At 71.1% G+C, this 57,671-nt stretch carries 51 protein-coding genes and 2 pseudogenes (1 of these 53 running past the window's edge); 29 read left to right on the top strand and 24 right to left on the bottom strand.

The genetic code is table 11. The features are described from left to right. The 6 genes from ND747_RS02760 to ND747_RS02735 form a co-directional block, all read left to right on the top strand. On the top strand, nt 1-376 hold the 3' end of the coding sequence (locus ND747_RS02760; protein ID WP_251731488.1) for an SDR family oxidoreductase. Its footprint begins 407 nt before the window's first position; only the last 376 of its 783 coding nucleotides appear in the window; its start codon lies off the left edge, out of view; it ends in the stop codon at nt 374-376. Nucleotides 377-448: 72 nt separating this feature from the next. Beyond that, nucleotides 449-1,312, top strand: coding sequence for a TauD/TfdA family dioxygenase (locus ND747_RS02755; protein WP_251731486.1), 864 nt, complete (start codon nt 449-451; stop codon nt 1,310-1,312). A gap of 601 nt (nt 1,313-1,913) precedes the next feature. Further along, nucleotides 1,914-2,765 carry an SAM-dependent methyltransferase gene (locus tag ND747_RS02750; RefSeq protein WP_251731484.1) on the top strand — a complete coding sequence of 284 codons (852 nt, stop codon included), beginning with the start codon at nt 1,914-1,916 and terminating at the stop codon, nt 2,763-2,765. A gap of 31 nt (nt 2,766-2,796) precedes the next feature. After that, on the top strand, nt 2,797-3,402 hold the full coding sequence (locus tag ND747_RS02745) for a nuclear transport factor 2 family protein (RefSeq protein WP_251731482.1): 606 nt from the start codon (nt 2,797-2,799) through the stop codon (nt 3,400-3,402). 11 nt (nt 3,403-3,413) lie between these two features. Continuing rightward, entirely contained in the window at nt 3,414-4,307 is an 894-nt protein-coding gene (locus ND747_RS02740) for a TIGR03619 family F420-dependent LLM class oxidoreductase (protein WP_251731480.1), read from the top strand. Nucleotides 4,308-4,383: 76 nt separating this feature from the next. Beyond that, on the top strand, nt 4,384-6,081 hold the full coding sequence (locus ND747_RS02735) for an acyl-CoA synthetase (protein ID WP_285899866.1): 1,698 nt from the start codon (nt 4,384-4,386) through the stop codon (nt 6,079-6,081). A 16-nt stretch (nt 6,082-6,097) separates the two neighbouring features. Here ND747_RS02735 and ND747_RS02730 read toward each other — a convergent pair whose 3' ends face one another. The 4 genes from ND747_RS02730 to ND747_RS02715 form a co-directional block, all read right to left on the bottom strand. Continuing rightward, the gene (locus ND747_RS02730; protein ID WP_251731476.1) at nt 6,098-7,450 is read right to left on the bottom strand and encodes an NAD(P)/FAD-dependent oxidoreductase; all 1,353 of its coding nucleotides are present in this window, start codon (nt 7,448-7,450) and stop codon (nt 6,098-6,100) included. Further along, nucleotides 7,447-7,785: a ferredoxin gene (locus tag ND747_RS02725; RefSeq protein WP_251731475.1), complete on the bottom strand. Its 339-nt coding sequence runs from the start codon at nt 7,783-7,785 to the stop codon at nt 7,447-7,449. Before ND747_RS02725 ends, ND747_RS02730 begins: the two co-directional genes overlap by 4 nt. 97 nt (nt 7,786-7,882) lie before the next feature. Continuing rightward, nucleotides 7,883-8,593, bottom strand: coding sequence for a ferric reductase-like transmembrane domain-containing protein (locus tag ND747_RS02720; RefSeq protein WP_251731474.1), 711 nt, complete (start codon nt 8,591-8,593; stop codon nt 7,883-7,885). 307 nt (nt 8,594-8,900) lie between these two features. After that, nucleotides 8,901-9,677 carry a helix-turn-helix transcriptional regulator gene (locus ND747_RS02715; RefSeq protein WP_251731516.1) on the bottom strand — a complete coding sequence of 259 codons (777 nt, stop codon included), beginning with the start codon at nt 9,675-9,677 and terminating at the stop codon, nt 8,901-8,903. A gap of 217 nt (nt 9,678-9,894) precedes the next feature. Here ND747_RS02715 and ND747_RS02710 point away from each other — a divergent pair, with 217 nt between their 5' ends. From ND747_RS02710 to ND747_RS02695, 4 genes are all read left to right on the top strand, one after another. Further along, nucleotides 9,895-11,154, top strand: coding sequence for an amidohydrolase family protein (locus tag ND747_RS02710; protein WP_251731473.1), 1,260 nt, complete (start codon nt 9,895-9,897; stop codon nt 11,152-11,154). Nucleotides 11,155-11,416: 262 nt separating this feature from the next. Next, the gene (locus tag ND747_RS02705) at nt 11,417-12,724 is read left to right on the top strand and encodes a CoA transferase (protein ID WP_251731471.1); all 1,308 of its coding nucleotides are present in this window, start codon (nt 11,417-11,419) and stop codon (nt 12,722-12,724) included. Then, a complete protein-coding gene (locus tag ND747_RS02700) occupies nt 12,721-14,079 on the top strand; it encodes a CoA transferase (protein ID WP_251731469.1) in 1,359 nt (452 codons plus the stop codon). The genes ND747_RS02705 and ND747_RS02700 overlap by 4 nt, the downstream gene beginning before the upstream one ends. A gap of 222 nt (nt 14,080-14,301) precedes the next feature. Further along, complete coding sequence (locus ND747_RS02695; protein ID WP_251731467.1) at nt 14,302-15,522, top strand: ABC transporter substrate-binding protein; 1,221 nt, start codon at nt 14,302-14,304, stop codon at nt 15,520-15,522. 167 nt (nt 15,523-15,689) lie between these two features. On the opposite strand, the gene ND747_RS02690 is transcribed toward ND747_RS02695, so the two are convergent. Then, a complete protein-coding gene (locus ND747_RS02690) occupies nt 15,690-16,535 on the bottom strand; it encodes an LLM class F420-dependent oxidoreductase (RefSeq protein WP_251731465.1) in 846 nt (281 codons plus the stop codon). 331 nt (nt 16,536-16,866) lie between these two features. Here ND747_RS02690 and ND747_RS02685 point away from each other — a divergent pair, with 331 nt between their 5' ends. Continuing rightward, complete coding sequence (locus tag ND747_RS02685; RefSeq protein ID WP_251731464.1) at nt 16,867-17,154, top strand: EthD family reductase; 288 nt, start codon at nt 16,867-16,869, stop codon at nt 17,152-17,154. A 142-nt stretch (nt 17,155-17,296) separates the two neighbouring features. Continuing rightward, nucleotides 17,297-18,139, top strand: a complete 843-nt coding sequence (locus tag ND747_RS02680; protein ID WP_251731462.1) for a dienelactone hydrolase family protein — start codon at nt 17,297-17,299, stop codon at nt 18,137-18,139. A gap of 44 nt (nt 18,140-18,183) precedes the next feature. On the opposite strand, the gene ND747_RS02675 is transcribed toward ND747_RS02680, so the two are convergent. Next, the gene (locus ND747_RS02675; RefSeq protein ID WP_251731461.1) at nt 18,184-19,119 is read right to left on the bottom strand and encodes an alpha/beta hydrolase-fold protein; all 936 of its coding nucleotides are present in this window, start codon (nt 19,117-19,119) and stop codon (nt 18,184-18,186) included. Between the two features lie 283 nt (nt 19,120-19,402). On the opposite strand from ND747_RS02675, the gene ND747_RS02670 reads away from it, so the two are divergent. Continuing rightward, nucleotides 19,403-19,822, top strand: coding sequence for a hypothetical protein (locus ND747_RS02670; protein WP_251731459.1), 420 nt, complete (start codon nt 19,403-19,405; stop codon nt 19,820-19,822). Nucleotides 19,823-20,715: 893 nt separating this feature from the next. Here the strand turns inward: ND747_RS02670 and ND747_RS02665 are convergent. Both ND747_RS02665 and ND747_RS02660 read right to left on the bottom strand, forming a co-directional pair. Next, nucleotides 20,716-21,042 carry a hypothetical protein gene (locus ND747_RS02665; RefSeq protein ID WP_251731458.1) on the bottom strand — a complete coding sequence of 109 codons (327 nt, stop codon included), beginning with the start codon at nt 21,040-21,042 and terminating at the stop codon, nt 20,716-20,718. A 320-nt stretch (nt 21,043-21,362) separates the two neighbouring features. Next, entirely contained in the window at nt 21,363-22,529 is a 1,167-nt protein-coding gene (locus tag ND747_RS02660; protein WP_374216129.1) for an aromatic ring-hydroxylating dioxygenase subunit alpha, read from the bottom strand. A 487-nt stretch (nt 22,530-23,016) separates the two neighbouring features. Between ND747_RS02660 and ND747_RS02655 the strand changes: the two genes are divergently transcribed. The 5 genes from ND747_RS02655 to ND747_RS02635 all read left to right on the top strand — a co-directional run bounded on the left by ND747_RS02655 (nt 23,017) and on the right by ND747_RS02635 (nt 28,926). Continuing rightward, nucleotides 23,017-23,757, top strand: a complete 741-nt coding sequence (locus ND747_RS02655; RefSeq protein ID WP_251731454.1) for a type 1 glutamine amidotransferase domain-containing protein — start codon at nt 23,017-23,019, stop codon at nt 23,755-23,757. 277 nt (nt 23,758-24,034) lie between these two features. Further along, nucleotides 24,035-24,637 carry a biliverdin-producing heme oxygenase gene (locus tag ND747_RS02650; protein WP_251731452.1) on the top strand — a complete coding sequence of 201 codons (603 nt, stop codon included), beginning with the start codon at nt 24,035-24,037 and terminating at the stop codon, nt 24,635-24,637. Further along, nucleotides 24,634-27,183, top strand: coding sequence for a SpoIIE family protein phosphatase (locus ND747_RS02645; RefSeq protein WP_251731450.1), 2,550 nt, complete (start codon nt 24,634-24,636; stop codon nt 27,181-27,183). Before ND747_RS02650 ends, ND747_RS02645 begins: the two co-directional genes overlap by 4 nt. A gap of 180 nt (nt 27,184-27,363) precedes the next feature. Next, entirely contained in the window at nt 27,364-27,534 is a 171-nt protein-coding gene (locus ND747_RS02640; protein WP_251731449.1) for an antitoxin, read from the top strand. 81 nt (nt 27,535-27,615) lie between these two features. Further along, a complete protein-coding gene (locus ND747_RS02635) occupies nt 27,616-28,926 on the top strand; it encodes a phosphotransferase family protein (protein WP_251731447.1) in 1,311 nt (436 codons plus the stop codon). A 157-nt stretch (nt 28,927-29,083) separates the two neighbouring features. Here ND747_RS02635 and ND747_RS02630 read toward each other — a convergent pair whose 3' ends face one another. Next, nucleotides 29,084-30,295, bottom strand: a complete 1,212-nt coding sequence (locus ND747_RS02630; RefSeq protein WP_251731445.1) for an RNA polymerase subunit sigma-70 — start codon at nt 30,293-30,295, stop codon at nt 29,084-29,086. 71 nt (nt 30,296-30,366) lie between these two features. Between ND747_RS02630 and ND747_RS02625 the strand changes: the two genes are divergently transcribed. Together ND747_RS02625 and ND747_RS02620 are read left to right on the top strand one after the other, a co-directional pair. Then, nucleotides 30,367-31,113, top strand: a complete 747-nt coding sequence (locus tag ND747_RS02625) for a M24 family metallopeptidase (protein WP_251731444.1) — start codon at nt 30,367-30,369, stop codon at nt 31,111-31,113. 10 nt (nt 31,114-31,123) lie between these two features. Further along, nucleotides 31,124-31,594, top strand: a complete 471-nt coding sequence (locus ND747_RS02620) for a hypothetical protein (RefSeq protein ID WP_251731442.1) — start codon at nt 31,124-31,126, stop codon at nt 31,592-31,594. Nucleotides 31,595-31,802: 208 nt separating this feature from the next. Here ND747_RS02620 and ND747_RS02615 read toward each other — a convergent pair whose 3' ends face one another. Both ND747_RS02615 and ND747_RS02610 read right to left on the bottom strand, forming a co-directional pair. After that, a complete protein-coding gene (locus tag ND747_RS02615; protein ID WP_251731440.1) occupies nt 31,803-32,528 on the bottom strand; it encodes a histidine phosphatase family protein in 726 nt (241 codons plus the stop codon). Nucleotides 32,529-32,608: 80 nt separating this feature from the next. After that, the gene (locus tag ND747_RS02610; protein WP_251731439.1) at nt 32,609-33,226 is read right to left on the bottom strand and encodes a TetR/AcrR family transcriptional regulator; all 618 of its coding nucleotides are present in this window, start codon (nt 33,224-33,226) and stop codon (nt 32,609-32,611) included. Between the two features lie 88 nt (nt 33,227-33,314). Here ND747_RS02610 and ND747_RS02605 point away from each other — a divergent pair, with 88 nt between their 5' ends. Further along, nucleotides 33,315-33,830, top strand: coding sequence for a hypothetical protein (locus ND747_RS02605; protein ID WP_251731437.1), 516 nt, complete (start codon nt 33,315-33,317; stop codon nt 33,828-33,830). Between the two features lie 645 nt (nt 33,831-34,475). Further along, nucleotides 34,476-35,390, top strand: a complete 915-nt coding sequence (locus tag ND747_RS02600) for a TIGR03564 family F420-dependent LLM class oxidoreductase (protein ID WP_251731436.1) — start codon at nt 34,476-34,478, stop codon at nt 35,388-35,390. On the opposite strand, the gene ND747_RS02595 is transcribed toward ND747_RS02600, so the two are convergent. Together ND747_RS02595 and ND747_RS02590 are read right to left on the bottom strand one after the other, a co-directional pair. After that, nucleotides 35,315-37,468: a phosphatidylglycerol lysyltransferase domain-containing protein gene (locus tag ND747_RS02595; RefSeq protein ID WP_251731434.1), complete on the bottom strand. Its 2,154-nt coding sequence runs from the start codon at nt 37,466-37,468 to the stop codon at nt 35,315-35,317. The two genes, ND747_RS02600 and ND747_RS02595, sit on opposite strands and share 76 nt — an antisense overlap. A gap of 423 nt (nt 37,469-37,891) precedes the next feature. After that, entirely contained in the window at nt 37,892-38,272 is a 381-nt protein-coding gene (locus tag ND747_RS02590) for a cupin domain-containing protein (RefSeq protein WP_251731433.1), read from the bottom strand. A gap of 84 nt (nt 38,273-38,356) precedes the next feature. Here ND747_RS02590 and ND747_RS02585 point away from each other — a divergent pair, with 84 nt between their 5' ends. Further along, entirely contained in the window at nt 38,357-38,830 is a 474-nt protein-coding gene (locus ND747_RS02585; RefSeq protein WP_251731431.1) for a MarR family transcriptional regulator, read from the top strand. A 102-nt stretch (nt 38,831-38,932) separates the two neighbouring features. Here ND747_RS02585 and ND747_RS02580 read toward each other — a convergent pair whose 3' ends face one another. After that, nucleotides 38,933-40,516 carry an MFS transporter gene (locus tag ND747_RS02580; RefSeq protein ID WP_251731429.1) on the bottom strand — a complete coding sequence of 528 codons (1,584 nt, stop codon included), beginning with the start codon at nt 40,514-40,516 and terminating at the stop codon, nt 38,933-38,935. 114 nt (nt 40,517-40,630) lie between these two features. Between ND747_RS02580 and ND747_RS02575 the strand changes: the two genes are divergently transcribed. Continuing rightward, the gene (locus ND747_RS02575; RefSeq protein WP_251731427.1) at nt 40,631-41,257 is read left to right on the top strand and encodes a TetR family transcriptional regulator; all 627 of its coding nucleotides are present in this window, start codon (nt 40,631-40,633) and stop codon (nt 41,255-41,257) included. A 71-nt stretch (nt 41,258-41,328) separates the two neighbouring features. Here ND747_RS02575 and ND747_RS02570 read toward each other — a convergent pair whose 3' ends face one another. The 5 genes from ND747_RS02570 to ND747_RS02550 form a co-directional block, all read right to left on the bottom strand. Continuing rightward, nucleotides 41,329-42,183 (bottom strand): SDR family oxidoreductase, encoded by an 855-nt coding sequence (locus ND747_RS02570; RefSeq protein ID WP_251731425.1) that lies wholly within the window; start codon nt 42,181-42,183, stop codon nt 41,329-41,331. Nucleotides 42,184-42,312: 129 nt separating this feature from the next. Beyond that, nucleotides 42,313-43,434, bottom strand: coding sequence for a phosphotransferase family protein (locus tag ND747_RS02565; RefSeq protein WP_251731423.1), 1,122 nt, complete (start codon nt 43,432-43,434; stop codon nt 42,313-42,315). A gap of 55 nt (nt 43,435-43,489) precedes the next feature. Further along, nucleotides 43,490-44,686 (bottom strand): cytochrome P450, encoded by a 1,197-nt coding sequence (locus tag ND747_RS02560; protein ID WP_251731422.1) that lies wholly within the window; start codon nt 44,684-44,686, stop codon nt 43,490-43,492. Next, nucleotides 44,683-45,864 (bottom strand): hypothetical protein, encoded by a 1,182-nt coding sequence (locus tag ND747_RS02555; RefSeq protein WP_251731420.1) that lies wholly within the window; start codon nt 45,862-45,864, stop codon nt 44,683-44,685. The genes ND747_RS02560 and ND747_RS02555 overlap by 4 nt, the downstream gene beginning before the upstream one ends. A gap of 527 nt (nt 45,865-46,391) precedes the next feature. Further along, nucleotides 46,392-46,937: a MarR family transcriptional regulator gene (locus ND747_RS02550; RefSeq protein ID WP_308204545.1), complete on the bottom strand. Its 546-nt coding sequence runs from the start codon at nt 46,935-46,937 to the stop codon at nt 46,392-46,394. A 211-nt stretch (nt 46,938-47,148) separates the two neighbouring features. Between ND747_RS02550 and ND747_RS02545 the strand changes: the two genes are divergently transcribed. The 3 genes and pseudogenes from ND747_RS02545 (at nt 47,149) to ND747_RS02535 (ending at nt 50,513) form a co-directional block, all read left to right on the top strand. Further along, complete coding sequence (locus ND747_RS02545; RefSeq protein WP_374216128.1) at nt 47,149-48,885, top strand: DHA2 family efflux MFS transporter permease subunit; 1,737 nt, start codon at nt 47,149-47,151, stop codon at nt 48,883-48,885. A gap of 638 nt (nt 48,886-49,523) precedes the next feature. Continuing rightward, nucleotides 49,524-49,750, top strand: a pseudogene (locus tag ND747_RS02540) (potassium-transporting ATPase subunit C); the annotation flags it as partial. Nucleotides 49,751-49,808: 58 nt separating this feature from the next. Beyond that, nucleotides 49,809-50,513: a response regulator gene (locus tag ND747_RS02535; protein ID WP_251731417.1), complete on the top strand. Its 705-nt coding sequence runs from the start codon at nt 49,809-49,811 to the stop codon at nt 50,511-50,513. A 470-nt stretch (nt 50,514-50,983) separates the two neighbouring features. On the opposite strand, the gene ND747_RS02530 is transcribed toward ND747_RS02535, so the two are convergent. Beyond that, nucleotides 50,984-51,364, bottom strand: coding sequence for a VOC family protein (locus tag ND747_RS02530; RefSeq protein ID WP_251731415.1), 381 nt, complete (start codon nt 51,362-51,364; stop codon nt 50,984-50,986). A gap of 181 nt (nt 51,365-51,545) precedes the next feature. Further along, nucleotides 51,546-52,268, bottom strand: a complete 723-nt coding sequence (locus ND747_RS02525; RefSeq protein WP_251731414.1) for a YafY family protein — start codon at nt 52,266-52,268, stop codon at nt 51,546-51,548. Between the two features lie 390 nt (nt 52,269-52,658). Here ND747_RS02525 and ND747_RS02520 point away from each other — a divergent pair, with 390 nt between their 5' ends. Continuing rightward, nucleotides 52,659-53,486 carry an ABC transporter permease gene (locus ND747_RS02520; protein ID WP_251731412.1) on the top strand — a complete coding sequence of 276 codons (828 nt, stop codon included), beginning with the start codon at nt 52,659-52,661 and terminating at the stop codon, nt 53,484-53,486. Between the two features lie 92 nt (nt 53,487-53,578). Continuing rightward, nucleotides 53,579-53,770 carry a hypothetical protein gene (locus ND747_RS02515; RefSeq protein WP_251731411.1) on the top strand — a complete coding sequence of 64 codons (192 nt, stop codon included), beginning with the start codon at nt 53,579-53,581 and terminating at the stop codon, nt 53,768-53,770. Nucleotides 53,771-53,957: 187 nt separating this feature from the next. On the opposite strand, the gene ND747_RS02510 is transcribed toward ND747_RS02515, so the two are convergent. The 3 genes and pseudogenes from ND747_RS02510 to ND747_RS02500 form a co-directional block, all read right to left on the bottom strand. Beyond that, nucleotides 53,958-55,424 carry a sialidase family protein gene (locus ND747_RS02510; RefSeq protein ID WP_251731409.1) on the bottom strand — a complete coding sequence of 489 codons (1,467 nt, stop codon included), beginning with the start codon at nt 55,422-55,424 and terminating at the stop codon, nt 53,958-53,960. 312 nt (nt 55,425-55,736) lie between these two features. Continuing rightward, nucleotides 55,737-56,237, bottom strand: a complete 501-nt coding sequence (locus tag ND747_RS02505; RefSeq protein ID WP_308204544.1) for a response regulator — start codon at nt 56,235-56,237, stop codon at nt 55,737-55,739. A 147-nt stretch (nt 56,238-56,384) separates the two neighbouring features. Beyond that, nucleotides 56,385-57,671: pseudogene (locus ND747_RS02500) on the bottom strand (hypothetical protein); the annotation flags it as partial.

Below are 57,671 nucleotides of genomic sequence, written 5' to 3'. Positions count from 1 at the left end.
CTTCACCGCGCAGGGCTGGGGCCGGATCATCAACATCGGGGGGCTCGCGGCCCGCCAGGTCGGCCTCGCCTCCGGATCGATCCGCAACGTGGGCGTCGCCGCGCTCACCAAGACCCTCGCGGACGAGCTGGGCCCGCACGGCGTCACCGTCAACGTGGTGCACCCCGGCCTGACGCTCACCGCGGACGACGGCGGCAGCGTCGTCCTGTCCGACGAGCGGATCCAGGCCGCCTCCGCCCGCATCGCCCTGGGCCGGGCCGTCACCGGCGACGAGGTCGCCGCGGTCGTCGCCTTCCTCGCCTCACCGCTGTCGGTCGCCGTCACCGGCGAGTCGATCGCCGCCGGCGGCGGCACCCTCGGCCCGATCCACTACTGACCCGCCACTGACCCTGCTCGACCTGCCACCCCGGCTGGCCCGCCGCCCCGTTCATCGAAGGGAACCGCATCAATGACCACCATCGTGGAGACCCCGGTCTCGTCGTCGCTGGACATCCGTCCGCTGCAGCCCACCATCGGCGCGGAGATCGGCGGCGTGAACATCGCCGAGCCACTGACCCCCGCCGTGCGCGACGAGATCCGGGCCGCCCTGCTGCGGCACAAGGTCGTGTTCTTCCGCGACCAGGAGCTCACCCAGCAGACGCACGAGGCGTTCGCCCGCGAGTTCGGCCCGCTCTACACCCACCCCGGCGCGGCGAAGGCCGACGCCACCTCGAACGCCATTCACCGGATCTCCGCCGACGACCTGAAGAAGTACGAGAAGACCTTCCGCCCACAGCCCGGCGACGACAGCTGGGACGCCTACCACACCGACACCAGCTGGCGACTCGTCCCGACCTGGGGCGCGGTGCTACGGGCCGTGGTCCTGCCCGAGGTCGGCGGGGACACCGTGTGGGTCGATGCCGCGCTCGCCTACGAGAGTCTCTCCGACGAGATCAAGGAGCGGATCGAGGGACACCACGTCACGCACGACTACCGGTCCGCGCTGCAGGTCTCCGGACACGACTACCCGATCGTCGCGCACCCGGTTGTGCGCACCCACCGCGAGACCGGCGAGAAGATCGTGTGGGTGAACTTCACCCAGCGTCCCACGATCGTCGGCCTCGACCGCGCCGAGAGCCACGAACTGCTCGCGGCCGTGATCGACCAGTACCGCCGGCCGGAGAACCAGGTGCGGTTCTCCTGGCGGCCGGGCTCGGTGGCCTTCTGGGACAACCGGGCGACGGTCCACTACGCCGTGCGCAACTACGGGTCGACCCCGCGCCTGCTGGAGCGCATCCTCATCGCCGACGACCCCCAGTACGCCGACCTGTAGGCCCGCCTACGCCGGGCCTGCCTGCAGACGACCCTGGTGGGACGTCGGCGGGCAGCCCGGCGGGTGGGCGAGTCGTCCGCAGCCGCTGATGCCGGTTGCGCGCCTCGGGGCGCTGACGTCGCTGTCGATCATGGTGGACGTTCTCGTCCCGCCACGGCGCCAGGCCTGGTTGGCCGCCAGAGGCTTTCGTGGATCTCCGACTGCCCTGCTGTCCACGCAAAGTAGTTACTGGATTCGGCCACGGAAAGGTCGCACCGAGGTCATCCATCGCCGCATCCGGGCCGTCCTCACCACCGTGCCGGCGCGGGAGGAAACCGCTCCACCGCCCTGCGTGGACAGGGCGACCCTTGCGCGTCCATGCCCATCGCCACCTCACGAACCGCGCTCGTTCAGCCCGACTGCAACCGTGCCCAGCGACCACGCTTCACGCCCCGACCGCGACAGCCCCTTGATCCACGAAGGATCGCCCGGGGCTACGTCCGGCCGTTTTCATGGTCGATTGCTGCCACGGATGAGACCAATTTGGATGCGGATGGAAACCGGCCCGGTACGGTATGGCGCAGTGCATTCGGCGGTGGGCATCCCGGGCGAAGGGGGAGTCGTGGCTGACAGTGGCGTGCGGGCTGCGGAGGATACGAGCGTCGCCGGGCGGGCGGTGTCCGGGGCGGATCTGCGGACCGACATTCCGCATTCGGCGCGGGTCTACGACTACATCATCGGCGGCAAGGAGAACTTCCCGGCCGACCGTGCGGCTGCCGACGCAACCATCGCCGACTGGCCCAACCTGCCGACGTCCATGCGGACCAACCGGCGCTTCATGGCCCGCCAGGCCCGCGTGCTGGCCACCGAGTACGGGTTCCGTCAGTTCCTCGACATCGGCACCGGTCTGCCGACGCCGCCGAACCTGCACGAGGTCGTCCAGGAGGTCGCGCCGCAGGCGCGGGTCGTCTACGTGGACAACGATCCCATCGTGCTCGTCCATGCCCGAGCCCTGCTCTCCAGCTCGGCCGAGGGCCGCACCTCCTATCTGGACGCGGACTTCGCCAACCCGAAGTCGATCATCGAGGCGCCGCAGCTGCTCGAGACGCTGGACCTCGGCCAGCCGGTGGCGGTCAGCCTGATCGCGATCGTGCACTTCATCGTCGATGACGACGTGGTGCGCGACCTGATCGGGCAGATCATGCGCCCGCTGGTGTCCGGAAGTATTCTCGCGCTGTCGACCTGCACGGCGGACAGTGCGCCCGAGGAGGTCCACCGGGGCGTCGCCGCCTACAACGCCAGCGGCATTCCGCTGGTGGCCAGGGACAAGGCCCGCGTCGAGCGCCTGTTCGACGGTCTGGAGCTGATCGACCCGGGCGTCGTACTCGTCAACCGCTGGCACCCCGACGAGATCGCCGCCGCCACCGATGACGCGCACGTGCACATGTACGGGGGTATCGCTCGCAAGCCGTGACCGCACGCCGGCACGGTGGACGGAGGCGCCGGTGACGACGGACGACGGACTCAGCTCAGACGGTGGTCTCGCCACGGATGACGTGCAGGCCATCATCGGTGTGCAGAACGCCTATGCCGTGGCGATCGACCGGCGGGACTGGTCAGCCCTGCGCGGCTGCTTCGCACCGGACGCGCGGGTGGGCTTCGGTCGACCCGCCCGCCTGGGCACGCTCGAGGAGTTCCTGGCCTGGGCGCCGCCGTTTCATGACGCGCTCGGCCCGACCCTGCACCAGATGACCACCCACCATGCGCACCCGCGGCGCGACGGCGCGCGGGAGGGCGGCGCGGAGTCGGACGACGGTGTTCCGCCGAACCGTCCGCTGGCCGGAGCCGGAGCCGCGGGCCGTGGCAGGGATGCGGGCAGGCCGGCCGTCGCCGAGGCGTCCTGTTATCTGCACGCCCTGTTGGTGAGTGCCGACCTTGCCTCCTGCCAGGCGGTGTTCGGCCGGTACGACGACGAGGTCGTCCACCTGGCCGGTCGCTGGGTGATTCGGCGGCGGGAGTTTCACCCGATCTGGCGTAACGTCACCACCGCAACCGGTACCACCGGCGCCGCAGCCGCCGGGAACGCGACGAGCGAGCGGGAGACGCAGTGACGGACCGGGCGGTGCGACTGGGGGCGGTGCTTCCGCAGGCGGAGATCCGACCGGGCGACCCGGGCGCCATCGCCGACTTCGCCCGCGGGCTCGAGGACGTCGGCTACGCGGATCTGCTCGCGTTCGAGCACGTGCTCGGCGCTGACTCCACCAGCCGGCCGGAGTGGACCGGCCACTACGACCACACCACGCCCTTTCTCGAGCCGCTGGTGCTGTTCGCGCATCTCGGGGCGCTCACGTCACTGTCGTTCGTGACCGACATCCTCGTGCTGCCGCAGCGCCAGACCGCGTTGGTCGCCAAGCAGGCGGCGACCCTCGACGTGCTGCTCGGTGGCGGGCGGCTGCGCCTGGGCGTCGGGATCGGCTGGAACGAGGTGGAGTACGACGCGCTCGGCGTGGCGTTTCGGAGCCGGGCCCGCCGGCTCGACGAACAGATCCCGCTGCTGCGCGCCCTGTGGTCGCAGCCGGTGGTGGCGCATGCCGGCGAGTTCGACGAGATCGACCGGGCCGGCATCGAGCCGCGCCCGGCGGCGGGGACGATCCCGATCTGGATCGGTTGTGGCGACGCCCCTGCCGCGCTGGACCGGGTGGGACGCCTGGCCGACGGATGGATCCCGCATCCCGCGCTCGGTGACGGGCAGCGCCTGGCCACCGCCTGGGAGCAGGTGCGGGCGGCGGCGCAGCGGGCCGGGCGTGACCCGGACGCCCTCGGTCTGCAGGGGCACGTGGCGGTGCGCGGCGGCACGCCGGCCGAGACGACGGCGCGGCTCGCGCGCTGGCTCGAGGTGGGCGCCAGTCACATCACCGTCAACACTCTGGAAGCCGACCTGGCCTGGCCGCGTGCCCACGCCGAGGTCTACGCGGATGTCGCCGAGCGATGGAAGACCCTGCGCGCCCCGGCCTGACCAGGTAACTCCCCGGTTGTACTGAACGTTGTTTACCGGTCGACCGGGCGCGCGGTACTGAGATAGCCTCGCCCGAATGGGCGATCATGGAGTGGGGTCCGGATACAATCTCGCCGCTGTTCATGAGGCTGTCGCCGCAGCGGTGCCGGATCGTGAGTGCATCGTGTTCCGGGACCGTCGGCTGACCTACGCCGAGGTCGCTGACCGCACCCGCCGGTTCGCTCATGTGCTGCACGACCGGGGGCTGGGCGCCCGTCCCGGCGGCCGGGCGGGGCTCGGGCCGCACGAATCCCAGCATGATCATCTCGCTGTGTACGCCCACAACGGCAACGAGTACCTCGAGGCGATGCTCGGCGCCTTCAAGGCACGGGTCGCCCCGCTGAACATCAACTATCGGTACGTCACCGAGGAACTGCGGTACGTCCTGCGGGACAGTCGCAGTCGGGCGATCGTCTACCAGTCGGAGTTCGCGCCGCGGCTCGCCGAGGTGCTCGCCGACCTGCCCGACCTGCAGGTGCTCATCCAGATCGAGGACGACTCGGGCCAGGCGCTGCTGCCCGGTGCCAGCTGGTACTCCGACGCGCTCGCCGGGGCATCCGGGCAGCTGCCGCCCTGGTCGCACGAGTGGTCGCCCGACGATCTGTATCTGCTCTACACCGGTGGCACGACCGGACTGCCCAAGGGCGTGCTGTGGCGCCAGGGGGACATCCACGTCACCGCGATGGGCGGTCGTCGCCCCGACCGCACGCCGTTCGCATCGCTGGCGGAGATCGCGCGTGCGGCCGCGGAGACCGACCCGACGGTCGCGCTGCCGGCACCGCCGTTCATGCACGGCGCCGGGCACTGGACGGCGTTCATGACGATGAACAAGGGCGGCCTCGTCGTCATCCAGAACCGGGTCGACCGGCTCGACGGCCACGACATCGCCGCCCTGGTCGACCGGGAACACGTGCGGCTGCTGCAGATCGTCGGGGAGGCGTTCGCCCTGCCGATCATCGAGGCGATCGAGTCCGGCCGCTACGACGTCTCCTCGGTGCGCACGATCCTGTCCGGCGGGTCGGCGCTGTCGGCGGGGGCGAAGGAACGTCTGCTCGATCTGATGCCGGAAGCCACCATCATGGACTCGATCGGATCATCCGAGGGTGGCAGTCAGGGCCTGCAGATCACCACCCGTGGCAAGAAACTGCCGGCTGGTGTGTTCAGCCCGACCGAGGGCAGCGTGGTGCTCGACGAGAAGCGGCACAGCCTGCTCCCCCCCGGCCATGACGGCACGGGCTGGCTGGGCAAGACCGGCGCGCTGCCGCTGGGTTACCTCGGCGATCCGGACAAGACCGCCCGGACGTTCCCGACGGTGGCCGGCCAGCGCATGACCGTGCCGGGCGACCGGGCCCGCCTGCTCACGGACGGCACGATCCAGCTGCTCGGCCGCGACTCGGCGACGATCAACTCCGGCGGAGAGAAGATCTTCGCCGAAGAGGTCGAGCAGGCCCTCACCAGCCACCCCGGAGTGCGCGATGTCGTGGTGACGGGCCGACCGTCACCACGGTGGGGGCAGGAGGTCGTCGCGCTCGTGCGCCCGCACGACGGCGTGTCGGTGACCGACGACGACCTCGCTACGGCGGCGGCCGCGCACATCGCCCGCTACAAGCTGCCCAAGGCATACATCATCGTTGACGAGGTGAAGCGCTCGCCCGCCGGCAAACCCGACCTGCGCTGGGCCGCCGACCTCGCCGCGAAGGCCGGTCAGCCCGAGCAGGCCGGTCGGCCCGGCTAGGCCCGGCTAGGCCCGGTCACGCCGCAGCGGGTACCGGCCCGGGCAGGGACCCGATGAGCTCGGGCCTGGGGTGCAGCGGCAGACCGATCAGGTCGGCGTACTCGAGCAGCCGGGCACCGGCATTGCAGCCGACGGCGCCGACGACCGTACCCGCCCGCAGGTAGCAGGCGACGAACTCGAGGGCGCGTGGGGAGCCCTCGGCGAGCCGGCAGGTGTCGGCGAGTCCGGGGCGGCCCACACCCTGCAACCGCACTCCGAACTGCTCGGTCCAGAACCGGGGCAGCGGGGTGAAGGGGGGTGCCTGCCCCGGGCCGAGCAGCAGCGCGTCGGCTGCCGCCTGCCCATGCTCGGACGCGGTGATCCAGTGCTCGACCCGTCGGGGCGTTGCATCGATCATCAGGTTCGGCCACCGGGCGACGTCCCCGGCGGCGACCACCGACGGGACGACCCCGGTCGCGGTCCCCTCACGGACAACGCCATGACAGGAAGCGGTGGTGAGCACCCCGTCGCTGATGTCCAGCCCGGACCCCAGCAGCCAGCGCACCGCCGGCAGGGCACCGACGGCGATGACGGCCGCGTCGGCGTCGAGACGACTGCCGTCGTCGAGCCAGATCCGCACGCCGACACCCGCCGGGGTCCGGTCGGAGGCGGGGGAGTCGGCGGTGCCCCAGCGCACCGGGTTGCGGCCGAGGAGCAGGTTGACGTGGTTGCGGCGGTGGACCCGGGTCATCAGGGTGCCGACCTTCCCGCCGATCGCCGAGGCCATCAGCGCCTTCCCACGGCCGATCAGCGATACCTCGATACCTCGTTTACGCAGGCTGGAGGCTACTTCACAGCCGATGAACCCGGTTCCGACGATGGCGACATGCCGGACGCCGAGGGCGAGGCGGCGGGACAGACCCCGCGCATCGGCGAGGTCCCGCAGCGACCACACGTGTTCCGACCACAGCGGCGCCCCCGGCAGATGCCGGGCCTCCACGCCGGTGGCGATGACCAGCCCGTCGTAGGCGAGTTCCTCGCCCCGGGGCAGCAGCAGGCGCTGGCGGGCGAGGTCGAGCCCGAGGGCGCGGGTACCCAGCCGCCAGAGCGCGTCCAGCTCACGGTAGACGGGCAGCCGCAGGTCGGTCAGCCGGCCGGTCTGCGCGAGCAGCTGCTTGGACAGCGGGGTGCGGTTGTACGGCTTGTGCGGCTCGTCACCGACGAACACGATCGACCCGTCGAAGCCACGTTCCCGCAGGCGTTCGGCCGCTCGCAACCCCGCGATACCGGCGCCGACGATCACCACCTGCCGGCGCGGCGGCTGGTGCTGCCGCCGGGCGCGACCCACATCCACCAGCGCCCGGGTGAACTCCGTGCGGTAGGGCCTCATCGGGGCTCGGCCCGTAGCGCGATGGCCTGCATGGGACACAGCCGCGCCGCCTGGCGCACGCGGGTGAGCTCCGTGGTCGCAGGTGCGGTGTCGTAGTAGAGCCGGCCGTCGCGGGCCACCAGAAAACTGGCTGGGGCCTCCATCTGGCAGATCGCATACAGCCGGCACCGGTTGTTGTCGACGCTCACCTGCGGCCGGCCCGGACGGCGCAGGAGCCGGCCGCGGCGGCGCCGGGCGTTCGGCGTGAACGCGGGCGGTCTACCGGCGCGCGCCACACCGCCGTATCCGCCGAGATCCACCAGCGGTGCGACGTCGAGAGGCCCGGTGGTCCGCATCGGATTCGGCGACGTCGGAAACACGGCCGGAACGGCTGCCGGAATCGGCTGTTCGGCCGGATGGAATCCTTTCGGAAAGGTGACCGTCACACCGGTTTCATCGCCGATGGATACCATTCTCAAACTCCTCCGCGAGGTCGAACCAGGGGTCATAGCCCTCGCGGCGCACCGCAGGTGAGAGAACCCGCATGGCGCCCAGGGCCAGGGCGATGAAAAGGACGGCTGCCATCGCTGCCCAGATAACGCCGAACGACGTCTCCCGGGAGGCCACCGTGCTGTGTACGGCAATGAGGATGAATCCCGGATAGGCGAGCCAGTGGAACCGGTGCCATCGCCGGTAGCTGACGCGGTGCTGAAACCAGATCGACACCGCGACCGCAATCACCAGGTCCAGCCCCAGAATGCCCACGGCGACCGCCCACTTGGCGCCACCGAGCCAGGGAAGCCAGATCTTCGTCTCATCGTAGTAGGCATCATGGCGAAAGAAGTGCACCTGGGCGTGGACTACGGACGCCGCGAGCGCCAGGATCGCAAGCGTCATGTGCCCGCCGTACAGGGTGGGCCGGCGAACATGCCGGTCCAGGGCGCGGGTGGCCAGAAGCACGCCCCAGATGACCGTCGCTGTCATGAGGAAAAAGGCAGTGTAACCAACGATTCCGGCGATGTGGCCGAGGGTGGCGTCGGTGGTGACCCCCGGTCTTCGCGCCGGCGTGTACGTGGCGACACCGACGATGATCGGTGCCCCCAGCGCCGCGACAACCTGAGCCGAGGAACCATACGCCGACAGTTCCAACGCCGACGGATCCAACGCCGGTAATCCGCGCATGGAGAGCCGGCGCGACGATGAACTGCGCACTGGAGGTGGGTGCGTCGGAATACCGGGTGCCCGGCCGTGCGGTGCGACAAGGTTGTGTGATGCGACAACGTTGTGCGGTGCGACAACGTTGTGTGATGCGACAGTGTCGTGGGGTGTGACGGTGGTGTGCGCCGAGATGTGCGCCAACAGTACCTCTCCGGGATCCATCCCCCCCGGGCGGTATGTCGCAATATAGCAGAGTAAATCCGGTGCTGCCAGGACGAGTGGTCCTGGTCGGGTCGTCGGACCGACGGGCGGGTCAGGTTCGGCTGGCCACGCGGCGCCGATAGTCTGACGGACTTTCGCCGCAGTGCCGGGTGAAGGCGCGAGCGAAGGAACTGGGACTGTCGAAGCCGACCGCGGTCGATACCTCCAGTACTGACGGTCCGGTTTCGGCGAGCAGGGCCATCGCGCGCAGCAGTCGTGCGCGGGTCAGATAGTCCCGCCAGGATAAGCCGAGTTCGGCTCGGAACTGGCGACGCAGCGTGCGTTCGGAGACCCCGACGGCCCGGCTCACCTGTTCGACGGTGATGGCCGCGAGGTGGCGCCGGGTGTGCGCGGCCGCCGCGGCCAGCAGCGGGTCGGCCGGGGTGGGCAGGTCGAGCGGTGCCTCCTGGTCGAGCGCCTCGGTGACGAGGTGACCGAGCGTGCGGAAGAAGCCGTCGGCCACCGGGTCGGGCTGGGCGCCGCCGATCGGCCAGCGCTGCGCATAGATCACCATCTCCCGGATCAGCGGCGGGACGGCGATGATGCGGGTGCGGTCACCGGGCCGGGAGATGAGCGACGGGTCGAACAGCACGGCCACCGACCGCACCGAGGAGTTCATCGTCGCCGAGTGCTCGAGCCCGGCCGGAATCCACGCGGCCTGTTGTGGGGGTAGCAGGTAGTGCGCGGCGGCGGTCTCCACCTCGATGACGCCGCTGACCGCATACTCGATCTGGTGCAGGTCGTGCCGGTGCCAGCCGGTGACCAGGGGAGGGCCGTTGTAGGTGAAGGCCCCGCCGAGCCCCTTCCCGCCCTGGCGCAGGTCGATCACGCCGTCGCGGACGAAGCTGTGCAGGCCGTGATGGGTCGCTGCCAGTGGCCCGTCGGCCTGGCGGGCCCGAACGGACCTGGCCGTTATCGCATGGCTTCTGGCCGACGGCGCGGAGACGGTCACGGCTCGACAGCGTACAACCAGATGGGTAGGTATGCCTGGTCACATCGAAGGCTCGGTCGCACGGAATATCTGGTCAAACCCGGAGGGGACTGGTATGGACATCAACGACATGGTTCTGGTGAGCATCGACGACCATGTGGTCGAGCCACCGGACATGTTTCGCAACCACGTGCCCGCGAAGCTCGCCGACCAGGCACCGAAGGTGGTCCGCAACGAGCAGGGCGTCGACGAGTGGATCTACCAGGGTCGGGTGACCGGGGTCAGCGGCCTGAACGCGGTCGTGTCCTGGCCGGCGGAGGAGTGGGGCTTCGAGCCGGCCAAGTTCGACGAGATGCGCCCGGGGGTGTACGACATCCATGATCGCGTCCGCGACATGGACCGCAACGGCATCGTCGCGTCGATGTGCTTCCCGACGTTCACCGGTTTCAGTGCCGGCCACCTGAACCACTACAAGTCCGACGTCACCGTGCGCATGGTCGAGGCCTACAACAACTGGCACATCGACGAGTGGGCGGCCACCTACCCGGGCCGGTTCATCCCGCTGGCCCTGGTGCCGACGTGGGACAACCAGCTCATCATCAACGAGATCCGCCGGGTGGCGGCCAAGGGCGCCCGGGCGATCACGATGCCGGAGCTCCCGCACCTGGAGGGCCTGCCCAGTTACCACGACCTGGACTTCTGGGGGCCGGTCTTCCAGACGTTCAGCGACACCGGCGTGGTCATGTGCCTGCACATCGGCTCCGGTTTCGCCGCGCTGAAGATGGCGCCGGACGGCCCGATCGACAACCTGATCATCCTGGCGACGCAGGTCACCGTGCTGTGCGTCCAGGACCTGCTGTGGGGCCCGGCGTTCCGCCAGTACCCGGACCTCAAGGTCGCCTTCTCCGAGGGCGGGATCGGCTGGATCCCGTTCTACCTGGACCGCTGCGACCGGCACTACACCAACCAGCGCTGGCTGCGGCGGGACTTCGGCGACAGGCTGCCGAGTGAGGTCTTCCGCGACCACTCGCTGGCCTGCTATGTCACCGACCCGACCTCGCTGCGGCTGCGCAACGAGATCGGTATCGAGAACATCGCGTGGGAGTGCGACTACCCGCATTCCGACTCGATCTGGCCGAACGCACCGGAGTTCGTGCTGAACGAGCTGAACAACGCGGGCGCGACCGACCCGGAGATCGACAAGATCACCTGGCAGAACGCCTGCCGGTTCTTCAACTGGGACCCGTTCGCCGAGCTGCCGCGCGAGCGGGCGACCGTCGGCGGGCTGCGGGCGACGGCGACCGACGTCGACACCGCCATCCGCTCCCGCAAGGAATGGGCCCGTCTGTACGCGGAGCGTCACTCCACGGTGTAGTGCGACGGTGTAGCGCGACGGTCTCGGGGTGGCTGGGCGGCTCGGTGCCGGCCGGTCACCCCGTGGGCGAAACCACCGATCCCTGACCCGTCATATCCGACATTGCACACATAGAAGTCCCAGTTCTGGACTCTCCGCCCACACGCTTGATACACCCGTGCTCCGCAGGCACTGCGCCGAGCATCGGGAGGCGACAGGTGGACGGGTTGCGCACAACGGACGAAACATCTTCTCCGGGCCGACTGCGGGACGTGGGCGCCCGGTGACCACATCGCCCTGGGAGGAGCTCGGCGCACCGGCCGACCGGTGGGCCGCCGGCCCACCCGAACGCGATGTCCACTCCGACGCCCTGCGTCATATCCGGGTGTGCGACCTGTCCGGCCAGCTCGCCGGCGCCGGGGCCACCCGACTGCTCGCCGCCTTCGGTGCCCAGGTCATCCGGGTCGAGGATCCGACGAACCAGGGCGGCTGGGACATCCTGCGCGGTGCTCCGCCGTATCTCGACGAGCGGCGCGGCATCGAACTCGGCGCCGGCTTCAACAACCACAACCCCGAAAAACTCGGCGTCACCCTCAACCTGCGCACCGAACGCGGCCGGGAGCTGCTGGAACGGCTGATCGCGGTCTCCGACGTGGTGACCGAGAACTTCGCCGGTGGCGTGTTCGCCCGGATGGGCTTTCCGTACGCACGGCTACGCGAGCTCAACCCGTCGATCGTGTACGTCTCGAACAGCGGCTTCGGCGCCAGCGGCCCGTACCGCGACTTCCGCACCTGGGGGCCGATCGTCCAGGCGATGAGCGGCCTGACGTTCGCCTCGGGACTGCCCGGTCAGCCGCCCGCCGGCTGGGGCTACTCCTACATGGACCACATGGGTGCCTACGCGATGGCGATCGCCGTGCTCGCCGCGCTCTGGCACCGCGACCGCACCGGTGCGGGCCAGGCGGTGGACGTCTGCGCTGTCGAGGTTGGCATCAGCCTGACCGGTACCGACATCCTCGAACGGCACCTCGCCGGCCTCCCGCCGCGCGAGCCGGGCACGGTGCATGCCAACCGTGATCCCGCCATGGCACCGCACGGCATCTACCCGGCCCGTGGCGAGGACCGCTGGATCGCCCTGGCCTGCCGCGATGACGACGACTGGCGCCGCCTCGCCGCCGAGATCGGCGAACCCTGGGCGGTCGAGGCGACGCTCGCGCCGGTGGCGGCCCGCCTCGCCGGCCAGGACGCCCTCGACGACCACCTCGGCGCGTGGACCGTCGGGTTCGACGCCGAGCAGCTCGCCGCCCGGCTCGTCGCCGCCGGCGTCCCGGCGAGTCCGGTGCGCTCGGCCGCCGGGCGCATCGACGGTCCGCATCCCGCCACCCCCGACTGGGGCCTGTGGCCGACGGTCGACCATCCCCAGATCGGACCGGCCCGGGTCGAGGGCCTGCCGGTGCACCTGTCCGAAACGGACTGGTCGCTGCGCCGCGGCGCGCCGTGCCTGGGCGAGCACAACCAGTTCGTGTTCGGGGAACTGCTCGGGGTCGACGACGCCGAGCTCGCCGATCTCGCCGCGAGCGGTGTGCTGTGAGCGTCCCGTCCGGGCCGCTGTTCGGGTTGCGGGTGCTGGAACTGGCCGGCGAGTTCACCGCCTATCCCGGGAAACTGCTGGCGGACCTCGGCGCGAACGTCGTCGTCGTCGAACCGCCCGGTGGCGCGCCGGCCCGCGGGCGCGCCCCGTTCGTGGCTGCCACGCCGGACCCGGAGGGTGCCCTCGGCTGGCGCCACTACAACACCTCCAAACGTGGCATCGTCCTTGACCTGGTCGGCAGTGCTGAGGACCGGGGCCGGTTCGCGCGGCTGCTGGCCGACTGCGACGTTCTCCTGGAAGGACGGTCGGCGGCCGACCGCACCGTCGGCGCCCTCGATCTCGACCCGGCGCGGTTCACCGGGCAGTACCCGACCCTGGTGTGGACCACGGTGACGCCGTACGGTCGCACCGCCTCGGACCCGGATCAGCCGGTCACCGACCTCACCCTGCTCGCCGGCGCCGGACCGGTGTTGTCCTGCGGCTACGACGACCACGACCTGCCGCCGGTGCGTGGGCCCGGCGGGCAGGCGACGCACGTCGCCGGGTCGTTCGCCGTCGCGGCGACGCTCACCGCGCTGCTGCACCGCACGAGGTCCGGCCGGGGCCAGCACATCGATGTCAGCGTGGACGCGGCCCTGAACGTGTCCTGCGAACTGGGGACCATCCAGTACCTGGCCGACGGGCAGATCGTCTCCCGCCAGACCGGACGGCACGCGACGGTGTCGCCGACCAACGAGACGCAGGTCCGCGCCGCCGACGGGCAGTACGTGGTGCTCGGCTTCCCCCCGCGGGCCGCCGCACAGTACGCGGCGCTCGTCGAGTGGATCGACGCGGCGGGGCTGCGCGACGATTTCCCGGACGTGGTGCTGCTCGAACTCGGCGTCGAACGCGGCGGTGTCAGCATCGTCAGCCTGGCGACCGATCCGCTGGCCCAGCCGATCTGGGACGCCTCCCGCGCCGCGATGATGCTGCTGGCCAGCCGCCTGCCCGCCGCCGAGTTCTTTCTGGGCTGCCAGCGTCGGGCCCTCGTCGCCGGGATGGTGGTCTCGCCGGAGGCGGCGGTCCGCGACCCGCATCTGGTGGCCCGCGCGTTCGCCGTCGAGGTACCCGACCCGCACACCGGCCGCACCGAGCTGCATCCCGGTGCCCCCTACCGGTTCTCCCGCACCCCCTGGCGGATCTCCCGCCCCGCTCCCCACCTGGGCGAACACACTGCCGCCGTGCTGGCCACCGGCTGGACCGACGGCGAGCACGACGGAGGGACGCCGGGGACGCCGCCTGGGCCGGCGGCCGGCGACCAGCCCGCGACGATCGCGGCGGTGGCGCCCGTCCCCGGTAGCGCTCGTCCTCGGTAGTGCGCGTTTCCGGTAGTGCCGCCCGTGTCTGCCAGCGCACACCCGCGGCAACTCAGCCCGGGCAACGCACACCCGCGCTGCCCGGATCGCACCTGCACAGATGGGATCACCATGAGATACCCCGTCACTCCTGGTCTGCGTAGCCGGCGGCGAAGGACCGCTGCGCGCTCGCCCCGGCGATCGTTAGCCGCCGTCGCCGCGTTATCCGCCGGCCTGCTGGTGGTGGCCGCCTGCGGCTCCAGCGGATCCGGGTCGGCCGGCGTCGGCTCCGCCGGCGGCGCCGCAACGACGTCGACCAGCGGCGACGCGGCCGAGCTCGGCCCGGCCGACCAGGCCAAGGGCGCGCCGGTGCGGATCGGGATGGTCTCCGACGGCAAGGGTCCGGTCTCCGACCTGGCGTATGAGAGCCGAGTGGCCGACGCGGCCGTGTCCTGGCTCAACGCGCACCGCGGTGGAATCGCCGGCCGGCCGATCCGACTGGTCACGTGTGAGGCGCTGGCGGACCCGGCGAAGGGCACCGACTGCGGGAACCGGATGGTCGAGGAGAAGGTCGCCGCCGTCATCGTCGGCTCGTCGTCGGTGGGGGAGAGCATCTGGCAGCCGGTGCACGCGGCGAAGATCCCGGTGATGTTCGGCAACACCTCGGCGCCGGGACCGCTCGCCGACCGGGACACCACGTTCGCCCTGACCGATCCCACCTACGCCTCGATCAACCTCCCGATCGAACAGGCCAGGCAAAAGGGCCTGAAGAAGATCACCACGGTGGCGATCGACGTGCCCACGGTGACCGCCTACTTCACAAGCGCCGTCGGGCCCGCCTACCACAGGGCAGGCCTCGACTTCGACCTGGTGTCGATTCCGGCCGGCACCGCCGACATGACGCCGCAGCTGCAGAAGTTCACCAAGAGCGACCCGGGCCTGGTGACGCTGCTGGGCAGCGACTCGTTCTGCATCAGCGCGCTGAACGGCCTCAAGGCGGTCGGCTTCACCGGCACGGTGACCGCGAGCATCGTCTGCATCACGGACTCGACCCGTAAGGCCGTGCCCGGCTCCACCCTCAGGGGCCTGGCCGTCTCGGCCCCCTCACCCGTCGGCACCGACAACCCGTCGAGCCGGCTGATCAGGGCGGTCGTGGACACCTACGGCCACGACATCGATCTCAACCGCTCCGGCACGTTCACGATGTTCATCACCGTCGCCGCGCTGCAGGCGGCCACCGAGGGCCTCACCGGCGACGTCACCCCGGCCGCCATCACCGCCGCGATCAAGGCCATGCCGGCGAAGGACCTGCCGGGCGCGTCCGGCCTGAAGTTCCGCTGCAACGGCAAGGCGGTTCCCAGCCAGCCGGCGGCCTGCGTCCGTGGCACCCTGGTGACGGTCCTGGACGGCAAGGGCCAGCCCACCCCCTACAAGGCCGTCGGCGTCACCCCGATCGAGAGCTGACCACCCGCGCCGGCCTCGGATCATCCCGACCGGAGCCGGCGCGGCGCCTGCCCGTGGCCCGTCCAGCGCGACGCCAGCGTCCGGCGACGGGCGCCGGCGATGACCATCTGCGTCTCGCCGCTGGCGCGATCGAGGTGTGGACCTACGCGATCGCCTCGGCGGGGAGATCAGCGGGGGAGGTCGGCGTGGCGCTCGAGGAAGACCTTGGCGGCGGCGACCGTGCGGCTCGGCGTCGCGAACACGAGGTACCGGTCCACCCCGAGGTCGGCCACCTGCCGGACGGCATCGGCGCTGATCTCGGTGGGGTCGGCGTGCATGAACGTGAGCTCGAGGCGGCCGAGGCGGGCCGGACGGTCGACCTCGGCGGCGGCCTTCTCCAGTCCGCGCAGGCTCTCCTCCAGGCCGGTGACGGTGCCGGTGCCGAACCAGCCATGCCCGCGGGCGACCGCCCGCCGGTACGCCGCCGGGCTGTGCCCGCCGATGATGATCCTTGGCCCGCCGGGCGTCACCGGCCGCGGATGGGACAGGACATCGGCGAAGTCGACGTAGCGGCCGTGGAATTCGGGCGACTCGTCCGTCCACAGTGAGGTCATGGCGTCGAGGTACTCGTCGGTGCGCGCCCCACGCTGCTGCGGGGGCACGCCGACCGCCCGCATCTCGGCCTCCTGCCAGCCCGGGCCGACCCCGAGCAGCAACCGCCCGCCGCTGAGCGCGTCCAGGCTTGCGGCCTGCTTGGCCAGCACCAGCGGATTACGCTGCGGCAGAATCAGAATGCCCGTACCGAGTTCGATCCGTTCGGTCACCGCCGCCACATAGGACAGGTGGACGAGCGCGTCCACGATGGGATCGGCCGGGCCGTTCGGCCCACCCGGCGGCAGCGATGCCGGCATCACCACATGATCGCCCGTCCACCACGACTGATAGCCGAGCTGTTCGGCCCGGCGGGCCAGGTGCGCGGTGTCCTTCCCGGTTGCCGCCACCATGATGTTCACTCCGTGCACACCGAGTTCCATGGGCCTGCCTCCGCTTCGTGCTCCGTGAACCGCCTGTGCTCCGCGAACCGCCTGTGCTCCGCGGATCGTTCGTGCCGCGTGCGTAGCCGTCCGTGTTGTGCACGGTCAGCACCCCGGGGAGTGCCCAGGATTCCGGTTCCCTCGATCTGTGACGTGAGACACATTGTGTCCTGGGGTGGGTGGCGTGCTCCCGGCCGGCTCGCCAGCTGGCGGAGATCGGGTCTGCCGCGCGCCCAAGACCAGGCATTTGTTGAATCCCTGGGATGAGCTGGTCAGACTGGGATGAGGCACACGACACATTCCGCGCGTCTCGAGCCGCAGGGAGATCGCAGTGATTCGGTGGACCGTCTTCTACCCGAAGACCGAAGGCGCGACGTTCGACCACGACTACTACCGCGACAAGCACATTCCCGTCTTCGCCGCCGCCCTCGGCCGCTCCGACGTCGAGGTCACCCGCGGCATCGACGGCCCACACGAGGCCACCGCCACCGTCACCTTCGAGTCCCTCGACGAGCTGAAGGCCGCCCTAGGCAAGCTCGACTTCACGTTCCTCGTCAACGACCTGCCCAACTACAGCACCGTTCCCGGCCAGGTCCAGATCAGCGAGATCACCAGCTGACCGCACTCGCCGCCCCACCCGGTGCGGCACGGCAGGGTCGCGGAGATGATCGGCAAAGCGCCCCGCGCCCGCGACGCCTGCCGAGTTCCACCATCAGGCGTGCTGCTCGCTGCCACTTGGGCGTTCTGGTTGGCTGGCGGTCGTGTCCGATGACAGTCTTGCCGACTTCGACGCGACCCCGTTCTCCCACGATGGCAGCACCCGGACCGTGTACCGGGCCGGCGCCGGACCAGCTGTGATCATCATTACCGAGCTGCCGGGCATCACGCCGAAGGTCGCCGCCTTTGCCCGCCGGGTGGTCGGCGTCGGCTGCACGGCGGTGCTGCCCCACCTGTTCGGCGTCCCGGGCAAGGACCCGTACGCGGCGGGCCGTCTCAGCCTGGTCCGCTACACGGTGTCGTCGTTCGCCTCGGCCTGCATCAGCCGGGAGTTCACCCTGTTGGCGACGGATCGCACCTCCCCGGTCGTCTCGTGGCTGCGCGCCCTGGCCGCGGCCGAACATGCGCGCCTGGGCGGTCGCGGTGTCGGTGCCGTCGGGATGTGCTTCACCGGCGGTTTCGCCCTGGCCATGGCGACCCATCCGAGCCTTGTGGCGCCTGTGCTGGCCGAGCCGTCGTTGCCGTTCGCGGTCCGCCCGGCCACCCGGCGGACCATCGACTGCTCGGCGGCGGATCTCGACGTCGTCCGGCGCCGCTGCGCCGATGAGGGCCTTGAGGTGCTCGGCCTGCGTTTCCGGGGCGACCGGTTCGTCCCGTCCGAGCGCTTCCAGTTCCTGCGTGAGCGGCTCGGCGATGCCTTCGTCGCCGTCGAGCTCGACGGCGACACAGCCAACCCCGAGGCGGCGGGGCCGCCGCACTCGGTCCTCACCGAGCACCTCATCGACGAGCCGGGCCAGCCCACCCGGGCAGCGCTCGACCAGGTCCTCGACCTGCTCCGGACCCGCCTTCTGCCGACACGGGGCGGTGACGACCCGAACGGTGTGTGAGATCGCCGAACACCAGGGGTAGCCGTCGGTATCAAGGTCGGCCGTCAGGTGCGGGCCAGGACGGTGCCGACGAAGGCGAGCTGGGCGGGGGCGACCGAGCGCCAGTAGGTGGGGTTGTGGCTGCCGGCGCCGAGGCTGTGCTCGGCGGGCTGTAGCTGCGTGACGGCCTCGCGGGAGACGGCGGCGAACGGGTCGGAACTGCCGCAGTCGACACGGTAGGCGACGCCCGGCGCGGGCCCGGTGCCCAGGACGCGGTGGGCGGCGAAGTCGGCGGCCGAGTCGAAGGCGCCCGGGGCGCTCGCACCGTAGGTGTGCCACATCGCCGGGCTGCTGGCCGCCGCGGCGACGACCAGGTCGGGATGGCGCCGAGCGAGTAGCAGCGCGCCGTAGCCACCCATCGACCATCCCCACGCGGCCAGGCGTGTGGTGCGTATCCCGGCCGCGGCGAGCCGGGGCCGCACCTCCTCCAGGATCATGGTCTCCGGGTCGTCGCCGGAGGCCCGCCGGTGCCAGTAGGTGGTGCCGCCGTCCAGGGTGACCAGCGCAAAGGGCGGGACGCCCGCGCGGATCACGCCCGGGAGCAGCGCGTCGAGGCCGAGCAGTCCGACCGAGCCGCGGGCATCGTCCCCCCGTCCATGCAGCACGAGGCAGACCGGCAGGTCACGGGCCCCGCCGGCCGGTGCGACGACCACCATCGACACCTGCCGGCCCCGCGCCGCACTGCGAAACGACGTCGCCGTCACGACCGCCGGCCCGGACGCCGCCTGCGCCGCACGTCGCTGCTGGGGTGACGCGGATCCGGAGGCCGAGGCCGGCGCGGCCGCGCCGGCGGAGGCCGTGGGGCCCGGGCCAGCCGCGCTGGATATCCCCGGTGTGGTCGAGGTCGAGGCCGCGCAGCCGGTGCCGCCGACGTTCGCGAGGGCCGCACCGGCGGTAACCGCCGGCACGGTGATCAGCAGGGTTCGCCGGCTCGGTCGCATGCCGACGATGGTCCCAGCCGCCGAGCACATCCCCAGCCGGGGGATGAGCCCAGCCGGGGGATGAGCCCGGGCGTCGGTGGTGCCGGGCGTCGGTGGTGCTGGACGTCGGTGGTGCTGGACGTCGGTGGTGCCGGGCGTCGGGTGACCCGCCCGATCGGGCTGGTGGTGCGTCCACGGCGTACCTGGTCCGGACGGGGGGCAGCAGCGCCCACCCGGGTGGTTGGCCACTATGGGCCTGGCCACTGTCCGGTCCAGAGCCGGCTGCGTCAGGGACGGTGGTCGGGTGACCGATGATGACGACGACTGGGCGCCGCCCCCCGTGCACCACGGCGGCGGATACCCGGTGGTGGCCGCCGCGGATGCGTACGACGAGGCCGCGCGGGCCCTGGTGACCGGGATCTGGATCCCGGACATGGACGAGATAGACGCCGCCGTCACCATCCTGCACCGGATGGACGTGGGTCAGCGCAGCCCTGACATCCCGCTGCGACGAACCGTGCACCGGGCACTCAGCGAGACGTATCCGCTGCTGACCATCTGGCGGGGACGCCCGCTGTACCTGTACGCGGCGGTGAAGACGGTGCAGCTACTGGCCTCCGCACCGCCGCACGAGCAGCAGTACGCCGCCGAGGCGCGCCATGCCTGGGACCGTCTCGGCGCCCTCCTGCGGGCGGTCACATCCACCGTCGGCACTGGCACCTGACGGTCATACGCAGGTGGTCCGGACAGGCGATGGCACCACCCTGACCGGGGTGCTCTCTACGGACCACCACCCGACCGGCGGATCGCCACCTGCCGTTGACACGCGACCGTCCCGCCGTCCTGCCGGGCTCGCCCCGGCCCGACCGTCCACCCGTGCCTGCGCTCGCCAGCTCCGGCCGCCCACCCGCTTCGGTGGCCACCCGCTGGCAAAGCAACGCTGTGTGACGGTCGGGTCGGGGTGGCTCGAGCCGAGGAGTGCCATGTTGACGGGGTAACAGTGGCTGCTGGGGCGGCACGAAGTTCCTTGAGGTTTGTGCCGAACCTGGTGCCGCACTGCCTCCGGGCGTCGCGCCCGGCCGCGCTGCCACCTCGGCGGGCGGTCGGAGCCACCCGTGATCGCCTCGCGTCGAGACCGTGATCGCCTCGCCTCGCGTCGAGACCGTGATCGCCCCGCGTCGAGACCGTGATCGGGTCTTGCCGAGGGTTAGTGAAGATCTGGGGCCCTGGATCCTTCACCAAGCCTCGGCAGGATCGGTGATGGGGTCGAACTCCTCGGCGTTGTGGTCGTCTGAGATGGGCCGCTGCGCGGTCAGGCGGCGGTCCGCAGGCCGCGCCCCGGGCGGTTTTCGTGGATCGGGGAGTTTGGTGCGGTCCGGGCTCGAAGTGTGGTCGCTGGGCACGGTGTCAGTCGGGCTGAGCGACCACACTTCGAGGGGCACCGCCGGGCGGCCGACAGGCCCAGGAGTCGCCGGGCGGGCGACAGGCCCAGGAGTCAGGGTGGACGGAACCGCCTGGGGTGATCCGGAAGCGCCCTCCACATGAGGGGAGCGGGTCGTGTCCTCGCGGTTGTGGTCGCAGCGCGGCAGGCGGCGGCCGGCGGTCAGCAGGTGGTGATCAGCGGGGGGTGGGAGTGCTGCGGGCTTCGGGGCGGTCGGCGAGCAGGTAGGACGTGGCCGAGGCGATGGCGGTGACGGTCAGCACCGACGGCCAGGCGCCGAGCTTCTTGGCCAGCGGATGGGAGGCGCCGAAGGCGGTCAGGTAGGTGCCGACCAGGACACCCGTCAGGGCTGGTCCACGGGTACGCAGCCAGGATCGGCCGCAGACCGCGCCGGCCGCGGCGAGCACGACCCCGCCGAGGGGGCGACGTCCACTGAGCCGGGCGGTCGAGTAGCCGCCGACGAGTCCGGCCGCGACAACGGGGGCTGTGGGTACAGAAGCCATGCCTCGCACGCTACGCCCGCGCGATGGACGGATGCCCCAGCGTGACGCACGATCCACCCGCGGAGCGGGGGGCAGACGCACCCTTGGCGCTGGTGCGGGCGCAGCGCGGCGGCGACGCGAGCGGGGCCGGCAGGACGGATGAGCGGGGCGCGGACGGACGGTGCGGGGACGGACGGTGCGGCGCGGACCGTGCGGACGGTGCAGTGCGGGCGGTGCGGGCGGTGCGGGCGGTGCGGTGCGGACGGGCGGGGCGGTGGCGAGGAGCCGCCCGCCCGCCGCGATGGTGGTGCCGGTGCGCTGGGACCGTCCGTGCGGGGCGGTCAGGCGCCCGGCGTGTCAGCCAGCACCGTGTTGGCCAGCGCCGCGTCGACGGCTGCGTGCCGGTGGTGCAGGCCGGGCTCGTTACGGCCGAAGACCAGCTCGGACCGGGCACCGGAGGCCAGGGCGCGCTGGATGTCGGCGGCGAGCAGGTAGTCCTCGTCGCGGACGGAGCTGTGCGCGTAGTCGAAGATCTCGCCGGCGCCGATGCGCATCACCTCGTCGGAGATGTCCATCGGAGTGGCGTTCTGGTGATAGGTGACCGACTGGCCCGGCGTCTGTCCGGGGTAGACCCGGAACACCTCGCCGTTGGCGACCGTGCACGACAGCACGATGTTCGGGTACAGCGCGTAGATGACCACCAGGTGGTTCAGCGGCTCCCAGGTGTCCTCGGGCTGGTCGGCGATGTCGGTGATGTTCCGCAGGGGGAACACCAGCCGGTGGTGGGGCCCATAGGAGTCGAACAGGGCACAGTTGCTGCGGGCGAACGTGCCGAACGAGTCCCGGTGGACGGTCGCGAAGTGGTAGTTCTCCGCGAACGTGTCCAGCGCGAGCTTCCAGTTGACCGGCGCGTCGAGTACCTTCTCGCCGACCGGCGACCAGGTTCCGATGTTCCAGGAGGCAAGCTCCGGACCAAGGTCACCGAGATGCGTCGCGATGTCCAGCGGGCCGCCCTGCGGGGTGAGGCTCATCCACAGGAAGCCGGCGTACTCGGCGGCGGGCAGTTCGGTGAGCCCGGCACCGGGGGCCAGTGCGGTCGGGAAGCCCTCCTTGCCGGGGCCGCCGACGAAGCGGCCGTGGTTGTCGTAGGTCCACGCGTGGAACGGGCAGACGAACCGCTCCGCCGTACCGCAGCCCTGGGCGACCGGGGCACCGCGGTGCGCGCAGATGTTCTGGAAAGCCCGGACCTGTCCGTCCGCATCCCGGGTCATCAGGACAGGAACGTTCATGACGGTCTTCGTGCAGTAGCTGCCCGGCTCGGGAAGTTCGGATCGATAACCAACAAGCTGCGGAGCGCGCCGAACCAGTTCCCGCTCTCGTTCGGCACGTTCGCTGTCCGTGTACGCACTGGCTGGCTGGCGGCGTTCGGCGGCCGTCATGTCCGTTGTCCGGTCAGTGGAGATTTTGAGTGCCCGTCGAGTCAGATCGATGAGCTCGTAGCGGTCTATCGGAGGCCTCCTCGGGTATGCCGGACATGGCGGGGGGCGCGACAACGACGGCGACGCAAGATCGTAATGCCCGGGTTGAAACGAAATAGTATGTGGCCCGCATAAGTCACTCTCGCCCCGGGATAAGTCCTTGTTCTGACAGGCGGGGAAGCGTCGCGTTGCGTACCATGCGCCACCTCACCCCCATGCTGGTGGCACCTTTGTGTCGTGATCGGGGTGCGCAGGGTGACGGGTCGGTGTGGTTCGAGGGTGATTCCGGGCGTTTTGGCGACGACGCGCGTAACGGGTCTGGTGTCGGGCAGGGGTCCTGCTGTCAGAGCGGCGCCGCGAGGCGGACGTGAAGCCGACAGCGGTCGCGGGCGGCTCGCACCGAGGGTCCGCAGTGGTTCGGGTGAGGGTCCCCGGAGTGGGTACGGAGATATGCCGTGTTCATGTGACGAATCCGACGCATGCGCCGCCGTCTTCGAAGTGGAGGGAGAGCGGATCGATGAGCAATGATCTCGCCGGCACCCGGGTCGCCTTTCTGGTCGCGCCGGAAGGCGTCGAGCAGGCCGAACTCACCCAGCCCTGGGAGGCGGTGCGCAGGGCCGGTGGCGAGCCGGTACTCGTGTCCACCCAGCTCGGCCGGATCCAGGCCTACGACCACCTGGACCGGGCCGATCAGTTCGGTGTCGACATCACCGTCGAGGTGGCCGATCCCGCCGACTTCGACGCTCTGATCCTGCCCGGCGGGGTCGCCAACCCCGACCAGCTGCGGACCCAGCCCGACGCCGTCCGCTTCAGCCGGGCGTTCTTCGACGCGGGCCGTCCGGTTGCGGTGATCTGTCACGGTCCGTGGACGCTCGTCGAGGCCGATGCGGTCCGTGGTCGGCGGATCACCAGCTGGCCGAGTGTGCGCACCGACCTGCGCAACGCCGGTGCCGAATGGGTCGACGAGGAGGTCGTCGTCGACGAATCCGGGCCGAACACCCTGATCAGCAGTCGCCGCCCGGGCGACCTCGGTGCCTTCTGCGCCGCCATCGTCCGTCACGTCCGCCCGGCCCGGGATGTCACCGCCGCCGGCACGACCCGTCCGGCCGGTGCGGGGCTGGGCGACGATGAGCTGGCCCGCCAGGTCGCCGGGCAGACGAGCGGGGACCGGCAGGCAGCCGATGTGTTCGCCCGTGAGTCCGCCGGCACCACCTCCGACACCGAGGCCGCCCGGGCCGGCGCCGACGACCTGCGCTGATCCACTGCGCTGACGGCTGACGGCTGACGGCGGTGGTGGCAGGAGGCGGGGATGGCCGGAACGGGCGGTGATCGCGGATCCGGCCAGGAATGCCTGGTCGGCAATGTGGCCGAATGGTTTCGGGCCGCAGTCGTCCCGTTCCCACTTCGGTATGCTGATTAGCGGTCGGGATGTCGACAAGGCGCGGCTGCCCGGGTGCGGCTGGTAGTCCCCGGGGACGGCTGGTGGTTGAGCGCGGCAGGTTGAGTACGACGGTAATCGGATGTGGGGAACAGGCATGGACGACGGTGCTGGCCCGGTTTCTGATATTGCTGATGTGATGTTCGTCCTGCGCCGGCGTACAGCCGCCGCCCACACCCGGCTGGAAAGCGCGTTGCGGCTGACCGACCATGACCTTTCGGTCAGCCGTTATCGTGATGTTCTTATGCGGATGCACGGTTTCTACGATCTTCTCGAGCCACGGCTCGACGCGATGTTCGGCGGGTCCGGTTCACCGTTGCCGGACTGGCCTTCGCGGCGTAAGACGCCGATGCTGCGCCATGACCTCGCCGTGCTTGGGGTGGCCGAAGCCGCCCTCGCGGCATTGCCGCGGCCGAGGGTGCCCGCGGTCTCCGATGTTGCGGCGGCCATGGGTGTTCTGTACGTCCTCGAGGGGGCGACGCTGGGTGGGCGGTTCATCGTCGAGCATGTCGCGTCCACCGAGGTGCCGGCTGCGGCCACCGCGTTCTTCGGTTCCTACGGCGAGGAGGTCGGCCGGCGCTGGAGCCAGGTCCGCCACGCCCTGCGCGCCTGGTCGGGTGCGGACGACGCGCGCGTCGCGGCCTGCGCGGCTACGGCCGAGGCGCTTTTCGGCGCCCTTGAGGCGGAGTTTTCCCGATGAGCGCCGGCATCCCCGGCGCCCTCCGCGGGTCCGCTGGCAGTCCTGGCCCTGCTGAGATTCCCGGCCCCGCGCGCGAGGCCGATCCGTCCGGGGCGGTCGCCGGGCCGCTGGAAGGGCCCCTGACGTCACCGTTGGACGGGCCTGTCGACCTGACGAACTGCGACCGGGAACCGATCCACATCCCGGGCAGCGTGCAGCCGCACGGCGTGCTGCTCGCCGTGCGCACCGACGCTGATCTCACGGTCGCGCGGGTGTCGGCGAACGTGGCGGAGGCGCTCGGGCGTGAGCCTGGCCAGGTGCTCGGCCGTCCACTGCGCGAGGTCGCCGGGCGGGATGCGGCCAAGACCATCCTGGATGTGGTGCGCACCGCGTTCGACCTGCGCGAGGCGAGCCCGGTGGACCTCCTGCTCGGCGACGGAGACGACCGGCGTCACTACGATGCGCTGCTGCACCGGGTGGGCGAGCTGGTCGTCTGTGAACTGCAGGCGGCCCAGGGCGTGCGTCCGCTGACCTATGTCGGGACCTATGCCCGCACTCGTCAGTCGGTGTTGCGGCTCGACGGGTCCAGCTCGCTCGCGGAGCTCTACGACGTCGTGGTCGAGGAGGTCCGGCGGCTCACCGGCTTCGACCGGGTGATGGTCTACCGGTTCGACCCGGAGTGGAACGGCGAGGTCGTTGCCGAGGCCCGCCTCGAGCGACTCAACAGCTTTCTCGGCCTGCACTACCCGGCCACCGATATTCCCGTCCAGGCGCGGGCGTTGTACGAACGTTCCTGGCTGCGGCTGATTCCCGACGTCGACTATCGGCCGGTGCCGGTCGTGCCCGGCCTGGATCCGTCCACCGGGGCGGCGCTGGATCTCAGTGACGCATGGCTGCGCAGCGTCTCGCCGATCCACCTCGAATATCTGCGCAACATGGGCGTCACCGCGTCGATGTCCATCTCGCTGCTGCGTGACGGCCGGCTGTGGGGGCTCATTGCCTGTCACCATTACTCCGGTGCGCATGAGCCCGGCTACGAAGTGTGCGCGGCTGCGGAGTTTCTCGGTCATCTGTTCTCGCTGCGCCTGGTCGCCCGGGAGGAGGAACAGCATCTCGCCGCGTCGTTGGCCAGCCGTCGAGTGCTCGACCAGCTCGTCGCCGCCGCGCAGCGGGAGGGGGCGTCCCTCGCCGACCAGCTGGCCGCCGAGACCGTGAACCTCAGCCATCTGATCGACTGCTCCGGTGCCGTGGTCGCCGTCGACGGTGAGTACCGCACCGTCGGCGAGGTGCCGCCGCGTGCGGTCGCCCGCGCGGTCTTCGACACCCTCGGCGCCCAGAGCGAGATCCTCGCCTGCGACGCGGTGCCCGTCGAGCTGCCGCAGTTCGCCGGGTACCGCGACATCGCCTGCGGCATGCTCGCCTTCCGGCTGTCCCGCGACGAGGGCGTCGCCTGGTTCCGTCCGGAGACCGTGCGCACCGTCGACTGGGGCGGCGACCCGGAGAACTCCAAGATTATCGCCGCGGAGGGGGACGAGGTCCGGCTCAGCCCGCGTCGCTCGTTCGAGCGCTGGCGCCAGGTCGTGCGCGACCGGGCCCGTACCTGGACCTCGCCCGAGCTGGCCCTGGCCGACGAGCTGCGCCAGGCCCTCACCCGCGTCGCCTACGCCCGGGCCCGCCAGACCGCCGCGCTCGCCCGCCTCATGCAGGAGAGCCTGCTGCCGCAGCGCCTGGCGTCGATCCGCGGGTTCGAGCTCGAATCCTGGTACAAGCCGGCCGCGACCGACCGGGTCGGCGGCGACTGGTACGACGCCATCCCGATGGCCGACGGCCGGGTCGCCGTCGTCGTCGGCGACGTCGCCGGGCACGGCATCGCCGCCGCCGGCACCATGGCCCAGCTGCGTGGTGCCCTGCGCGCCTACGTCGTCGCCCTCGACCCCGCGCCGGCCCGCGCCTCCTCGGTGACCGGACTGTCGGCACCGAGGACGCCGGTGCCCGGGTCGCCGGCGCCCGCGCGGCTGGTTCTTGACCAGCTTGGCCGCCTGGTCGACGTCCTGCTCCCCGAGGCGATCGCGACCGTGATCGTCGCCGTCGTCGACCCGGCCACCGGCACCGTGGAGATCGCGTCCTCCGGTCACCCTCCGCCCCTGCGTCTCGCCGCGGCCGGTGCGGCTTCCGTCGTCGATCTGGACGTGGCGCCGCCGGTCGGCGCCGTCGACCTCCTGAGCCTGACGCCAGCCGGGACGGCGCCGGTAGAGACGGAGCCAGCCGGGACGGTGCCGGCGGGGACAGTGCCGACTGGGCCGCCAGTGGGCGTCGAGACGGTCGTGCAGCTCGGGCCGGGCGACACGCTGGTGCTGTTCAGCGATGGTGTGACCGAACGACGCGGCGAGGCGCCGGACGTCGGTATCGAACGGCTGCGCGCCGGGGCCGAGCGGGTCGCGCCGGACGCCGAGAACCTGCGGGCCCTCGGCGACGACCTGTTCGACACCTGCCGTGATCCCGACAGCGACGACGACGCCACCCTGCTCCTGCTGCGCAGACAGTCCGCCGCCACGACGTCCGGCTGACCCGTCCCGTCCATCCCACCGGCTCGGGCGACTGTGCGTTTTGCCCGGTCTCGGGGCGGCGGGCTGGGTATGGTGCTGGACGGCAGCGCTGATGAGGCGCCCACCCGGTGCCGGTGCGTGCCCGCAGATAGGGGCAGATGCCGGGCGGCAGGGAGGGTGTCGCGACGGAGGGAGCGTTCGATGGTCGACTTCAGGGGTGCGTTCGACAAGCTCGGCGATCTGGCCGAGAAGCACGACGACAAGATCGACAGTGCGGCCGAGAAGCTCGGCGACATGGTGGACAACAAAACCGACCACAAGCACACCGAGCACATCGACCGCGCCGTTCGCGAGATCCAGGACCGCACCTGATCGACGACCGCACCTGATCGACGACGATCGGTGTGGCGATCGCGGGCGGAGGTAGGGCCCGCGGGTGAGGGGGAGGCGGCAGTGGCCGTCCCGGTGCAGACCGACCCGGAGTGGCTGCGCGTCCGCCTCGCCGCCTGGCTCGGCGACCATCCACCCCGGCTCGGTGCGTCATCTCCGCCCGGCGCCGGGGATGGCCCGGACCCGAGCGGCGGATCGGCTGGCCCGAACCCGTCCACCGCGGCGGCGGCGCGCTGGGAGCTGGGAACGCCGCGGACGACGGGAGACCAGGGGCTTTCCGGTGAGCTGATCAGGGTCGAGGCGCACCGCATCGCGGTGGACGGCGCGCGGGTCACGTGGCCGCTGGTGGTGCGGTTCGCGCCGCGGCGCTACCGGCTCTATCCGTGGGACCGGTTCGCCGAGGAATGCCGGCTGGTCGAGATCCTGGATCGCCACAGTGACGTCCCGGTGCCACCGGTGTATGGCCATGAGCTTGACCCGGCGGTGCTGGGCGCACCGTTCCTCGTGATGGGCCTGGTCGACGGGCAGGTGCCACCGGACATCCCGCCCTACCACATGGGTGGCTTTCCGTCGGAGCTCCCGCCGGACGCCCAGGCCCGGGTGTGGGATGCGGGGCTCGTCGCGATGGCCCGGGTGCACCGGCTGGACCCGGGCGCGCTCGGCGTGGAGTTCGCCGCCCGCCTGCCGGGCGGATCCCAGCCGTCGGGGTCACCGCGGCTGCCGCAGCAGCGAGAACGCGAGCAGGAACCGGCGGTACCGGGCCAGGCGGCGCAGCCGGAGAGCATGCTGGGGCAGCTGGCCAGCTACGAGCACCACCTGGACTTCTTCGCTCCGGCGGACGACACGGCCGAGACGATCCAGGCGGCCGGCGCGTGGCTGCGGGCACATCCGCCGGCCGAACACCATCCGCCGACGTTGCTGTGGGGCGATGCGCGGCTCGGCAACCTGATCTTCCAGGGGGAGCGTGTCGCCGCGTTGCTCGACTGGGAGATGATGTCGATCGGGCAGCCCGAGTCCGACCTGGCCTGGTACCTGCACATGGACCGCTATCTGGGTGAGGGCGTGGGGGTGCCCCACCTGCCCGGGCTGCCGGGGCGGGTGGCGACCGTCCGCCGTTACGCCGAGCTGCTCGGTCGGCCGCTGGACGACCTCGGCCCCTACCTGCTGTTCGCCTCGGTGCGCCACACCCTGCTCGCCGCGCGGGTGACCCGTCTCATCCGCGAGCACGGTCTGCTGCCACCCGATCGGGTCCCGCCGATGGACCGATATTCCGCCGACCTGCTCACCCGTGTTCTCGCCGAAACCCGGGACCCGGACGAGCCCCGTCCCCCGCACCTGGCCAGGCATCCCTATCGAGCTCCTGACCAGCACTGAGAGCCCGCAGGCGATGGGACAACCCCGGGCAGCCTGGCGGCTCGCGGTTTCGTCACGCGACATCGTGCGCCCGAGGACGGTCGGCAGGTGGTTCTCTCGCCGGCCGAGGCCGAGCCGGTTCCGCGGAACCAGGTGGCCGGCGACGGCGCCGACGGGGTCAGTCCGGTAGAGCCGAGGGCAGACCGAAGCGGGTGAACAGGCCGGTATCGGTGAAGGCGCGGAAGTCCGGGCCGGCAACGCCGCGCCGGGTGACGTCAAGGAAGGTCGTGACCTCGGCGATCTGGTCGCCGTCCCCGGCGAAGGTGAGCACGTTGATCGCGTGCGGCCGCAAGGGCGTGCCCGGCGGTTCGGTGGCCGGCACCGAATAGGCGGCCAAGGCCGGTTGCCCGTTCGCCGACGTCGGCACGCTGCGCCAACGAAAGTAGTGGAACGGGTTGGCGACGAGGAACGCGGCGATCGCCTCGTGCCCGCGGAACCACGCCGGTTGCGGCGGCATCGACCAGGTGGCGTCCGCGCGCAGCAGGCCGATGACCGCGTCGACGTCGGCGCTGTCCATCGCGGTGCGAAACCGTTCGACGGCCGCGTCGATCCTGGCGTCGCCGACCTGGCGCCGGGTGGCCTGCTGGGACTGTGCCGGCACCTTCTCCGCGACGATCGCCCGGGCCCGTTGCAGCGCGCTGTTGAGCGCGCCGGTCGTCGTGTCGAGCAGGCTCGCGGCATCCCGCGCCGGATAACCGAGGACGTCGGTGAGGATGAGCGCCGCCCGCTGGTTGGCCGGCAGATGCTGCCAGGCCGCGACCAGCGCCAGCTCGACGCTTTCGCGCAGCTCGTAGGACTCCTGCGGATCCGGTGCGGCGGTGCCGAGGCCGCCGAGGCCGCCGCTGCCGCCGAGGCCGCCGCTGCCGCCGAGGCCCAGGACCGCGTCGGGGAACGGCTCGAGCCAGGCCGACTCGGCGATCGGCGGGCCCGCCGCGTCCGACGGCCCTGCCGCGCGGAATCCGGTGTCGATCGGCAGAGCCCGCCGCGACCGGCTGCGGATCGCGTTGAGGCAGGTCGTCGTCGCGATCCGATGCAGCCAGGTGCCGAACCGGGCCCGGCCGTCGAACCCGTCGAGGCCCTGCCAGGCCTTGACAAGGGTGTCCTGGAGCGCGTCCTCGGCGTCGAACAGCGAGCCGAGCATCCGGTAGCAGTGTGCCCGCAGCCGCGGCTGCAGCGGCGTGACGAGGCGCCGGAACGCCTCCGCGTCCCCCGCCCGCGCGGCGGCGACCAGCCGTTGCTCGTCCCCATCGCGTTCAGCCTCGGGCTCGGCCTCGGGCTCGGGTCCGGCGGGGTGGACGTTCGTCGGAGTGCTGCGCTGCGCTGCGTCCATCTGACCTGGCTCCCCGGCTCCCTGGCGGCACATGGAACGTGTGGCTGGGTCAGAACCTACGATGAGCCACTGTGGAGTCCGAAGCCGACCGGGTTACCCGCCTGCTGGCGGCACAGGAACAGGCGCTGGCGCTGTTCGGGGAGATCGGCGCTCGCGCGCTGATCGCCCCCGGACGCTCCGAGCGGCAGGTCGGCAACCAGATCCGCGATCTGGCCCACGAGATGTTCGGCGTCGAGCGGCACTGGCACAAGCGGGTGGTGCGGGCTGGTCCGAACACCCTGCGCCCCTACGCGGACAATCCGCCCGACCGCCTGATCGCCGCCGACGACGTCGTCTTCGTCGACCTCGGCCCCGTCTTCGAGGGCTGGGAGGCCGACTTCGGCCGCACCTTCGTCCTCGGCGAGGATCCCGCCAAGCACCGGCTGCTCGCCGACCTGCCCCGCATCTTCGACGCCGGACGCGCCCACTTCGACGCTCACCCCGACATCACCGGCGCCGACCTGTTCGCCGAGGCCGGACGGCTGGCGACCGCCGCCGGCTGGACGTTCGGCGGCCCGATCGCCGGCCATCTCGTCGGCGAGTTCCCGCACGCCCGCATCCCCGGCGACAAGATCGAATACTACGTCGCGCCGGGCAGCGACCAGCCGATGCGCCGCCTCGACCACGACGGCCGCCGCTGCCACTGGATCCTCGAGATCCACCTCGTCGACCCGGCCCGTGCCTTCGGCGGCTTCTTCGAGCAGCTCCTCGACCTCGGCCCCAGCGCGGCCACCACCGCCGGCACCCGCAGCACCGGCACCCGCAGCGCCGGCGCCTGAGACCGGCGCGATGCGGCCCGACCGCGACGTCATCGTTGCCTGGCAGGCCGCGACTGCGGAGCGCAACGCGATCGCCGCCGCGGCCTGCCTGGCACCCCAGGTAGTGGTTGTGCCGTCGAACATCGGCTGGTACCGCTTCGAGGGACGGGCATCGATGCGCCTGATGCTCACCGCCGCCTTCGGCTTCATCGACGATCTCCACTACACGAACATGATCAGCAACATCGGCGGATGGACCCTGCGCTACCAGGTCCACATCGCCGGCCGTCCGCTCACCGCGACCCAGCAACTCAGGACCGCCCCCGACGGTCTCATCCGCGAGATCGCGCTACCCGGGAGCTCACCGATGGAGTTCGTCTACGCCATGGAACGCGTCGGCGCCCGCCTCGTCGCCCCGCCCTTCCCCCGTCCTCGCCGCCGTCGCGGAAAAGGCATCCCCAGGAAAAGCTCGATCGGACGCGGCGTTGGCAGGTCAGCCTGAGCCGATGCTCGGATCCCGGCGCGGCACCCGGAGCTCAACCGGGATCGTGGGAGCGGCGCTCGCGGTAGTCGGCGACTGGACCCCCACGGCGACCCGGGTGACGTCCATCTCTCTGCGACCCCGGTTGCACGGCCACAGCCCGTGGCGATCCCGAGGATGGGTAGCCATGTGTAGCCCACTGGGAGCAATCCGCAGGATCTGCGGGTGGCTACAGCGGACGGCAGGCGTGGGTGAGCGTCCAGGCGGGCTCTGGGCGGGAGCCGGGATGGGAACCGACGGCGGAGGTCGAGTCGGAGTTCAGCGCCAGAGCCGGCGCCGGCACGGAGGCCGAGTCGGGGTTCGGCGCAGGTGCGAGCTCGGGCTCGAGGGCGTGGCGGTGCAGCAGGGTGGCGGTCAGCGGGGCGACGTCGATCCGCCAGAAGATCTCCGGCGGGCAGCGCAGCACGGTGAGCAGCACGGCCCGCACCACCGCGGGATGGCTCACCGCGATGACGTGCTCCGACTGCGCCGCGAGCCCGGCCAGCCAGGCACCGACCCGGGCGAGCAGGTCCTCGCGGGACTCCCCACCCGGCGGGGCCATCGCCGGCTCGGCGTGCCAACGCTGCAGCTCGGCGGTCGGAATCTCGCCGAGATTCCGACCGCGCCAGCTACCGACGTCAAGGTCGCGCAGGGCCGCGTCGATCTGCACTCCGGCCTCGCCGGCCCGCGCGGCGAGGCCGAGCAGGCGGGCGGTCTGCCGGGCTCGGGCCGAATCGTCGACCAGCACCCGCGCGCGCCCGGGCAGTGCGCCCGTCGCGAGAGTGCGGGCAGCGGTGGCGGTCCGGCGCAGACCGTCCGCGTCGAGCCCCTCGTCGTCGGGGAAGCGTGCGGCCCGCAGTGCCGGTGTCGGTGCGGCGCTGACTAGGGCGAGGCGAAGGGTGCGCCGCGTGGTCACCGCGCGAGGGAATCAACCCTGGCCGGCGCTGTCAACGTCGGACCTGGTCCGGGTGAGGCCAATCCTGATCCCGACGGTTGTCAGGGCGTGCCCGGCGCCAGGACGACACTGGTCCAGACCTCGCGCAGGGCCTCGGTTGCGGCCTCGAGCTGTCCGCGGGTGGGCGACGGGCCAAGCGACAGCAGGACGTGCACGTTCATCGTCGCGAGTGCCCAGGCGATGCCGCGCGCCCGCTCGTCGCCGAGCCCCCGCTGCTGGCGCAGCAGCTTCGTACCCACCGCCGTCAGCGGTTCCAGCAGAGCGGCCCGGGCCTGGTCGACCTCGGCGTCATCCGCCGCGGACCACCACACGGCCCGCAGCAACGTCGCATGCCGGACGTACATCCGAGCCGCGGCGCCGAGCGCGTCCGTTCCGGCCTCGACCGGGTCCGCCGCGTCGGACCAGCGCTCGATCATCGCGTCCAGCTCGGCGCGCAGCGGACCCACCAACGCCCGGATCAGCTCGCCGCGGTCGGCGAAGTGGACGTAGAAGGTCTTGCGCGTCATGGCGGTGCGACTCATCACCGCGGCGACGGTGAAGTCGGCCGGGCGGCCACCCTCAAGCACCTCGCGCGCCGCCGCGAGGATCTCCCGCCGAGCCGCGTCCGGCGTCCGACGCATGCGCCGGGCCGGCGGACCTACCCCTGCTACTGCCACCATGGCATTATATTCCTGATGCTAGTGCCACTGTGGCATTAGCGTGTGGAGCCGAGGTGCCCAGACGGACCCGGGAAAGGAACGGCAACGAATGATCGAGTACACGGGGGACGACACCCGGCCGTCCGTGGCGCCGGACGAGGCAGGTAGCGGCACCGGCGGCGTGGACCGAGACAGCAATGCCGGTCGGGGCGGTCGGGGCGGTCGGGTCGGCGTGGCGCTGCGTTCGCCCGCGGGATGGTTCTGCCTGTTGGTCGTCGTGGTGTTCGGTATCCGGGCGCTGGTCACCCTCGGCGGTGGTGCCAGTTGGGCCGCACCCGGGACCGGGTGGCGCTCGGTGTGGCAGTTGGCGATGGTGGCCCTCGCCGGTGGTGGCCTGGCGTTCCCGGCCCGGCGGGCGCTGTGCGTGATCGCGATCGGTGCGGTGTACGCCGTGGCCACGCTGCTCGAACTGGCCGTGAACGGGACGATCCTGATCGGCGTCATCCCGGTGGACATGCGGGATCGGGTGATCCATCCGCTGGTCGCGGTGCTTGCCGTGGCGAGTCTGATCGCCATGGTCCCCCGCCTGCGGGACGCGCGTCCACTCCCCTCCCGCCTGCGGTAGAGGTCCCCCGTCTGCCGTCTGCCGTCTGCCGTCTGCCGTCTGCCGTCTGCCGTCTGCCGTCTGCGGTCCCCGGCTGTGGATCCGCGGTACGTCAACGCTCTGCGTTCGCAGATCGACCCGGGGTGACAATGTCTACGGTTAGTGACTATTTGGCCTTTCGGGACATCGGGCCTGTCGACGATCGCGGTCCGACGAGCGGGGTCACGAGAGCCGATGGGTCCTTCTGCAGGGACGAAACGGACAAAAATCCGATCGGAACCCTGCGGAAGGACCCCCTTGATCGACACGCCTGACATGAATCCGGCATCGGACGGCCAGAAATCGTGACAGAGCGTGATGGGGGCGAAGGTGGTGGTCGAGATGTGACACAAGGGAGGTGCGTCGCACCGGGTGGGCTGGTGGGGTCGGTTGCCGCCCGCGGCAGGTAAGGTTAACGTCGTTAAGTAGCTCGTGATCGGCTGGCTCGGTGCCGGATGCCCGGCGCCCGGCGGTCCTCGTGTCCCACGTCCTGGGCGGACGACGTCCGCAGGCAGACGCGGCCGTCCTGGGTGGACGAGGCCGGGAAACGGACGTGGGTGGATGACGTCCGGCAGAGAACGTGGGTGGACGGGGCCCGGTGGGAGAGGGGTGTGCATGAGATTCGGCATGTCGCTGGGCGGAGGCGAGCGGACGCTGTCCGACTACCTCGACCAGATCGCCCGCTTCGAGGAAGCAGGTCTGGACACCGTGTGGTGCGGCCAGCTCTTCGGCACGGACGCGCTCACCGTCTACGCGCTCGCCGGCGCGAGCACGACCCGGATCTCGTTCGGGACGAGCATCCTGCCCACCTACTCCCGGCATCCGTTGCTGCTCGCCTCCCAGGCCCTGACCACACAGGCCGCGACCGACGGCCGCCTGATCGTCGGGGTCGGCTCGTCGCACCGGGCCCTCGTCGAGGATGTGCTCGGAGTCAGCTACCAGCGCCCTGCCGCCTACCTGCGGGAGTACCTCACCGTCCTGCCGCGGCTGCTGCGTGGCGAACGATTCGCCCACGCCGGCGAGCTGCTCCGGGTCGACACCACCGGGGTGTTCGGCCGGGCTCATGTCGCGGGTGCCGACGCGCCGCCGGTCTATGTCGGCACCATGTTCCCGCTGTCCCTGAAGGTTGCCGGGCAGCTTGCCGATGGCGTCATCACCTGGCTCGTCGGCCCGAACACCCTCGTGGACGAGGTGATCCCCATCGCGCGCACCGCCGCTGCCGAGGTGGGACGACCTCGACCGCGGATCGTCGCCGGCATCCCGATGGCCGTGTGCGCCGCCGCCGACGTCGAACAGCACACGGCGCGGGTGAACACGTTCCTGCGCAGGTTCGTCGCGCTGCCCGTCTACGAACGGGTGCTCGCCCGGGAGAACGCCACCGGGCCCGCCGACCTCGCCGCCATCGGCGACGAGGAGACGATGGCAGCCCGGCTGAAGCTGTTCGCCGACGCCGGTGTGGACGAGGTCTACGGTGTCTGCTTCGGCGACGACGAGACCCTGCTGCGCACCGCCGAGTTCCTCGGTGGTCTCTCCCGGGACTGAGCACCCCGGGCACCACGTGACCTGGCCCGGGAGTCGCGGCCGGAGCTCGGCTCCCGGTGGCCGTCCGCGGAACCACCACTGGAGCCGGGCGCGCGCTCACGGCGGCCCGCCTCGGCCGAGTCCCCACTGCTGGACATGTCCTCGGCCGTCTTCTCGGTCTCGTCCGGGTCGGCTGCCGGCTCGGTCTCGTCCGTGGCGTGGCCGGCGGTGGCAGGGCTGTCCGCCCGCCACCGGGGACGGCAGGGCAGCAGGGTGGGGCGGGGGACCAGGACCTCGGCGCGCATCGCGGCGACCAGGACCCGGGGCAGGTCGCGGGCGTCCGGCCAGCAGACGTAGCGGGGCTGCCAGTCGGGCGCGAACCGGGCGTTGAACCGGTACAGCGACTCGATCTGGAACCAGCGGGACGCCCCGAGCAGAACCCGCCGCCACAGCCGCAGCGCGGGGCTGGCACCGAGGCGTTCGCCGCGGGCCAGGGCGGTGCGGAAGGCAGTGAAGGTGAGAGACACCCGGGCGATGCCCAGGCGTCGCGCGTCGCGCAGCAGGGCGACGAGCATGAACTCGGTCAACCCGCCGGCCACGGTCCGCTCGCGGTGGATCATGTCGAGCGAGAGCCCGTCGCGGCCCCACGGCACGAGGGTCAGCAGCCCGCAGAGCTGGTCGTGATGGAAGGCCCGCACAACCACACAGTCGGGGTCGGCCAGCGCGACGACCCGGCCGAGGGCTGCGGGGTGGCCACCGGCACCGGCGCGGGTGCGTCGCCCGGTGGCCCGCTCGGCCAGTGCGGTGCGTTCGTCGTCGCTCAGCTCGCCGACCCGGTCGATCCGGGCGGTGTGGCCGGCGTGCTCGAAGCGTGTGACGGTCTGCCGCAGGTCGCGTGCGCACGGATCGTCGAGACGGAACTGGGCCGTGTGTACGACCGCCTGATCACCGAGTTCCAGCACCCGCAGGCCGGCGCGCTGCCAGACCCGTCCACCCTCCGGCCCGCAGCCGACGGCGGCCGGCACCCAGGCGTGGGCGGCGGCAAGCTCCAGGAACGGGCCGATCGCCCCGGGCCAGGCCTCGGGATCGCCCAGCGGGTCACCGCAGGCCAGCGCCACCCCGCCCACCACCCGGTAGGTGATCGCGGCCTTTCCAGAGGGCGACCAGAGCACGCTGTTGTCCTGGCGCAGGGCCGCATAGCCGAGTGGATCACGCCGGCCATGGCGGGCCAGCAGGGCCCGCAGGCGGGTGCCGTCGTCCTCGGTCAACACGTTGACCGGACGGGCCGGCCGTAACGCCAGGTAGCCGGTGACGCCGACGGTGACCGCGCCCAGCGCGAGCAGCACCGAGCCGACGAGGTCGCCGTCCCGCGGGCCGAAGTGCACCGGGCCGCTCACGCCGACCAGTCCGGCGAGCACATGTGCCAACTGGGCGCGTAGATCGCCACGGCCGTGCCGGAAGCGGATCAGGGACAGGCCGATGGTCAGGTCGGCCACGGCAAGCGCGGCCAGTGCGCCCAGGGCCCGCCGACGGGTGCGCGGGTCCCCGGCGGCGTGGAAACGTCGCCGGGTGGCGAGCAGGACCGCGAACGGGATGGCATCGAGGACCGCCGCGGCCACGACGAACCCGCGGGCGAGATCGAGCAGCATGGCCGCGCCGGACAGGATGACCGCCGCCCGCCACGCCCGTCGCTTGCGCCGGCGCAGGCCGTGGGCGAGCCCGATGAGCAGCAGTCCCGCACCGACACTGGTGCCGGTCGCCGCGTCGGTCACCAGCCCCGGGATCATCCGGCCGATCCAGGTCCATCGGGTCGGCCGGTGACTGATGGCGATGACGACATCCACCAGGCCGACGAGCGCCGTCAGCGCGGCGATCAGCGCCGGCGTCGGCAACCGCCGCCACCGCGCACCCGCCTTCGGCGCCTCGGCTGCCGGCGCCTCGGCCCTCGCCGGGTCGGCCGTCGTCGGGTCGGCCGTCGTCGGGTCGGCCGTCGTCGGCTGCCTGGAGTTCGGCTGCCTGCAGTTCGGCGGGTTGGGCTTCGGCGATCGAGCCGACGGCGATCGGGTAGGCGGCACCGTCGCGTCGTGGCGAGACGTCACGTGGGAACCACATCCATCCGCGGACCGGGAGCAGGGGTGGCGCGGTCGTGGCGATCGTGGCCCGGACGGTCTCGGTGACCCGGACGGCTTCGGCCCAGGCACTGTTCGGCCTCGGCTCGCTGCCGCCGCTGGCGAAACCCGCGGGGCCCCGGGACAGGATCGCGCCGTCGTCCCGGATCGGCGTACGTTACCCCGGCGCCTGCCTGGTGCGGGCAGGCGGTGTCTGTCGGCCCACATGCTCGTCACGCGCCGTTGCCGTGGCCGCGTCGGGTGATCCAGACGGTCGAGCCGGGCGACCCGCGGCTCTGCCCCTGGCATCCGGCGGCCGGTCCTGGCCAGGACCGGCCGGGACGCGGCGCTTCTCACAGTGCTACCCGTCGCGATCGCGCCGTCATGTCCACACTGCGGTGCCAGGCGGAGGTCTCAGCTGATCCAGGCTGGCACGACGCCCGCCATAGCCTCGCCGGAGGCCGTGGCCGTGGCCGTGGCGTGGCCGGACACGATGAGGTGGGCCGCCGTCACCGCGGATATCTGCCGTTCCAGGCCGGCGGCAAGGACGATGGCGTCTCCCGGGCCGAGCGTGAGCAGGTCGCCGCCCGCGGAGATCTCCACCTGGCCATCGAGTACGTGCCAGACCTGTTCGGAATCGAAGATGTGGCGCGGGCCGCGCTGCCCAGGCCTCATCTCGACCCGCCACATGCTGAGCCTGCTACTCGGTCCTTGGGTCGGTGACGCCACGGTCGTCATCACCGCGTTCGGGGTCTCGGTACGGCGCATTCCGCTGGCACGCACAACCACAGGCATTGATCGGACCTCCGATAGACAACTAGGTTGTCGATACCGTAAACCGGGTTGTCCAATGGGGCAAGGGGCGAGCAGGATCGGCACGTGACGAGCGAACGTCCGGGTTTTGAGTTGCCCGTTCTGCTGGTGGGCGCGTTCAGGTCCCTCGTGGACGGGCTGCACGTCGAGCTGTCCCGGCACGGACATGACCAGGCGCGACCGGTCCATGGCTTCGCGCTGCAGGCACTCGGGGTCGAGGGAGCCTCGATCAGCGAGCTCGGGCGCAGGCTCGGCGTGAGCAAGCAAGCCGCGGCGAAGACCGCCGCCAGCCTGGAGGAGCTCGGCTATGCGGTGCGCCGCGCGCATCCGGACGATCGACGATCCCGGGTCCTCGAGCGCACCGCACGCGGAGTCGAGATGCTCGCACTGAGCGCCGACATCTTCGAGAACCTGCGGCAGCACTGGGTCCAGCGACTCGGCGCCGAACGGGTCCGCGCTCTGGAAGCCGACCTGGAGGCCATCGTCCATGACGCCGGCGGAGGCGGCTCGCTCGTCGATGTTCCCGGCTGGCTGCGCTGAGTCCAGGGATGCCGCGGACCGCTCCGGGCGAAGGCTGGCCAGCGCCGCCGCCAGGACGCGATCCGCAGCGGACGGCCGTCCTGCACCTGGCCCTCGACGAGCTCATCGTCGACCTGGACCCCGCAGCAGGACGGCGACGGCGACGGCGGCCAGGGCCGTCGCGGCGGCGCCGCCGAGCAGGGCGATGCTCATGGCGTCGACGAAGGCGGACCGCGCCTGGCTGCGCACCGGTTCGCCGAGATGAACGGCCAGGCCGAAGGAGGCGCGGGCCCGCTCGGCGAGGTCGGTCGACACGGCGGCGGGCAGCGCCAGGCGCGAGCGGTAGGCCGAGCCGAGCAGGCTGCCGAGTACGGCGATGCCGAGCGCACCGCCGAGCTCGCGGGACAGGTCGTTGACGGCCGACCCGACGCCCTGCAGCGCCGGCGGCAGACTGTCGGTGATCGCGGTCGTCGCCGGCGTCATCGCGAAGCCCATGCCCAGGCCCAGCGGGTACAGCCCGCCGGCGACCAGCCAGTAGGAGCTGGCGGCGTCCACCTGGGCCAGCACGATCATCCCGGCCGTGAGCAGCAGCAGGCCACCCACGCAGCAGGCGCGGGCGCCGATCCGGGCGGCGAGCCTCGGGGCGAGCCGGGACGCGGGAATCAGGCCCGCGGTCATCGGCAGCACGCTCACCGCTGCCATGAGTGCACTGTCGCCGCGCACGAGCTGCAGGTACTGCATCAGGACGAAGATCAGCCCGAAGAACGCGAAGAACTGCAGCATGATCGACAGTGAGCCCGCCGCGAACGCCGGCCGGGTGAACAGCCGCGGGTCCAGCAGGGGCGCGGACGCGCGCAGCTCCCACAGCACGAAGGCGACCAGCAGCGCCAGACCCGCACCGAGCCCGCCGAGGGTGACGTCCGACAGCCAGCCGTGCTCCGGGGCCTCGATGATCGAGTAGACCAGTGCGCCGAGCCCGGCCACTGCCAGCCCCGCGCCCGCGACGTCGATCGGCGGATGCGCGGGGTCTGCGGTGTCCGGCACGAACCGCCAGGTCCCGAGCACGGCGAGGGCGGCGAGTACGACGCCGAGCACGAACACCGCCCGCCACGACCACACCTGCAACAGCAGCCCGGACGCGAGCACGCCGAGGATGGCGCTGGACCCGGCCACCGCCGCCCACACGCTGACCGCCGCCGCCCGTCGCTCCCGCGGGAACGTCCCGGTGATCGTCGACAGTGTCGCCGGCATCACCAGCGCTGCCCCGAGCCCGAGCACACAGCGCAGCCCGATCAGCGCCCCGGCACTGGACGTGAACGGCGCTGCCGCCGACCCGGCACCGAAGATCGCAAGTCCCGCGAGCAGCGCCCGGCGCCGGCCGAACCGGTCCCCGAGCGCCCCTGCCGGCAGCAGCAGGGATGCAAAGACCAGGCTGTACGCATCGATGATCCAGGACAGCCGGGTCTGCGAGGCGTGGGTGCCGGTGGCGATCGAGGGCAGCGCCACGTTCAGCGATGACATCGCCGACACGACGGTCGCGAGCCCCAGACACGTCACCGCCAGTACCGGCCCGTGCCGACTGGTCGGGATGTCCGGTGCCGCTGCCCGGGTGTCCGGCGACGCCGGGACTGTGGGGGTGGCCGGGACTGTGGGCGAGGCCGGGACTGTGGGGGTGGCCGCGGTGGGGACGGCCGGTGGGGTCGTCATGGTCGGGGTCCTTCCGACGCTACTGGGCGGTGGGTCTGGACCGACCGTGGACCCCACGGCTAGCGTTGTTCAACCATGATGAATTCTTCGCCAGCCCCGCCGCCGGAGCCCTCGGTGCCGTCGGCGACCCCGCGGGGCCGACGGCGGGGGCGTCCGGACGTCCGCAGCCAGATCCTCGAAGTCGCCCGGGAGAAGTTTCACCGGGAGGGCTACGAGGCGGTGACCATGCGCTCGATCGCGGCCGGGGCCGGCGTCGACGCGGCGCTGATCAGCTACTACTTCGGCTCGAAGAGCGGCCTGTTCGCCGCCGTCCTCGAACTCACCCTCAGCCCCGCAGACACCCTCGCCGGCCTGCTCCGCGGCGATCTCGAGACGTTGCCGCAGCGCCTGCTGCCGACCCTCATCGCCGCCTACGACAACCCGCGGACCGGCGTCCCGCTGATCGCGGCGATCCGCGCGGCGGTGGTCGATCCCGAACTCGCCGAACTGCTCCGTGGCGGCATCCATCGCCAGCTCGTCGACCGGCTGGCCGACCGTCTGGGCGGTGCCGACGCCCGGACGCGGGCCGGCACCTTCGTCGCCCAGATCGGCGGCCTGCTGTTCACCCGCTACCTGATCGCCGCCGAACCCCTGGCATCCATGCGCCCCGATGAAATAGTCCGCGCCCTCGGCCCGGCCCTGCGCACCACCCTGCTCGGCCCCGTCCGGCTACCGGCCGGGCACCGCCGGCCGGGCCCGTGAGCCGGATCGGAACCCCGGCAGGGCAGGCGAGATCCTCGGGCCGAGCGCGCCGGGGGAGCGAGGAAGTCGACTCAGCCGGTCGTGGCCGGTCCCGCCGCAAGGGCGGCGAGCTTCTCCTGGGTGATCGGGTGGGACGGGACCCGGGTACTGAAGTCGGGGCCGCGGCGCAGGGACAGCCCACCGTCCACGTTCACGACCTGGCCCGTGATGCGGCTGGCCCGAGAGGACAGCAGGAAGGTGACGAGCTGGGCGATGTCGTCGGGGTCGGACGCGCCGCCCAGGGGGGTGTTCGTGTCGTAGCTTTCGTAGACGTCGGTGCCGGGCTTGATGAAGCTGAGCAGCTCGGTCGAGGTCAGGCCCGGTCGGACCGCGTTGAACCGGATGCCGGCCACGCCGTACTCGTCGGCGGCGTTGCGGATGAGCTCCTCCAGCGCGGCCTTCGCCACGGGGTAGGCGCCGAAGTACGGATGGGTCACGTGACCGGCGATCGAGGAGATCCCGACGAAAGAGCCTGACCCGCCCCGGGCGAACAGCGGGACGGCGTGCTTGGCCAGCAGCAGGGTGCTGGTCACGTTGAGCCGGATGATCGCCTCGAACTGGTTCACGTCCTGCTCGTGCAGGGGGGCGAGGCCACCGCCGCCACCGGCGTTGGAGACGACCCCGTCCAGGTGGCCCTGCCAGGCGGCCGCGGCGGCGACGACCCGGGCCACGTCCGCCTCACTGGTCACGTCGGCGATGTGGTGGGCGACGGCCTCCCGTCCGACCTCGGCGTTGACCGCCTCGACGGTGGCCAGCAGGGTCTTCTCGGTACGGCCGCAGATGGTCACCCAGGCGCCCTCGTGGGCGAGCCGGCGGGTGATGGCGGCGCCGATTCCCGTGCCGCCGCCAGTGACCAGCACCGAGAGCTTTGCTACCTCGTCAGTCATTGCTGTCGCCTCGTCTTTCGGTCGCCTTGGGCAGCCATCGGCAGGTCCGCGATTCCCACGGTTCCCACTGTTGCCGTGGTTCCGGGGTGCCCGGGATCTCTGCGGAGCGTGGAGTTCCCGGGAGGGGGCTTACTGAGCAGCGGCAGGAGCGGCAGCGGCTGCGGCGAGCCTGGCGCGCACTGCCTCGACGCGTTCCGGCCGGGGTGTCACGGGGCCGGCGTCGACGTCGTCGTCCACACCGAGCAGCCCCAGGCCGCGGCGCAGGAAGATGGGCAGGTTGTTCGCGATCACGGCGAAGCGGAGATCGTCGGTGTGACCGGCGTCGAAGAGCATGGCCCCGATGAGAACGATCACGCAGGTCTTGTAGCACGCGAGCGCCTTGTACCAGCTGAGGTCGTCCACGGGGTACCCGGTGATCGACCTGTAGTAGGAGATCGCCTCGTCCAGGGTCAGCGCCCCGGGCTGACTGGTGACGTAGACCCGGGAGTTCCACAGGGTGCCCAGGTAGCCGAGGTCGGCAAGGGGATCGCCGATGGCCGAGATCTCCCAGTCGAAGACGGCACTCACCTCGCCGCTCTGGTAGGCGAAGTTGCCGGGCTTCGCGTCCCCGTGCAGCAGCGAGATCCGCTCGGAGGGAACGGGCAGCCGGGCCCGCAGCTCGCCGAGCAGCCGTTCCAGCCCGGGCAGGGTATCCCGCTGGACCCGGTGCATCTCGGCGGCCCAGTGCTCGAGGTCGTCGCGCAGATACGTCCGACCGTCGCCCAGCGCGTCGAGCCCGGTCGCGGCGATGTCCACCTGGTGGATCGTGGCGAGCTGCTCGATGAGACTTTTGGACATCCGGCGGACCAGCACCGGATCCTGTGCGATCCGGTCGGGGATGTTCCCCTCGTAGGCACTGCCGCCGAGCCGCTCCATCAGGTAGAACGGCCGGCCCAGCACCGTCCCGGACTCCTCGAACCACAGCACCCGCGGGCTGCGGACCTCGGTCTTCTCCAACCCGCGCAGAACGGCGACCTGCCGGGCCATGTCATACGGCTCGAGCAGGCCCGGGGAGGGTGGGCAGAGCCGACCGACCACCTCCTGGCGGTGGTGGGTGCCGTCGACGTCCCAGGCCACCGTCAGCATCAGCAGTTCGGCGGAGTAGCCCACGAGGGCGGCCGGTCCGGTGTGCTCGACGCGCACCCCGGACGCGGATGGCATCTGCTCCTGGAGCCAGGACAGCAGGGCCTGCGGAACGCCGGTGTCTGTCACTGGCCTACTCACCTCGTCGTTCGCTGTGCTCGTGGCGTGCTGTGGTCACAGCCGGTCAGCTCGGGGTGAAACGGATGCGGATGCGGTCGTAGGCGCGGGTGAACGTCGCCGGCAGGATCTTCGGCTCGTCCGGGTCGACGAGCTCCCAGTCCGGGATGCGACGCAGCAGCTCCTCGAACATCACCCGGATCTCCAGCCGGGCGAGGTTCGCGCCCAGGCACACGTGGGTGCCGAACCCGAAGGCCAGGTGACGCAGCGAGGTGCGGCCGACGTCGAGCGTGTCGGGGTCGGTGAACGCCCGCGGGTCGCGGTTCGCCGCCGGGTAGAGCAGCAGGATCTCGTCGCCGGCCTTGATCTGCTGGCCGTGCAGCTCGTGGTCCGCGGTGGCGGTCCGGCTCATGTTCAGCACCGGGGACACCCAGCGGATGAACTCCTCGGTCGCCTTGGACGACAGCAGTTCGGGCTTCTCGCGCAGCAGGTCGCGCTGGGCGGGGTTCAGCGCCAGCTCGCGGATCATCGAGCCGATGACGGTCCGGGTCGTCTCCGCCCCGCCGTCGAGCAGCAGCAGCGCCTCCTCGAGCACCCGCTTCGTCGTCCAGCCCTGCCGGTGGGCCCACAACGAGAGCAGGTCGTCGCGTGGCTCGACGCGCCGCGCGTTGATCAGCTCGGTGGTCGCCTCCGAGAAGTCCCGGATCAGCCCCGGGATTTCCGGGTGGGCGGTGTGCGGGGGACCGCTCGGAGAGGTCTGGCCGGCCAGCAGCATGATCTGCTCCGACCAGATGCGGACCTTCTCCCAGTCGGAACGCGGGTAGCCCAGCAGGTCACCGATCATGATGGCGGGCAGTCGCGAGGCGATCGCCTCGATCGCCTCGCACTCACCGAGTGGCGTGACGGCATCGAGGATCTCGGTGACGACGTTGCGGACCTGCTGCTCGTGGTTGCGCATCGCCCGCGGCGTGAACTGTGGGGCGACGATCACCCGTGCGGCGTGGTGATCCGGCTCGTCCAGGTTGATCATCGACTCGTCGAGGCGCTGGTCGATGTGCGGCCGGGAACCGTTGAACGACGAGTACAGAACGTCGTTCTTCTCCGCGGCCATCACATCGGCGAACCGGGAGAACACCCACACCCGCTGTACCGGATCCCAGAAGACCGGGGCCTCGTCACGCAGCCAGCGGTAGGACTCCCACGGATCCACGTAGAACGCGGGATCCAGCACGTTGATCCGCCGGTCGGCGGCAACCGTCGTCACTTGGAGTAGGACGCGCGGTAGTCGGTCTCCTCGGTGAGGCCGAGTTCCGGCCAGACACCGTACAGGATGCTTTCCATAATTCCGTACCCCACCGCATCTCCCTCGCGGACCCGCATGGGTGTGTCGCGCAGCTGCCCGAGCTCACGCGCCTTCTCGCCGAACCAGCAGTCTTCGATGTGCTCGCCCTCAAGGTGCAGCGGGCCCGCCCAGGAGCCATGAATATGGCCGTTCCACGAGCCGTAGCCGCCGGTCTTCAGGAAGAAGCCCGTTTCGCCCAGCGCCTCGAACTCGACGACCCGCTTGTCACCGGCCTCGGTGATCAGATGCAGCTCGCCGCCGCGCACGAACCTGGTCCGCGGGTCGTAGGTGACGTGTACCTCGGCATCGCGAATCTTGGTCTGGGTGCCGTCCGGGTTGTTGATGTGGGCGGAGGTGTAGCCCCACAGCCCCTGCGCAATGAAGATCGACATCTCGTAGTAGCTGCCGTCCGGACGGCGCACGAAGGAGACGGTCCACTTCATGCCGCTGCGGTCCGCACTGTGCGCGGTCGTGCCACCGGCGCCGGCCCCGCCTTTGATCAGGTCGGGCGGCGGTGCGCCGACGGACTGGCGGATGCCCCACGAATGGTCCCGGTACCCGAACCACGAGTCCTCGCTGACCTCCACGGTCTCACCGTCGACCGTCACCGTGCCCCGGACGTGGCCGCCCTGGTGGTAACGGACGACGTTGACGTCGATTCGCCCGGTGTTCTTGTTGCGGACCAGGTTGCGGTCCTCGAAGAACGGCGGGGTCACCCCGGTCAGGACCAGATCGAAGGAAATCGGCTGGATATCGTTCGGCGCCAGCTGGAACCGCACCTGCTTCAGCGGGTCGAGGACCTCGTACTCGATCGGCCCGACCCCGGTCCGATCCGGCGCGGAGCTCAGTTCCCGGCTGCCCCGGACCGTCCACTGCTCACGCCCCCGGGACACCCCGGCGAACCCGTCGATGATCCCCCGGTTGCGGTACTTGCCCAGCCCGAAGTCGACCTGCAGGGAACCGTCCTTGCTCGCCAGCGACCCCCAGATCTTCTCCGTCCAGGCGAGATCGGACTCGGCAACGGTGGCGAAGGTGTCCACGAGCTGGTGGTTGAGCGTCTCGTCCGCGCCGGTGAGCGCCCCGATGTCCCTCGGTGCCATCTGAACCTGTCCCCTCATCATCGCGAGGAGGCGCCGGCGGGCGACCCACCACCACCTCGGCACAGGGGACACCGCTGCCCGACCAGCCCCTGATCGGCCCTTGACCGCAGCGGATATCGGCCGCATCGGTGCCCCTGGCTTACAGCGGAACACTATTGCATGTTTGTCTCATCTCGCTCAAGACGAGCGTGCCACCTTGATCCACTCTGTTCCCGCTGTCCCTTCCCCGCTCCGGAGCTCCTGCGCAGGCTGCTCGCTCCGGCTTCCCGTCTCCCGTTTCTCCTTCCGCCCATCTCCGCCACCGCGCCCATCTCCGCCACCGCGCCCGGGTCGGCCTGATCCGCGCCCGTCTTCCCACCCCGACCCCCGACGTGACGTATCCGTCCGACTTTGCGCGGTTGTCGCACCGGTCGGCGAGCGGACCGGCGTGACCGCTCCCGGGCGGCCTGCACTGGCCCGTGACGCTTTGTGTCAGATCGGTGTCGACCTCGCCGGGTCGGTGCGGGTGGCCGGGCGGGTGCGGGTGGTCAGCGCTGGGTGTCGACGTGGACGTCGACAGGGTGCGGGCGCAGGGCGGACAGGATGGTGGGCTCGCCATCGACCACGCGCAGCAGCAGGTGCAGGAGCTGGGACTGCTCGTCGGGGGAGAGCCGCTGTAGGGAGGCGGGCGGGACGGACAGGAGCTCCTGGGCCCGGGCGAGCACGTGCTGGCCCTCGTCGGTGAGGGTGACCGTCTTTGCGCGCCGGTCGGTGGGGTGCGGCTCGCGGCGGGCGATGCCGCGGCGCTCGAGCAGGTCGACGACGCTGGTCAGGTAGCTCGGGTCGTGGCGGAAGGTCTCGACCAGCGCGCGCATCGGGCGCGCGCCGTTCGAGAGCACCAGCAGGAGTTTCAGGGCCGCCGGCGTGAGATCGAGTTCCTGGCAGACCAGGGTCATCCGGCTGGGCGCCTCACCGCTGAAGGTCAGTGCCAGCATCGCCCGCCACGCCTCGCGAGCCATCTGGGCACCGGCCGGGGCGGCCGAGCTGGCCGCGGTGGCAGCAGTGGCCTCGGTGGTGGCGTGCTGGCTCGTCACGGTGCGGACCCCCTCGTAGGCGACCCCGGGTACGCCTGGCTCAGGACCTGATCGTACGGTAAATCGCCTGCTCATACTATTGAGGCCACAATATATTTGACTCAATTCAAATGAATGCCGGATGCTGACGGTGGCGCCCAGGTGCCCCAGTCGTCCCAGCTGCCCTGCCTGTCCCAGCCGGCAGCCACCCCTCTCGCCAGGGAGATCTCCCGTGTCAGACCAGCCGAACACGGCCTCGCCACCGGCCAGCGAACCGCCGGCAGCCGAGCCGCGAGCCGCAGCACCGCAGGCCGCGCAACCGCAGGCCGCGCAACCGCAGGCCGCGCAACCGCAGACCGTCACACCGCGGTCCACTGCGCCGTCCGACCCTGGTGCCATCGATGACGCCAAACTCGACCCGGCGCTGATCCGCCTGGCCGCCACCGTCATGCTCGGTGCGATCATGGTCATTCTCGACACGACGATCGTGTCGGTGGCCATCCACGCGCTCGGCAACGAGTTCGACACCTCACTGTCCACCATCTCCTGGGTCACCACCGGCTACCTGCTGGCCCTGGCCGTCGTGATCCCGCTGGCCGGCTGGTCGGTGCAGCGCTTCGGCGCGGTGCGGATGTGGAACATCTCGCTGTCGCTGTTCGTGCTCGGCAGCGTGCTGTGCGGGGTGGCCTGGTCGGCGCAGGCGCTGATCGCGTTCCGGATCCTGCAGGGCATCGGCGGCGGCATGATCATGCCGATCTGTATGACGCTGCTCGCCCAGGCGGCCGGCCCGAAGCGGATGAACCGGGTGATGAGCATCGTCGGTGTGCCGACGCTGATCGCACCCGTGCTCGGGCCGGTCATCGGCGGCCTGATCGTCGATCACCTGAGCTGGCGCTGGATCTTCTACGTGAACGTGCCGATCGGTGCGGTCGCGTTGTTCCTGGCCTGGCGGGTGCTGCCCCGCGGCGACCGCGGTTCCGCGAGCCACCGGCTGGACGTGCCGGGCCTCGCGCTCATCTCACCGGGGCTGGCCGCGCTCGTCTACGGTCTGTCCGAGGCGGGTAACGGCGGCGGCTTCGGCGCGGCCAAGGTGCAGGTCAGCATCGCCGTGGGGCTGGTGCTGCTGGTCGGCTTCGTCGTGCACGCGCTGCGCCACGACAACGCCCTGCTCGACCTGCGGCTGTTCCGCAACCGCACGTTCACCGTCGCGAGCGTCGCCACGTTCGTCATCGGCGCCATGCTGTTCGGCGCGTTGTTCCTGCTCCCGCTGTACTGGCAGGTCGCCCGAGGGGAGAGCGCCAGCGACGCCGGCCTGCTGCTGGCCCCGCAGGGCCTGGGCGCCATGATCTCCATGGCGATCGCGGGGCGGGTCGCCGACCGGCGCGGCCCACGGGCGGTCGTCCCGGTCGGCATGGCCCTGTCGCTGCTCGGCACGCTGGCGTTCACCCAGGTGGACGGGCACACCAACATCGCCCTGTTGACCGGCGCGCTGTTCGCACGCGGCCTCGGGTTCGGTGCGGCGATGATGCCCGCGATGGCCGCCGCCTACGCCACCCTCGAACCGTCCGCGGTGCCGCGGGCGACCACCACGCTGAACATCCTGCAGCGGGTCGGTGGGTCGTTGGCCACCGCGCTCGTCGCCGTCGAGCTGCAGCACGCCATCACCCACCGGCTGCCGGGCGTCACCGGTGGGTCGGCGCTCGCCGAGTCGGCGGGGGTGAAACTGCCCGGGCCGATCGCGGACCAGGTCGGCGAGGCGTTCGGCGTCACCTTCTGGTGGATCGTCGCGCTGACCGCCGTCGGCTTCGTCGCCAGTCTCTTCCTCCCCGGCCGCCCCGCCTCCGCCGCCCTGCTCGGCGGCCCGGCTGCCCTCGACGCTTCGGACAGCGCCGACGCCTCGGGTGGTGCCGGCGGGGACGGTGCGGCCGAGCCGGTGACTCCACATGCCGCGCCGGTCGCGGTCGAGTAGGCCGTCGTGCTGGAGCAGCCGGAGACCGACCTCGGCCCGTCCGGACAGGTCGGTTGGCAGCCGGCGGGACCACCGCCGCCGCCACCGCTGGCCAGAGCGGCTGCGCCAGGCCGGCCCGGGTTCCCGGGTTCGCGCCGCTACCGGGGGTCGATCCGCCCGACGGATCGGTCGGTGGGGGAGACGCACGGGATGACGGCTGGGTGATCGGGTCGTGCACGCACTGCTCACCCTGCAGGGACAGCCCGGCCGGACAATCCGCCGGGATCGTGTGTCGAGGTCAGTCCGGATTGACGAACAGGTGTGGCGGTGTGGCAGCCGGGACGTTGATGACCGTGGTGAGGCCGCCCACCGAGCGGCATGACACACCATGACCAAAGCGGGCCCGCAGGTTGCGACAATCTCGGGCGTGTCGATCAATGTGGTTCTTCCGCGGGGTTCGACGTGAAACTCTGTCCGTTTCGTGCCGGCAGAAGGACCCATCCGCCCCGCCCCGCCCCGCCGCCCGCCCGCCGGCGACAACGGCCCGTGACAGCGGGGACGTCGGCCGTCGAGGCCAGCCCGGCAGGGCGACGTGACAGCCGAAGCCGGACCACGATGATCAGATGGTCGAGGATGTCGAGGGACAGGTCGACGGAGTCCCGGCGCATCCTGCCGTGCCCGCCGACGTGGTGACCGCTTCCGGCAGCGGCCTCGACCCACAGATCAACACCGCCTACGCTGACCTGCGGGCCGCTCGGGTCGCCCGCACCTGTGGGCTGCCCGCGGCGCAGGCCCGGTTCCGGGCGGACGTGCACACCACCGGCCGGGGCCTCGGCTTTCTCGGCGAACCGCCGCGGACGTGCTGAACCTCAACCGAGCGCTCGACGCGCTCACCCGGCACAGCAGGAGAAACGGCGGTAGAAACCGGGACGGAGGGGACGCGGGTGACGCGGATTCTGCTTGTCGAGGACGAGCCGCAGCTGCTGCGGGCCCTGCGGATCAACCTACGCAGCCGCGGCCACGAGGTCCGCGCCGCCGTCGGGGGAGCCCAGGCGCTCGCCGAGGCCGCCGGCCACCCGCCCGACCTGGTCGTGCTCGACCTCGGCCTGCCCGACCTGGACGGCATCGACGTTATTCGCGGCCTGCGCGGCTGGACCCGCGTCCCCATCATCGTCCTGTCCGGGCGCACCTCCGGCCCCGACAAGATCGCGGCTCTGGACGCCGGCGCCGACGACTACGTGACGAAACCGTTCTCCATCGAGGAACTGCTAGCCCGCATCCGCGCCGTCACCCGCCGCGCCACCCCCACCGAGACCACCCCTGTCATCACCCTCGGCCACCACCGCGTCGACTTCACCACCAAAACCGTCACCGTTCTCCCAGCCGAGGGGCGAGGGGGAGCGGAGCCCTCCGCCTCGCTGCGGCTGACCCCGACGGAATGGCGGCTGCTGGAGGCCCTGGTCCGTGAGCCCGGCAAGCTGATCTCCACACGGGCACTGCTCGACCAGGTCTGGGGCCCCGGCCATGGTGACGACACCTCCAGCCTGCGCCTTTACGTCAACCGCCTACGCCGGAAACTCGAACCCGACCCATCCCGCCCCCGCCACCTCACCACCGAACCCGGCATGGGCTACCGCTACCAGCCATAAGAAGAGATCATCTATACATCCGCGGTGGTTCCGTCCGCGCTGATGGAACGGGCAGGATTCGCGGCGACGGTTCGAGAAAACGGATGGTTGAAGCCGAGAACGCGCTGGCAATCGGTGCTGTGCTGCGCTGTGCTGTGCTGTGCTGCTCGAACGGGGATGGCCTGGTCGAGGCGTCCCGCCATCTGGTGGGCGCCGGCGAGGGGGAGAGGTCCTCATCCCGACGACGATGCAGGTCGGCCTGGGTGCGATTCCCCCATGCTTCGCGATCCGGCGGCCACAGAGCCCGCCGGATGACATCGCTGGCCTTTTCGTCTGGTTGGCGGTGGGTTTCAACGAGCCACCGATTTTCCTCGGCTGGCTGGAACCAAATAATCATTAAACGAGATTGTGGTAAATGTTGAGTGTTGGGAACGTGTCTGCTGTGGCCCGGGTGTCGGCCGCCCGGGCCACAGTCAATGGGCGTGGGCTGGTCAGCCGGCCGGTGGGGTGAAGACGCCGAAGGTGTTGCCGGTGGGGTCGGTGAGTTCGGCGAAGACGAGACCGTCCGGGGTGGTGGTCGGGGGGACGTGGACCTTCCCGCCCTGCTGCTCGGCTTCGGCGCACACCGCCGGGACATTCCGGACGAGAACGTTGAAGATCGCCCCCTTCGGGTGCCCGCCGTCGGGCGTGGTCAGCCCACCGCTGGGCTTGTCGGCCCCGGCGTACGTGATCATTTCGTAGCCGCCGATGGCGTCGTCGGGGGCGAACCGCCAACCGAACAGGTCGCCGTAGAAGGACTTCGCGACGTCCGGAGTATCGGTGCTGATCTGGAACCAGGCCACCGTGTTGAAGGGCGGTGCTGCGTCGGACATGGGGTCTCCTGCCGGTCGAGGAACGCGATGACCCCACGTTCGCAGCGGCTGGCGACAACCCTGTGTCGGTGTTTCCGAGGCACTTTTTCGGCGCGTTCGACAGCGGCCCGACCGGCCGCGACCTGGCTGGCGGCGTTCCGAGCCGCAGGGGTCTGACCGGTGGCGGCCTGCCTGGTGGACGTCAGGCCAGCAGCGGCGTGGACTGCGGGATCCCGTAGCGGCGGGACACCTCGTCGGCGGGGATCCGCTCGGGGGCGGGTACCCCGGTCTCCCGGACGGCCGCGATGCGGTCCAGCCGGAAGACGCGCAGGTCCGCCCGCAGCCGGCACCAGGCGATGAGATACCAGCGCTGCTCGAGCACCGTGAACGTCACGGGCTCGACCTCACGCGTCGTCGCCTCCCCGGTCTTGTCCAGATAGGACAGCTCGAGCACCTGACGCCCGCGCAGCGCGCGTTCGATCACCACCGGTATCGCCGTGGCCGCGGGAGGCTGACCGGTATCACCCGCGCTGGCCGGCCCGAGGAACCGCACCCTTGCGGCGAGCTGCTGGGTGGGTGCCGCGTCGCTCGGAGCCATCACGGCGAAGATCTTGCGGATCGCCTCCTGGCCGGCCCGGCCGAACGGCCCGAGGTCGGCCTGGCGCAGGGCGACGGCGATCGCCACCGCCTCCGACGGCGTCAGGTTCAGCGGCGGGAGAGTCATCGCCGGGTCGATCGTGTAACCACCCAGTCGGCCCACATCGGCGAAGATGGGCACGCCCGCCTGCTGCAGTGCGCCGATGTCACGCTCGATCGTGCGGACACTGACCTCGTAGTGCGCGGCGAGCTCCCGGGCGGAGCGCCGGCGGGGAGCACTGGCCCGCAGCTCCTCCACCAGCGCGTACAGCCGTTCGGTCCGGTTCACGCCCGCATCGTAGGTTTCGCCACTGACATTCTCCGCCGGGCCGGAGCCTCCCGGAGGTCCCGGGAACGCCAGCAACCCAGGACAGTGAGAAGTGCTGTCAGAGCGGGATCCCGGGGAGAACCGCCATGATCCGGCCGGTGCCTGCACCGGCACCGGAGTAGGCGCAGGGACGGCCGCGGGCACGGGCACGGGCCGCCGGGTGGCTTCTTGTGGATCACGCAGGTCGTCGCGGGTCATGCCCCGATGCCTGGTCGATGGGCCCGGTGACAGTCGGGATCAGCGACCGCACATCGAGGGGTGACTCCGGACGTGGCCCAGATGAGAAGACGCGGGCCCATCAGCGCAGGGATTGCCTGCTGCTCCTTCGGTGCGCGGCGGCGGCGATGATGGGTGTGGCGCGGGCCATGCTGCTGTCATGTCGGCAGCGGTCCGGCCTGGCCTGGCCTGGCCGACACCGTTCGGTCCGAATGGTCGAAGGTCGTCGCCCGGCGGGGCACCTACACGACGCTCGGGATCGGATTCGTGCTGGCGGTCGTGGCCACCACCGGTGCGGCGGTCGCCGTCGGCGCCAGCTGGGACCACTGGAGTGCCACCGATCGGGCTGGCTTCGACCCGATCGTCTACAGTTTTCTGGGCCTGATTCTCAGTGGCATCTTCGCGGTTGTGCTGGGCATCCGGGTGGTGTCCTCGGAATACAACACCGGAATGATCCGGTGGACGCTGACGGCCACCCCGAACCGTTCCCGCGTGTTCGCTGCCAAGATGGCTGTGGTGGCACTTGTCACCGGGGCGGCGGGTCTTGTCACCAGCGTCATCCTGTTCGGAATCGGCCAGCTGGTCTTCGGCGCCTACGACGTGCCCTCGGTCAGCCTCACCGAGAGCACCGTGCTGCGCGCCGTGCTGGTTCAGGCGGTGGTGACGCCGGTGTATCCGCTGATCGGCGCGGCCCTGGCCGGCGTTGCCCGGTCCGCGGTGGCCCCACTGACCGCGGTCCTGGTTCTGATCTTCGCGCCGAGTGTTCTGGCCGCGTTCGTACCGGAGTCCTGGCGTCGGGTGCTGCGGTTCACTCCGGGGGCGGCCAGCGACGCCCTGTCGTTCACCTCGTCACCCGATCCGTCGACCGAGGTGGGCATCCTTGCCGCGATTCTGGTGATCGCGGCCTGGTTGGCGGCGTTCCTCGCCGTCGGCGGTCTGCGGTTCGCCCGCCGTGACGCCTGACCGAACGGCACCTCGGCCACTGCTTCGGTCACCGCCCCGGCCGCGGTACCGGTTGCTGCCCGGACCCCGAACTCTGGCGCATCGTGGTCGGTATGAAGAACACCGCCGAGCCGGTCGTTGTCCGCCAGGTGCTGGACTCCTTGCGGCGTCGAGCACCGGCCGGTCGCCGCGGGGGAGACCGAGATCCTGCTGATCGAGCCGACCGGCACGACGAGGTACCCGACCATGTTGTGGTCACGACCGGCACCCACCTCGACGGCCCGAACCTCGGCCCGAACACCTGACACCTGATACCTGCGCCCGGCCACCGGGCGCGGTTGCCCTGGCTGGCATGGATGCACCGCTCCGGTCCGCGAAGCGAACGAGCCGGAGCGGTGCACCCGTGAACACCAGCCCTACGAGGTCGGCGTCAGATCCGATTCCTCCCGCCGGCGGTTGTGTCGCCCTGGGTCAGGTCGGCGTTGGCTCGCTCTAGCGTGTGGGGAACAGCCGAGCCGCGGTGAGAACACCCTGGTCGTTGCTGCCGGCGGTCTTGCGGCTGAACACCGCCCAGCCCACGCCGTTGCGGGAGAAGGCGAGGTAGGCGTTCGCCTCGTCACCGTACTGCCCGTTGCTGAGGGTGATGCTGCCGTTGCTGCTGGCGGCGGGGGTGTCGAGGTCGGCGGTGGTGAAGCGAGGCTGGGCCGAGTCGGCGTTCAGGGATTCGGTGATGATCGCATGAGCGGGACCGGCGTAGAGCCCTGGGAAACCGGCCGGGCTCGTCGGCCGCGTCGGCACGGTGGTCTGCAGCCCGGCGATCACGACGTGGCCCGCGGCATCGGCCACGATGTCGCCGTGGATCAGGGAGAACGTCGTGCCCGGGGCCATGACGTTGACCGGCGTCGACCAGGTGCGCGCACGGTCACGGGAGTAGGACAGGTACAGCTGGGTGTCGGTGTCGTCAACCCAGACCGCGTAGACCGTCCCGGCCCTGTCGACGGCCACCCGCTGCTGGCCGTACAGCTCACCGCAGGCCAGGCTGCCCGGGATCGGCTGCTGGCGCCAGGTCACGCCGTAGTCCTCGGAGACAGCGATCATCTCGCGGCACTTGTTCTCGGGAACATAGGGATAGGTGGTGTTCTGCAGGCGGCTGGGATCGAAGCCGGTGAACTCGGGATAGTCGAAGTAGATGGTGCCGTCCGGCGCCGTGGCCCCGACGCCGGCCTCAGTGGTGGCTGAGGCGATCCTGTCCATTCGCTGCCAGGTCACGCCGGCGTTCAGCGAACGGTAGACGAACCGCTGTCCGCCCACCAGGTGCAGCCCCACGCCCATGAAGTAGATCGCGCTCGGGTACGCGTTGCCCTTGGGCGCGGGCCCGGTGACGAGTTTGCCCCAGTCGTAGGTGTCACAGCCCACGGTCCTGCCGGACCAGGTCAACCCGAGGTTGTCACTCCAGGAGATCACCGACCCGGACTTCCCGCCGCAGGACCTGGCAGCCAGGCTGGTCAGGTAGTAGACCCGGTCCGTGCGCGGATCGATGTGCACGTAGCCGTGCACGCCCGAGGTGTGGTCGTCGCCGTTGGCAATCTTTGGCACGTTCACCGCCGACCAGTGCCGGCCGCCGTCGATCGACCGCAGCACGCCGCCCGTCGCACGGGCGATGAAAAGCACACCCGTACGCGACACCTGAATCGAGGGCGACATGTTCTTGTACCCGGTCGGATACAGGCAGCCCTGGGACGGCGAGGCCCGCACATCCGTCCGGTTCGGGCCGTGGCTCTGGGCCGGGGTGCACTGGACTCCGGCCGGCGGGCTGGAACTCGGTGCCGCCGGACCTGCGGTACCGCTGGCACCGGAAGGGCCTGCCGGTGTCGCGCCGCTGGCCGCCGCAGCGGAAACCCCCAGCACCAGCGACGTTAAAAGCAGCGCCAGCGCGGATAGCCACGCACTTCTGCGCATGAAAACTCCCTGCTGTTCGTCGAACGGTCTCGTCTCCGATCGCGCCAGCGTTCAGAACCACTGTTCCTGGATTGACTCGGAGGATTCCCGACGATAATTCCTGGGGTGCGGGTAGGCTACCTGGATCCCCACCTTTGGGCGCAGGTGACTGCGCTGTCGCCCGTACACGTTCGGTCGAGTTGCCAATCCAGTGCACACGCTGCGCTGTGAACGGCCCCGGCGAGAAACGTTGATATGTTGGTGTCGACCGAAAGCAGTGGGCGGGTGATTCGCCTCGGCCGGGGTGCGGACTTCGAGCTCCCGGTCGCCTCTTCAACGACCGTGGCGGCCAAAGGGTTCGGGGGTGTGATCGGCAGTCGAGGATGGTCCGCTCCGGCCGGGCACCGGAAGTCGGACCTCGGTAAGAAAGAATCGTTCGATCTTCCGAATCACATGCGCAAACTGATGAAGATCGACGGGCTTTGTCACGAAAGCACAGGCGTGCAGATCGTAGCAGGTGTCGATGTCGGCCCTCGACGCGGATCCGGTCAGCACGACAACCGGAATGGAGCGCAGCTCGACGTCCGCCTTGAGCTCGGCGAGCAGCGCCCGGCCGTCCTGCCTGGGCAGCTGGAGATCCAGCAGAATCAGGTTCGGTCGCGACACCCGGGCGGCGCTGGTCTGGCCGCGCAGGTAGGCCAGCGCGGAGACGCCGTCGGCAACCACCCGTAGGCGGGCCGCCACGCCCTGGTCCGCCAGCACGATCTCGACCATCAGGGCGTCGCCCGGATCGTCCTCCACCAGAAGAATCTCGGCAGGCGCCGAATTCGGCACTGCACCTCCCGTTGCCCCGCGGCCACCACCGTTCCCGGACACGGTCTTACCATTTCGCGCGCGCTCACTGCCTGCCGTGGTCCAGGAACGGAGCGAGTGGATGCCGGGGTCGTACCGCACAGCAGGCTGCGCCAGCGGCAGGACAGCTCATCGGGTTGCCGACGCCGATCCTCGTCCGCGCGCAAGCACCGCTGGTGCATCGGCCCGGACGGCCGGAACCGGCAGCGTAGCCGGACCAGGCAGTCCACGCGGACCAGGCAGTCCACGCGGACCAGGCAGTCCACGCGGAACCGGCGGTGCAACGGGGCGGGGAAGTGGGTGAACAGCCACCATGCCAGGTCGAGAGGCGGGCTCGGTGGCTGGGCGGACCCGGCGGGTGAACACGGTCAGGGCCGCCAGCAGCAGGCCCAGGGTGGCCAGGACGCGCAGCGAGGTGGCGAGCTGCATGATCGGTGGGGTGGCGGTGTCGAACGCTGCCTGCAGCAGGGCGATGCGCACGGCGCACGCCGTCACCGACCGCCCCTGCCCGGCCGTGCGGAACACGCCGTCGAGAACCAGCACCCAGACGCCGGTGATCAGCATCGCCCCGACCAGACCGAGGTTGATCACGGCATCGCCGAAGGCGGTGATCGTCGAGGAGGTGGGCAGGTCCGCTGGTAGGTCGAACACGGCATGACTGATGCGTCGTCCCTGGTCCGCGGTCGGCTTGTCCGCATACAGGAACCGGGGGACGAGGACGCTCACCTGGTCGCCCAGTCGCACCGCGGCGCGGGCCCCGGGATCGTCGCGCAGTTCCAGCCCCCGCAGCAGGTACGGACGGTAGTCGAGTCGGCGGACGACCACCGTCACGAGCGACCCGGACGCCGGATCGGACGCACGGGACCGGTACCCCGACTCGTCCGCAAGACCCGAGCGCACAACGTTGCCGACGACGAACAGTCCACCGATCACCCACGCGGCGAGGGCCGCGCGACCCACCCGGGACAACCACACCGCCCACGGGTCGGGACGCCGTCCGGAGCCGGTGCGGGCGAGGACGCCGCGGCCGGCACCAACGCCGGCGCCGGCGAGCAGGGTGGCCAGGCACAGCTGCGGCGCCGCTCCGCGGAACCCGGTCAGCACCAGCAACGCCGCCTGTACGGCGAACATCACCCAGGCCGTGGTGCGCAGCCCGATCGAGGACGGCCGTCCCGGGCCGGAGGTTCGGTGGTCGTGGACCGACAACAGGGCGGCGCCGGCGAGCATCGGGCCCACGGCGGCCAGCAGCCCGGGGTAGCCCGCGCCCGACGTCCCACCGGCGTACTGTGCCGAGACCCCGACGGCCCCCGCTGCCAGCAGGAACGCCCGCCCGGCGGCGGCCAACGCCGACAGTGCCAGCACCCCCCAGGTCAGCTGGATCGCCGCGGCACCGGCCACAGCGACGCCGCCTGTGGC

This window comes from Frankia sp. R82, from assembly GCF_023716925.1.
Taxonomy (GTDB): Bacteria; Actinomycetota; Actinomycetes; order Frankiales; family Frankiaceae; genus Frankia.
This window is presented reverse-complemented; position numbering and strand designations above follow the sequence as displayed.

What these genes read in the sequence shown, in the direction of transcription:
- ND747_RS02580 (WP_251731429.1), bottom strand. Translation starts at nt 40,516, where the DNA reads ATGACGACCCCACCGGCCGTCCCCACCGCGGCCACCCCCACAGTCCCG.
- ND747_RS02690 (WP_251731465.1), bottom strand. Translation starts at nt 16,535, where the DNA reads ATGGAACTCGGTGTGCACGGAGTGAACATCATGGTGGCGGCAACCGGG.
- ND747_RS02610 (WP_251731439.1), bottom strand. Translation starts at nt 33,226, where the DNA reads ATGGTGGCAGTAGCAGGGGTAGGTCCGCCGGCCCGGCGCATGCGTCGG.
- ND747_RS02655 (WP_251731454.1), top strand. Translation starts at nt 23,017, where the DNA reads ATGAGCAATGATCTCGCCGGCACCCGGGTCGCCTTTCTGGTCGCGCCG.
- ND747_RS02605 (WP_251731437.1), top strand. Translation starts at nt 33,315, where the DNA reads ATGATCGAGTACACGGGGGACGACACCCGGCCGTCCGTGGCGCCGGAC.
- ND747_RS02725 (WP_251731475.1), bottom strand. Translation starts at nt 7,785, where the DNA reads ATGCGGACCACCGGGCCTCTCGACGTCGCACCGCTGGTGGATCTCGGC.
- ND747_RS02675 (WP_251731461.1), bottom strand. Translation starts at nt 19,119, where the DNA reads ATGCGACCGAGCCGGCGAACCCTGCTGATCACCGTGCCGGCGGTTACC.
- ND747_RS02665 (WP_251731458.1), bottom strand. Translation starts at nt 21,042, where the DNA reads ATGGCTTCTGTACCCACAGCCCCCGTTGTCGCGGCCGGACTCGTCGGC.
- ND747_RS02650 (WP_251731452.1), top strand. Translation starts at nt 24,035, where the DNA reads ATGGACGACGGTGCTGGCCCGGTTTCTGATATTGCTGATGTGATGTTC.
- ND747_RS02645 (WP_251731450.1), top strand. Translation starts at nt 24,634, where the DNA reads ATGAGCGCCGGCATCCCCGGCGCCCTCCGCGGGTCCGCTGGCAGTCCT.
- ND747_RS02710 (WP_251731473.1), top strand. Translation starts at nt 9,895, where the DNA reads ATGGACATCAACGACATGGTTCTGGTGAGCATCGACGACCATGTGGTC.
- ND747_RS02530 (WP_251731415.1), bottom strand. Translation starts at nt 51,364, where the DNA reads ATGTCCGACGCAGCACCGCCCTTCAACACGGTGGCCTGGTTCCAGATC.
- ND747_RS02630 (WP_251731445.1), bottom strand. Translation starts at nt 30,295, where the DNA reads ATGGACGCAGCGCAGCGCAGCACTCCGACGAACGTCCACCCCGCCGGA.
- ND747_RS02620 (WP_251731442.1), top strand. Translation starts at nt 31,124, where the DNA reads ATGCGGCCCGACCGCGACGTCATCGTTGCCTGGCAGGCCGCGACTGCG.
- ND747_RS02570 (WP_251731425.1), bottom strand. Translation starts at nt 42,183, where the DNA reads ATGACTGACGAGGTAGCAAAGCTCTCGGTGCTGGTCACTGGCGGCGGC.
- ND747_RS02600 (WP_251731436.1), top strand. Translation starts at nt 34,476, where the DNA reads ATGTCGCTGGGCGGAGGCGAGCGGACGCTGTCCGACTACCTCGACCAG.
- ND747_RS02510 (WP_251731409.1), bottom strand. Translation starts at nt 55,424, where the DNA reads ATGCGCAGAAGTGCGTGGCTATCCGCGCTGGCGCTGCTTTTAACGTCG.
- ND747_RS02555 (WP_251731420.1), bottom strand. Translation starts at nt 45,864, where the DNA reads ATGGCACCGAGGGACATCGGGGCGCTCACCGGCGCGGACGAGACGCTC.
- ND747_RS02640 (WP_251731449.1), top strand. Translation starts at nt 27,364, where the DNA reads ATGGTCGACTTCAGGGGTGCGTTCGACAAGCTCGGCGATCTGGCCGAG.
- ND747_RS02730 (WP_251731476.1), bottom strand. Translation starts at nt 7,450, where the DNA reads ATGAGGCCCTACCGCACGGAGTTCACCCGGGCGCTGGTGGATGTGGGT.
- ND747_RS02735 (WP_285899866.1), top strand. Translation starts at nt 4,384, where the DNA reads ATGGGCGATCATGGAGTGGGGTCCGGATACAATCTCGCCGCTGTTCAT.
- ND747_RS02515 (WP_251731411.1), top strand. Translation starts at nt 53,579, where the DNA reads ATGAAGAACACCGCCGAGCCGGTCGTTGTCCGCCAGGTGCTGGACTCC.
- ND747_RS02590 (WP_251731433.1), bottom strand. Translation starts at nt 38,272, where the DNA reads ATGCCTGTGGTTGTGCGTGCCAGCGGAATGCGCCGTACCGAGACCCCG.
- ND747_RS02755 (WP_251731486.1), top strand. Translation starts at nt 449, where the DNA reads ATGACCACCATCGTGGAGACCCCGGTCTCGTCGTCGCTGGACATCCGT.